At 57.8% G+C, this 57,671-nt stretch carries 48 protein-coding genes and 1 riboswitch (2 of these 49 only partly in view); of the genes, 20 read left to right on the forward strand and 28 right to left on the reverse strand.

What is annotated here, in order from left to right; translation table 11 throughout:
- The 3 genes from FE788_RS13285 to FE788_RS13295 all read left to right on the forward strand — a co-directional run.
- Positions 1-527, forward strand: the 3' end of a protein-coding gene (locus tag FE788_RS13285) for a helicase-related protein (RefSeq protein WP_210414003.1). 2,653 nt of this gene lie to the left of the window's left edge; only the last 527 of its 3,180 coding nucleotides appear in the window; its start codon lies off the left edge, out of view; it ends in the stop codon at positions 525-527.
- 43 nt (positions 528-570) lie between these two features.
- Positions 571-957 carry an RNA-binding S4 domain-containing protein gene (locus tag FE788_RS13290; RefSeq protein ID WP_138381095.1) on the forward strand — a complete coding sequence of 129 codons (387 nt, stop codon included), beginning with the start codon at positions 571-573 and terminating at the stop codon, positions 955-957.
- Positions 958-1,091: 134 nt separating this feature from the next.
- Positions 1,092-1,637: a retropepsin-like aspartic protease family protein gene (locus FE788_RS13295; protein WP_138381096.1), complete on the forward strand. Its 546-nt coding sequence runs from the start codon at positions 1,092-1,094 to the stop codon at positions 1,635-1,637.
- A 35-nt stretch (positions 1,638-1,672) separates the two neighbouring features.
- On the opposite strand, the gene fdhF is transcribed toward FE788_RS13295, so the two are convergent.
- From fdhF to FE788_RS13355, 12 genes are all read right to left on the reverse strand, one after another.
- Positions 1,673-4,534 carry a formate dehydrogenase subunit alpha gene (gene fdhF, locus FE788_RS13300; RefSeq protein WP_138381097.1) on the reverse strand — a complete coding sequence of 954 codons (2,862 nt, stop codon included), beginning with the start codon at positions 4,532-4,534 and terminating at the stop codon, positions 1,673-1,675.
- Positions 4,535-4,538: 4 nt separating this feature from the next.
- Positions 4,539-6,116, reverse strand: a complete 1,578-nt coding sequence (locus FE788_RS13305) for a formate dehydrogenase beta subunit (RefSeq protein WP_138381098.1) — start codon at positions 6,114-6,116, stop codon at positions 4,539-4,541.
- On the reverse strand, positions 6,113-6,598 hold the full coding sequence (locus FE788_RS13310; protein WP_138381099.1) for a formate dehydrogenase subunit gamma: 486 nt from the start codon (positions 6,596-6,598) through the stop codon (positions 6,113-6,115). The genes FE788_RS13305 and FE788_RS13310 overlap by 4 nt, the downstream gene beginning before the upstream one ends.
- 139 nt (positions 6,599-6,737) lie before the next feature.
- Complete coding sequence (fghA, locus tag FE788_RS13315) at positions 6,738-7,583, reverse strand: S-formylglutathione hydrolase (protein ID WP_138381100.1); 846 nt, start codon at positions 7,581-7,583, stop codon at positions 6,738-6,740.
- Between the two features lie 14 nt (positions 7,584-7,597).
- A complete protein-coding gene (locus tag FE788_RS13320; protein ID WP_138381101.1) occupies positions 7,598-8,704 on the reverse strand; it encodes an S-(hydroxymethyl)glutathione dehydrogenase/class III alcohol dehydrogenase in 1,107 nt (368 codons plus the stop codon).
- Positions 8,705-8,836: 132 nt separating this feature from the next.
- A complete protein-coding gene (locus FE788_RS13325) occupies positions 8,837-11,509 on the reverse strand; it encodes a cation-translocating P-type ATPase (protein WP_138381102.1) in 2,673 nt (890 codons plus the stop codon).
- Between the two features lie 10 nt (positions 11,510-11,519).
- A complete protein-coding gene (locus FE788_RS13330; protein WP_138381103.1) occupies positions 11,520-13,061 on the reverse strand; it encodes a bifunctional aminoglycoside phosphotransferase/ATP-binding protein in 1,542 nt (513 codons plus the stop codon).
- 80 nt (positions 13,062-13,141) lie between these two features.
- A complete protein-coding gene (locus FE788_RS13335) occupies positions 13,142-14,659 on the reverse strand; it encodes an AMP-binding protein (protein WP_138381104.1) in 1,518 nt (505 codons plus the stop codon).
- A gap of 80 nt (positions 14,660-14,739) precedes the next feature.
- The gene (locus FE788_RS13340) at positions 14,740-16,008 is read right to left on the reverse strand and encodes an NAD(P)/FAD-dependent oxidoreductase (protein ID WP_138381105.1); all 1,269 of its coding nucleotides are present in this window, start codon (positions 16,006-16,008) and stop codon (positions 14,740-14,742) included.
- A gap of 94 nt (positions 16,009-16,102) precedes the next feature.
- Positions 16,103-16,660, reverse strand: coding sequence for a YceI family protein (locus FE788_RS13345; protein ID WP_138381106.1), 558 nt, complete (start codon positions 16,658-16,660; stop codon positions 16,103-16,105).
- Entirely contained in the window at positions 16,660-17,229 is a 570-nt protein-coding gene (locus FE788_RS13350) for a cytochrome b (RefSeq protein WP_138381107.1), read from the reverse strand. Before FE788_RS13350 ends, FE788_RS13345 begins: the two co-directional genes overlap by 1 nt.
- 88 nt (positions 17,230-17,317) lie before the next feature.
- Entirely contained in the window at positions 17,318-17,917 is a 600-nt protein-coding gene (locus FE788_RS13355; RefSeq protein WP_138381108.1) for a YceI family protein, read from the reverse strand.
- A 241-nt stretch (positions 17,918-18,158) separates the two neighbouring features.
- Here FE788_RS13355 and FE788_RS13360 point away from each other — a divergent pair, with 241 nt between their 5' ends.
- From FE788_RS13360 to FE788_RS13385, 6 genes are all read left to right on the forward strand, one after another.
- The gene (locus tag FE788_RS13360; RefSeq protein WP_138381109.1) at positions 18,159-19,649 is read left to right on the forward strand and encodes a cobyric acid synthase; all 1,491 of its coding nucleotides are present in this window, start codon (positions 18,159-18,161) and stop codon (positions 19,647-19,649) included.
- Between the two features lie 352 nt (positions 19,650-20,001).
- Positions 20,002-20,613, forward strand: coding sequence for a GbsR/MarR family transcriptional regulator (locus FE788_RS13365; protein WP_138381110.1), 612 nt, complete (start codon positions 20,002-20,004; stop codon positions 20,611-20,613).
- The gene (locus FE788_RS13370; protein WP_138381111.1) at positions 20,606-22,003 is read left to right on the forward strand and encodes a cytochrome ubiquinol oxidase subunit I; all 1,398 of its coding nucleotides are present in this window, start codon (positions 20,606-20,608) and stop codon (positions 22,001-22,003) included. The genes FE788_RS13365 and FE788_RS13370 overlap by 8 nt, the downstream gene beginning before the upstream one ends.
- 11 nt (positions 22,004-22,014) lie before the next feature.
- The gene (gene cydB / locus FE788_RS13375; protein ID WP_138381112.1) at positions 22,015-23,037 is read left to right on the forward strand and encodes a cytochrome d ubiquinol oxidase subunit II; all 1,023 of its coding nucleotides are present in this window, start codon (positions 22,015-22,017) and stop codon (positions 23,035-23,037) included.
- 133 nt (positions 23,038-23,170) lie between these two features.
- A riboswitch (cobalamin riboswitch) is annotated at positions 23,171-23,385 on the forward strand.
- A gap of 139 nt (positions 23,386-23,524) precedes the next feature.
- Positions 23,525-24,532, forward strand: coding sequence for a FecCD family ABC transporter permease (locus FE788_RS13380; protein ID WP_138381113.1), 1,008 nt, complete (start codon positions 23,525-23,527; stop codon positions 24,530-24,532).
- Positions 24,529-25,353, forward strand: coding sequence for an ABC transporter ATP-binding protein (locus FE788_RS13385; RefSeq protein WP_138381114.1), 825 nt, complete (start codon positions 24,529-24,531; stop codon positions 25,351-25,353). The genes FE788_RS13380 and FE788_RS13385 overlap by 4 nt, the downstream gene beginning before the upstream one ends.
- Here the strand turns inward: FE788_RS13385 and hutG are convergent.
- The 5 genes from hutG to FE788_RS13410 form a co-directional block, all read right to left on the reverse strand.
- Positions 25,326-26,126: an N-formylglutamate deformylase gene (gene hutG / locus FE788_RS13390; RefSeq protein WP_138381115.1), complete on the reverse strand. Its 801-nt coding sequence runs from the start codon at positions 26,124-26,126 to the stop codon at positions 25,326-25,328. The two genes, FE788_RS13385 and hutG, sit on opposite strands and share 28 nt — an antisense overlap.
- Positions 26,119-27,660, reverse strand: coding sequence for a histidine ammonia-lyase (hutH, locus tag FE788_RS13395; RefSeq protein ID WP_138381116.1), 1,542 nt, complete (start codon positions 27,658-27,660; stop codon positions 26,119-26,121). The genes hutG and hutH overlap by 8 nt, the downstream gene beginning before the upstream one ends.
- A gap of 4 nt (positions 27,661-27,664) precedes the next feature.
- On the reverse strand, positions 27,665-29,338 hold the full coding sequence (gene hutU / locus FE788_RS13400) for a urocanate hydratase (RefSeq protein WP_210414005.1): 1,674 nt from the start codon (positions 29,336-29,338) through the stop codon (positions 27,665-27,667).
- Between the two features lie 104 nt (positions 29,339-29,442).
- On the reverse strand, positions 29,443-30,165 hold the full coding sequence (gene hutC, locus FE788_RS13405; protein WP_138381117.1) for a histidine utilization transcriptional repressor HutC: 723 nt from the start codon (positions 30,163-30,165) through the stop codon (positions 29,443-29,445).
- 40 nt (positions 30,166-30,205) lie between these two features.
- Positions 30,206-31,576 carry a formimidoylglutamate deiminase gene (locus tag FE788_RS13410; RefSeq protein WP_138381118.1) on the reverse strand — a complete coding sequence of 457 codons (1,371 nt, stop codon included), beginning with the start codon at positions 31,574-31,576 and terminating at the stop codon, positions 30,206-30,208.
- Between the two features lie 91 nt (positions 31,577-31,667).
- On the opposite strand from FE788_RS13410, the gene hutI reads away from it, so the two are divergent.
- On the forward strand, positions 31,668-32,903 hold the full coding sequence (gene hutI, locus FE788_RS13415; protein ID WP_138381119.1) for an imidazolonepropionase: 1,236 nt from the start codon (positions 31,668-31,670) through the stop codon (positions 32,901-32,903).
- A 14-nt stretch (positions 32,904-32,917) separates the two neighbouring features.
- On the opposite strand, the gene FE788_RS13420 is transcribed toward hutI, so the two are convergent.
- On the reverse strand, positions 32,918-34,309 hold the full coding sequence (locus FE788_RS13420; RefSeq protein ID WP_138381120.1) for a glutamine synthetase family protein: 1,392 nt from the start codon (positions 34,307-34,309) through the stop codon (positions 32,918-32,920).
- A 291-nt stretch (positions 34,310-34,600) separates the two neighbouring features.
- Here FE788_RS13420 and mgtE point away from each other — a divergent pair, with 291 nt between their 5' ends.
- The 4 genes from mgtE to FE788_RS13440 all read left to right on the forward strand — a co-directional run bounded on the left by mgtE (position 34,601) and on the right by FE788_RS13440 (position 38,146).
- A complete protein-coding gene (gene mgtE / locus FE788_RS13425; RefSeq protein WP_138381121.1) occupies positions 34,601-35,974 on the forward strand; it encodes a magnesium transporter in 1,374 nt (457 codons plus the stop codon).
- A gap of 25 nt (positions 35,975-35,999) precedes the next feature.
- Positions 36,000-36,989, forward strand: coding sequence for an asparaginase (locus FE788_RS13430; protein WP_168190430.1), 990 nt, complete (start codon positions 36,000-36,002; stop codon positions 36,987-36,989).
- Between the two features lie 114 nt (positions 36,990-37,103).
- Positions 37,104-37,385 carry a hypothetical protein gene (locus FE788_RS13435; protein WP_138381123.1) on the forward strand — a complete coding sequence of 94 codons (282 nt, stop codon included), beginning with the start codon at positions 37,104-37,106 and terminating at the stop codon, positions 37,383-37,385.
- Positions 37,386-37,678: 293 nt separating this feature from the next.
- The gene (locus FE788_RS13440; protein ID WP_138381124.1) at positions 37,679-38,146 is read left to right on the forward strand and encodes a MarR family winged helix-turn-helix transcriptional regulator; all 468 of its coding nucleotides are present in this window, start codon (positions 37,679-37,681) and stop codon (positions 38,144-38,146) included.
- Between the two features lie 32 nt (positions 38,147-38,178).
- On the opposite strand, the gene FE788_RS13445 is transcribed toward FE788_RS13440, so the two are convergent.
- From FE788_RS13445 to FE788_RS13455, 3 genes are all read right to left on the reverse strand, one after another.
- The gene (locus FE788_RS13445; protein WP_210414009.1) at positions 38,179-39,456 is read right to left on the reverse strand and encodes a dipeptidase; all 1,278 of its coding nucleotides are present in this window, start codon (positions 39,454-39,456) and stop codon (positions 38,179-38,181) included.
- 302 nt (positions 39,457-39,758) lie between these two features.
- Positions 39,759-40,235: a flavin reductase family protein gene (locus FE788_RS13450; protein WP_138381125.1), complete on the reverse strand. Its 477-nt coding sequence runs from the start codon at positions 40,233-40,235 to the stop codon at positions 39,759-39,761.
- 45 nt (positions 40,236-40,280) lie between these two features.
- Positions 40,281-41,855 (reverse strand): phytoene desaturase family protein, encoded by a 1,575-nt coding sequence (locus tag FE788_RS13455; RefSeq protein ID WP_138381126.1) that lies wholly within the window; start codon positions 41,853-41,855, stop codon positions 40,281-40,283.
- 361 nt (positions 41,856-42,216) lie between these two features.
- On the opposite strand from FE788_RS13455, the gene FE788_RS13460 reads away from it, so the two are divergent.
- The 4 genes from FE788_RS13460 (at position 42,217) to FE788_RS13475 (ending at position 48,036) form a co-directional block, all read left to right on the forward strand.
- Positions 42,217-44,616, forward strand: coding sequence for a TonB-dependent receptor (locus tag FE788_RS13460; protein ID WP_210414011.1), 2,400 nt, complete (start codon positions 42,217-42,219; stop codon positions 44,614-44,616).
- Between the two features lie 170 nt (positions 44,617-44,786).
- Positions 44,787-45,764: an AraC family transcriptional regulator gene (locus FE788_RS13465; protein ID WP_168190431.1), complete on the forward strand. Its 978-nt coding sequence runs from the start codon at positions 44,787-44,789 to the stop codon at positions 45,762-45,764.
- Positions 45,765-46,005: 241 nt separating this feature from the next.
- Positions 46,006-46,791, forward strand: a complete 786-nt coding sequence (locus FE788_RS13470; protein ID WP_138381128.1) for an SDR family oxidoreductase — start codon at positions 46,006-46,008, stop codon at positions 46,789-46,791.
- A 24-nt stretch (positions 46,792-46,815) separates the two neighbouring features.
- Positions 46,816-48,036, forward strand: coding sequence for a styrene monooxygenase/indole monooxygenase family protein (locus FE788_RS13475; protein ID WP_138381129.1), 1,221 nt, complete (start codon positions 46,816-46,818; stop codon positions 48,034-48,036).
- 158 nt (positions 48,037-48,194) lie between these two features.
- Here the strand turns inward: FE788_RS13475 and FE788_RS13480 are convergent, their stop codons facing one another.
- Genes FE788_RS13480 through FE788_RS13510 form a run of 7 tightly spaced genes read right to left on the reverse strand, consistent with a single transcriptional unit; the run spans position 48,195 to position 54,453 of the window.
- On the reverse strand, positions 48,195-48,629 hold the full coding sequence (locus FE788_RS13480) for a c-type cytochrome (RefSeq protein ID WP_138381130.1): 435 nt from the start codon (positions 48,627-48,629) through the stop codon (positions 48,195-48,197).
- 1 nt (position 48,630) lies between these two features.
- Positions 48,631-49,104: a c-type cytochrome gene (locus tag FE788_RS13485; RefSeq protein ID WP_138381131.1), complete on the reverse strand. Its 474-nt coding sequence runs from the start codon at positions 49,102-49,104 to the stop codon at positions 48,631-48,633.
- A gap of 1 nt (position 49,105) precedes the next feature.
- Positions 49,106-49,663: a methylamine dehydrogenase light chain gene (locus FE788_RS13490; RefSeq protein WP_138381132.1), complete on the reverse strand. Its 558-nt coding sequence runs from the start codon at positions 49,661-49,663 to the stop codon at positions 49,106-49,108.
- A gap of 19 nt (positions 49,664-49,682) precedes the next feature.
- Positions 49,683-50,297 carry a redoxin family protein gene (locus tag FE788_RS13495; protein ID WP_138381133.1) on the reverse strand — a complete coding sequence of 205 codons (615 nt, stop codon included), beginning with the start codon at positions 50,295-50,297 and terminating at the stop codon, positions 49,683-49,685.
- Positions 50,290-50,841: a MauE/DoxX family redox-associated membrane protein gene (locus FE788_RS13500; RefSeq protein WP_168190432.1), complete on the reverse strand. Its 552-nt coding sequence runs from the start codon at positions 50,839-50,841 to the stop codon at positions 50,290-50,292. The genes FE788_RS13495 and FE788_RS13500 overlap by 8 nt, the downstream gene beginning before the upstream one ends.
- A gap of 10 nt (positions 50,842-50,851) precedes the next feature.
- Positions 50,852-52,006 carry an amine dehydrogenase large subunit gene (locus FE788_RS13505; RefSeq protein ID WP_138381135.1) on the reverse strand — a complete coding sequence of 385 codons (1,155 nt, stop codon included), beginning with the start codon at positions 52,004-52,006 and terminating at the stop codon, positions 50,852-50,854.
- Positions 52,007-52,065: 59 nt separating this feature from the next.
- On the reverse strand, positions 52,066-54,453 hold the full coding sequence (locus FE788_RS13510; RefSeq protein WP_138381136.1) for a TonB-dependent receptor: 2,388 nt from the start codon (positions 54,451-54,453) through the stop codon (positions 52,066-52,068).
- A gap of 538 nt (positions 54,454-54,991) precedes the next feature.
- Between FE788_RS13510 and FE788_RS13515 the strand changes: the two genes are divergently transcribed.
- Positions 54,992-56,512, forward strand: a complete 1,521-nt coding sequence (locus FE788_RS13515; protein WP_138381137.1) for an aldehyde dehydrogenase family protein — start codon at positions 54,992-54,994, stop codon at positions 56,510-56,512.
- A 134-nt stretch (positions 56,513-56,646) separates the two neighbouring features.
- Positions 56,647-57,671, forward strand: partial view of an FIST N-terminal domain-containing protein gene (locus tag FE788_RS13520; protein WP_138381138.1) — the 5' portion only. Its footprint extends 136 nt past the window's final position; 1,025 of the gene's 1,161 nt are visible here — the first part of the coding sequence; its start codon is at positions 56,647-56,649; its stop codon lies off the right edge, out of view.

A 57,671-nucleotide genomic window follows, 5' to 3' on the forward strand; every position in this document is an offset into this window, starting at 1 on the left:
AAACACCCCCGGAAGCCCCCTCTGAAATGGCCGCGGAAACGAACAGCCCCCTTCCCGAGCTGGAAGAAAATGCGGCCGCCGCAACAGGCGGCGGGGAAGCGCCGGCGGCTGCTGAAGAAACGGCTGAAGAAACAACTCCGCAGGAGACGGCCGCACAAGGGACAAATCCGGAAGAAACAGACCGGAAAGAAAGTCCGGCCGAAAAGACCGCCGAACCGGAAGTTCCTGAAAAAATCATGCTGTTTGTGCATCAGCCGGATGTCGCCCGGGCCCCGTCCCGTCATAAAAGAGCGAAAAAATCTTTTGCCCGGAACGCCAAAGGCCCGTCATCCGGACCGAAGGATGCCGATCCCCGGCGTACTAAGGGAGGCAAGGGCCGCAAAGGCGGTAAACCCCGCCAGGGCGGCGCCTCCAAGCCACGGGTGATCACCGCAACCGCCCCGCGCAAGAAAAACCAGGCCATCGATCCGGATTCACCTTTTGCGGCATTGGCCGAGCTGAAAAAAAGCCTGAGCGGCAAAAAATAGGCTGGATCAAGCAAGCCGGAAGGCCAGTAATGGAAACAGCGGCATGACAGAACAGACCAAAAGCCAGCGCCTGGATGTCTGGCTCTGGCATGCCCGTTTTTTCAAAACCCGCACTCTGGCCACAAAAATCTGTCGCGGGGGTAAAGTCCGCCTCAATGGCCAGACCATCAAAAAAGCCAGCGTTATGATTGGCACAGAAGACGTGATCACCTTTCCCCAAGGCGGCGAAACGCGCATTGCCCGGGTGCGGGCGCTGGGGCTGCGGCGCGGCCCGGCAGCGGAAGCCCGCGAATTATATGAGGACCTGACCCCGCCACGCGCCCCCAAATCGGCATCCCCGAAAATCGGCCAGCGGGACAAGGGGGCCGGACGGCCGACCAAGGCGGAGCGGCGCGCGCTCGATAAATTCCGCGACAAATTCGGCAAATAACTCCCGTTAGATAGAATCCCGTCTAATCTTAAACGGCCCTTAACCCTTTTGTCCCAAAATAAGGATGGGCTCAGGGGCGCAAACCCTGTTGGGGATGTCGCCATCGCGCCAGGAGTCCGGATGATTTTGGGACAATGACGATGATACATCCCTACAAGATCTTTTTTGGCGCCCTGGCCATAACCATCGGGGTTGCCTATTGGGCCGACGGTTTCATGGCGGCTGTGGACAGACAGGGCGGTTCTTCCGGGAGCGAAAGACGTGATGAGCCCCGCGAAGACCCGCCAGCAGCACCAAGCGCTGAAGTTTTTGACGAAATTCACATTCCCCGCGGTCCTGACGGACATTACTGGGTGAAGGGCGACATCAAGGGGGTGAAAGTTTCCTTTGTGGTGGATACCGGCGCGAGCCATCTTGCCCTCACATATGAAGACGCCGAACAGATCGGTCTGTATCCTGCACATCTGGAATATAGCATATCTGTCAGTACTGCCAATGGCCCGACCCGGATGGCCCATGTCACGCTGCCCTCCGTCAGCCTGGGTGATGTGGAAGTCACTGACGTAAGCGCCACAGTAGCGCAGCAAGGACAATTACCCGTCTCACTGCTGGGCATGAGTTTTCTCAATCAGCTCAATAGTTTCGAATTCCAGGGTGAGGAGCTGGTGCTGCGCCGCTGAGGCAACATTCCTCATGCCCCCAATGGTACTGCGGGTTATTCCGCGATCCGGCGGGTTTTCCGGGCCAGGGCTTCATGATGCTTCTGCCATGAGGCGGGCTTGTCGCATCGGCGTACCTCTACCGCTGTCACCTTATATTCCGGGCAGTTGGTGGCCCAGTCGCTGAGTTCCGTGGTCACCACATTGGCCCCGGTTTCCGGCATGTGAAAAGTGGTATAGACGACCCCGGGCTGCATTCTTTCGGAAAGGACAGCACGCAACGTCGTTTCGCCCATGCGGCTTTTGAGCACCACCCGGTCCCCGTTGCGGATATTACGGTCTGCGGCATCACGCGGATGAATTTCCAGGAGGTCTTCCTCATGCCAGATATTGTTGTCCGTGCGCCGGGTCTGGGCCCCCACATTATACTGGCTTAAGATCCGGCCGGTGGTGAGAATCAGCGGAAACCTCCGGCTGGTCTTTTCGCGGGTGGGCACAAATTCGGTAATGACAAAATTGCCCTTACCGCGCACAAATCCCCCCACATGCATGATCTCCGTCCCCTCGGGCGCCGCATCATTGCACGGCCATTGCAGGCTGCCCACCTCATCAAGTTTCCGGAAACTCACCCCGGCAAATGTCGGGGTCAGCCGGGCAATCTCATCCATAATCTGGGCCGCATTGCCGTAACGCATATCATATCCCATGGCGCGGGCGAGGCGGCAGGTAATCTCCCACTCCTCCAGTCCCGTCTCCCCCGGCGGGGCATTTTTGGGGCGTATGGCCCGGCGGACGCGGTTGATGCGCCGTTCCGCATTGATGAAAGTGCCATTCTTTTCCAGAAAACTGGTCCCCGGCAGAAAAACATGGGCAAACTGCGCAGTTTCATTGAGAAACAGATCCTGCACAATCAGACAGTCGAGTTTGGTCAGTGCTTCTTCCACATGCTGAATGTTGGGATCACTCTGCGCGACATCCTCGCCCTGGATATAAAGGGCCTTGAACGCCCCGTCCACCGCCGCGTTGAACATGCCCGGAATGCGCAGGCCCGGCTCCCCGTCCAGCATCACTCCCCAGTCCGCTTCGAAAAGCGTACGGGTCGCCGCGTCATTCACTGGCCGGTAGCCTGGCAGTTCATGGGGGAAAGAGCCCATATCGCAGGAGCCTTGAACGTTATTCTGCCCCCGTAACGGATTAACGCCACAGCCCGGAAAACCGAGATTGCCAGTGGCCATGGCCAGATTCGCCATTGCCATGACCGCCGTGGATCCCTGACTGTGTTCGGTCACGCCAAGTCCGTAATAGATGGCCGCACGGCCTTCGCCATTTTTCCTGGCCGCGGCATAAAGACGTGCTGCGGCGCGTATATCTGCCGCTGAAACCCCGGTGAGTTCGGAAACGGCTTCGGGACTGTTTTCTGGCTTCAGGACAAACTCTCGCCAAGCTTTAAACGCCTCATGATCACAGCGCTGGCGCACATATTTCTCATCTACCAGATTTTCCTCAACCACCACATGGGCCAAGGCATTGAGCAAAGCCACATTGGTGCCGGGGCGCAACGGCAGGTGATAGGTTGCCTCCACATGTGGCGAGCGCACCAGATCAATGGCCCGCGGATCAATGACGATCAGTTTCGCCCCCTCGCGCAGGCGGCGTTTCATCTGGGACGCGAAAACCGGATGCGCATCGGTGGGGTTGGCGCCGATGACCATAATCACCTCGGCCTGCATCACGCTGTCGAAATGCTGGGTGCCGGCGGACGTGCCCAGAGTCTGCTTCAGCCCGTAGCCCGTCGGGCTGTGACAAACCCGCGCACAGGTATCCACATTGTTGTTGCCAAAGACGGCCCGCACCAGTTTCTGCATCACATACACTTCTTCATTGGTACAGCGCGACGAGGTGATGGCGCCGATAGACTTGCGGCCATATTTGTCCTGCACGTCCCTGAGGCGGCGGGCGGCGGTGGAAATGGCCTCGTCCCAGCCGACCTGGCGCCAGGGATCGGTGATCTTGTCACGGATCAGAGGGGTGGTGATGCGATCCTTGTGGGTGGCATATCCCCAGGCGAAACGCCCTTTGACACAGCTGTGTCCGTGATTGGCCTTACCGTCCTTCCACGGCACCATGCGGATCACCTCCTCGCCCCTCATTTCAGCCTTGAAGCCGCACCCCACGCCGCAATAGGCGCAGGTGGTCAGCACGGTATGCTCGCCCAACCCCCGCTCAATCACCGTATCTTCCATCAGCGCGGCCGTAGGGCAGACCTGAAGGCAGGCGCCGCAGGACACACATTCGCTGTCCAGAAAAGCCTGCTTCGCGCCGGCCACCACCTGGCTGTCAAATCCGCGCCCTTCAATGGTCAGCGCAAAGGTGCCCTGAATTTCGTCACAGGCCCGCACACAACGGCTGCACACAATACATTTCGACGGGTCAAAGGTGAAATAGGGGTTGCTGCTATCCCGGGGCTGATCCAGGTGGGTTCTGCCCCCCGCTTCATACCGCACATTCCGCAATCCCACGACCCCCGCCATATCCTGTAATTCACAGTCCCCGTTGGCGGAACAGGTCAGACAGTCCAGCGGATGATCCGAAATATACAGCTCCATTACCCCCCGACGCAGCCGGGCGAGACGTTCTGATTCCGTACATACCTCCATACCATCGCGCACCGGGGTGGTGCAGCTTGCCGGCGTTCCTTTTTGACCGGCAATTTCCACCAGACATAACCGGCAGGAGCCGAATTCCTTCAAACTGTCCGTAGCGCAGAGCCGGGGAATGTCAATGCCCGCCGCCGCCGCCGCCCGCATCACCGTCGTTCCCTCGGACACGGTGATTCCGACCCCGTCAATTGTCACCGTTACCTGACGAGACCCGGATCCTGCCGGCGTGCCATAATCACGTTCCTTGAGAATACTCATTCCCTCACTCCGCCACATTCTTCAGGGCCGGAAAGTCTTCCGGAAAATATTTCAGCGCCGATTTCACGGGATAGGGAATAAGCCCCCCCATGGCGCAAAGCGAGCCCTGCTCCATGACTTCACATAGATCCTTCAGCAACGCATGATTGTCTACCGGATTTTCGCCGCTGATAATCCTGTCCAGGGTTTCCGCCCCACGCACCGATCCCAGACGACAGGGGGTGCATTTCCCACAGGATTCCACTTCACAGAATTCAAAGGCAAATTTCGCCTGTTCCGCCATATCCACCGTGTCATCAAACACCACGACCCCGCCATGGCCAAGCATGGCGCCGACATGGGCCAACGTCTCATAGGCCATCGGCAGGTCCATTTGACGGGCCGGAAGATAAGCTCCCAACGGCCCGCCCAGCTGAATGGCACGTATCGGCCTTCCTGAAAACGTTCCGCCCCCGAAATCTTCCACCAGCTCGCGCAGGGTAATACCAAACGCCTTTTCCACCAGCCCGCCGCACCGGATATTGCCTGCAAGCTGGAACGGCTGGGTGCCACGGGAACGGCCCCGGCCAAAATCGGCATAAGCCTCTGCACCTTCGGCAAGAATGAACGGCACGGTGGCCAGCGTCACCACATTGTTGACCACGGTCGGCTTGCCGAACAGGCCTTCGTGCGCTGGCAGCGGCGGTTTGGCACGCACCTGTCCGCGTTTGCCTTCCAGGCTTTCGAGCATGCTGGTCTCTTCCCCGCAAATATAAGCGCCGGCCCCTTTGCGCAGCTCAATGTCAAACGCGCGACCGGAGCCTTGGATATCCGGTCCCAACCATCCCTGCGTTCGCAGGACCTCCAGCGCCTCTTCCAGGATTTCGTAACAGAGCGGATATTCACTTCTGAGATAGATAAAGCCCTTGTCCGCTCCCACCGCCAGAGCGGCAATAATCATACCTTCGATCACAGAGAAGGGATCCCCTTCCATCAAAAGCCGATCGGCAAAAGTGCCGCTGTCGCCCTCATCGGCGTTGCAGGCGATATATTTCTGATCCGCCCCAGCCTTCAGCACCGTCTCCCATTTGATGCCGGTGGGAAAGGCTGCCCCCCCACGTCCGCGCAGCCCGGACCCGATCACCTCCCGCACGATGGCCTCAGGCGACATGACAAGGGCTTTTTCCAGTCCCTCGAACCCGCCAGTGTCCCGATAGTCTTCCACATTCAGGGGTTCGATCCGGCCAATGCGAGCAAAGGTCAGCCGTTCCTGCCGCGCCAGATAGGGAATGTCCACCGTCGGCCCCAGTGACAGCTCATGTGTTCCCCCGTCCAGGAAACCGGCCTTAAAAAGTCCGGGCACATCATCCGGGTTCACCGGACCATAGGCCAGCCGCCCCCAGGGCGTTTCCACCTCAACCATGGGTTCCAGCCAGCTTAAGCCCCAGCTGCCGTTGCGCACAATATCCAGCTCGATACCGCGCCGGCGCGCCTCATCAAAGATTGCCACGGCCACCTCATCCGCCCCCAAGGACAGCGCCGTGGTTTCCAGCGGGATATAAATCCGGGCCAGGCGATCGTTATGGGTATAAAGGTCGCTCATGAGGGCCTCCCCCGAACAAGACGACTGAACCTTTCCGCCGTCATCCGGCCATAGACCCGATCGTCAATCATGACACTGGGCGGAGTGGCGCAGTTGCCCAGACAATAGACCGCTTCCAGGGTCACCGCCCCGTCGCAGGTGGTTTCGCCAAAATCAACCCCCAAGAAATCCTTGACCGCAGCCGTGAGTTTTCGTGACCCCATCGCCTGGCAAGCTTCGGCCTGGCAGAGTTTCACGACCTTGTGTCCGGCCGGGCGGTCGCGGAAATCGTGGTAAAAACTCACCACCCCATAAACTTCCGCCCGGGACAGGTTAAAAGCCTTGGCCAGCGTCTCATAAGCGGCCTCATCAATATACCCGAATTCCGCCTGCAAGGCGTGTAGCGCTTCGATCAGGCCACCTTTCACCCCACAATGTCCGGAGATGATCTGATCCGCCCGACCCGGGTCCCAGTCGGGTCCCGGGTTCCGTTCTGTTGCCACCCCATATTCTCCTTTTCTCCGGCCTCCGTTGTGGGGGACATTGTATCACAGTTTATCTTCGTCGCCTACACCACCGCCGGCTTTACCCCCCTAGAGTGAATTGTGAAGAGAGAGTGAATTGTGAAGAGGTTGACTCAATTCACTCTAACAGGGCCGCATGATGCCGAAGATGATCATCCATAAAGGTCTGGATGAAAAAATAGCCATGATCATAACCCTCATGCCGGCGCAGGGTCAGTTTCTGGCCCACCGCCCGGCAGGCCTCCTCGAACAGATGCGGTTTGAGCTGGTTCTCAAGGAAACTGTCCGCCAAGCCCTGATCAATCAGGATTTCCGGACGATCCGTCGCCGCGCCCAGCGCCCGCATCAGCTCACAACTGTCATAGCGCCGCCAGCTTTCCCGGTCCTCGCCCAGATAGGCGCTGAGCGCCTTTTGCCCCCAGGGACAGTTCATCGGCGCGACAATCGGCGCGAAGGCCGACAGCGATGTATAAATGTCCTGATTTTTAAGATACAGCGTGATCGCACCATGTCCGCCCATGCTGTGTCCGAAAAGGCCCAGCCGCGCCCCATCCACGGGAAAGGCATCGAGCACCAACCGCCGCAATTCCTCGGTTATGTAGGTTTCCATCCGGAAATGCTCTTGCCAGGGATCGCGCGTCGCATCCACATAAAAGCCCGCCCCCTGGCCCAGGTCATAGGCCGGATCATCCGGGACATTCTCGCCGCGCGGCGAGGTATCCGGCGCCAGGAGCGCCAGCCCCAGTTCAGCGGCCTTCCGGTACGCCCCGGCCTTGGTGGTGAAATTCTCTTCGGTACAGGTCAGTCCCGCCAGATAAGTGAGAAGCGGTACTCGTCCCTCTTCTGCCGCCGGCGGCAGAAACAGGGAAAAACGCATACGGCACCGGGTGACGGCGGAGGAATGTTCACAATACAGCACCCGGCCGCCAAAACAGCGATGTTCGCCGACAATCAGATCCGTCATGTCTATGTTGTCCATCAATACAGCACCACACTGCGAATGCTTTCGCCCTTATGCATCAAATCGAAGGCTTTGTTAATGTCCTCCAGCGGCATGGTATGGGTGATCAGATCGTCGATATTGATCTTGCCGTCCATGTACCAGTCGACGATCTTCGGTACGTCGGTGCGCCCGCGCGCACCGCCAAAGGCCGACCCCCGCCAGACCCGTCCCGTGACCAGTTGGAACGGGCGAGTGGAAATTTCCTGCCCGGCCCCGGCAACGCCGATAATGACGCTTTCGCCCCAGCCCTTGTGGCAGCATTCCAGCGCCTGGCGCATGGTGTTCACATTGCCGATGCATTCAAAGCTGTAATCAGCACCGCCATTGGTGAGATCCATGATCGCCTCGACGATATTGTCCACCTTTTGCGGGTTGATGAAATCGGTCATGCCAAACTTGCGGGCCATATCCACCTTGGTCTCGTTAATGTCGATGCCGACGATCTTGTTAGCGCCAACCATGCGCGCGCCCTGAATCACATTAAGGCCGATGCCGCCGAGCCCGAAAACCACCACATTGCTGCCCGGCTCCACCTTGGCGTCGAAGACCACGGCGCCGACGCCGGTGGTCACCCCGCAGCCGATATAGCAAACCTTGTCAAAGGGCGCGTCCTGGCGGATTTTAGCCAAGGCGATCTCTGGCAGCACGGTGTAATTGGAAAAGGTGGAACAGCCCATATAATGTAGGATCGGTTCGCCGTTGAGCGAAAAACGGCTGGTGCCGTCGGGCATGACGCCCCGACCCTGGGTTTCCCGGATCGCCTGACACAGATTGGTCTTGGGATGCAGGCAATACTCACATTCCCGGCATTCGGGGGTATAGAGCGGGATCACATGATCCCCGGGTTTGAGCGACGTGACGCCTTTGCCCACCTCGACCACCACGCCGGCACCTTCATGGCCGAGAATGGCGGGAAAGGCACCTTCCGGATCGTCGCCCGAAAGGGTGAAGGCGTCGGTGTGACAGATCCCGGTGGCCTTGAGCTCCACCAGCACCTCGCCAGCCCGCGGGCCGTCGAGTTCAACGGTTTCAATAGACAACGGGGCACCGGCCTTGAAGGCCACAGCGGCGCGGGTTTCCATGATGATGTCTCCTTTGTAAGGTGTTGGTGCGGATCTTTTACGGCCTTGCAGAGCGAGGCCCTTGCCCCAGGAATAACACTGGTTTGCCCCCGGTCTCAATTCATTTATTGCAATTCATTTATCTGTGAAGCTTCATTTATCCGTGAAACTGAATCTGCGCCCCGAGGCCGGGCGCGCACTCCGCCGGCGCAGGACTTTTTCCCCCTCAATCACCAGCATGATGACAAAGGCCACCGCCAGCAACAATCCCCATTGATGCGGACTGACCGGATGAATATGCAAAGCCTCGCGCAGGCCCGGCGTATACATGGCCGCAATATGCAACATTTGGGCCGCCAGCGTGCCGTAAATCAGCAACGAATTGGTCATCAGCGGGCGCTGGAAAAAGGATAGGGTTTCCGAACGGCAGTTCAGCACCATCACATTTTCAAAAAACACAAACTGCAACAGCACCAGATTGCGGGCATCCGCCTCACTGAAGCCGCCGTAATTGAGCATCCAGTAAAATTCGGCAAAACTGATCAGCCCCATAATACCTGAAACCAGGGCAATCCGCCCAATCATCAGCCGGTCAAAGATGGGCTCCTTGGGATTGCGGGGCGGGCGCTTCAGTTCATTGCCTTCTGGCGGATCGAAGGCCAGGGCCACATCCTGAATGATGCTGGTGACGAAATTGAGCCACAACAGCTGGGTGGCATAAAGCGGGACCGGCATGCTGAGCAAGATCGCCGCCAGAATCATGATGATTTCCGTCATGCTGGTGGAAATCAGGAAAAAGACGATCTTGCGGATATTGGCATAAACGGTCCGGCCTTCCTCAATGCCTGAAACGATGGAGGCAAAATTATCATCGGTCAGTACGATTTCGGCACTCTCGCGCGCCACATCCGTGCCCTTGCAGCCCATGGCCACCCCCACATGGGCATGTTTGAGGGCTGGCGCATCATTGACCCCGTCGCCAGTCACCGCCACAAAATGACCATTGCGGATCAGGGAATCCACAATATCCAGCTTTTGTCCCGGTTCCACCCGCGCGAACACCCGATGATCCCGGGTCAGTCGGTCCACCGCCGCCGGCCCTTCCGCCTTGGCCGCCTCCAGCTCCCGGCCGCTTACTACCTCATCCTGATCCGACACTAAAGACAGATCACGGGCGATGGCCCGTGCCGTTTCAGGATGGTCCCCGGTGATCATGACCACCTCCACACCCGCTTCATGGCAGGCCCGGATGGCCGGACGGGCCTCTTCACGCAAGGGGTCGCGCATGCCCATAAGGCCCAAAAAGGTCAATTCTTTCAGATCCGAAATATGGTAATGATCCTTTTTTTCAATGGGGCCCATGGCAAAGGCCAGTACCCGGTATTGCTGGCGGCTGAGAGATTGCTCCTGCCGGCGGATTGCTGCTGGATCAAGGGGCACCCTTTCCGTTTCCCCGCCCAGTTGATAGCAGCACATTTCCAGAAGAGTCTCCACCGCGCCCTTGACAAAAACCAGGGGCTCGCCATGGGGGGCTTCATGCATGCTGGCCGCAATTTTGAGCGCCGATTCATAGGGAATTTTTTGAAACGGCGGATAGGTCTTTTCAAGGTCTTCCCGGCTGAATCCTTCCTCCCGCGCCTTCATCAACAGTGCCACATCCACCGCATCACCATGTCCGTGAAGGGCCCCGTTTTCCTCCCGCAGATAGGCTTCATTGGCCAATACCGCGGCCGCAAACAGGCTCTTCCGGCCCGCCGGGGACGGCGTCGCATCCCCTGGAAAGACGACTTGCTCCACCGTCAGTTCATTACGGGTCAGCGTACCGGTCTTATCGCTGGCGATCAGGGTGCAGGACCCAAGAGCCTCCACCGCCACCAGCCGACGCACAATCACATGACGTCGGGCCATGCGCTGCATGCCGATGGCCAGCGCGATGGTGAGCGTGACCGGCAGACCTTCAGGGATGGTGGCCACCGCAAGCCCCACAGCAATCAGAAAAATCTGCTCCGGCGTGGCGCCCTGAAAATAAAGCGCTGTCGAAATCAGCAGGATCAGCACGGCAATCAGCACGGAAATTCTGAACGTAAACCGCTCCATACGGATCAGCAGCGGGGAGCGGGCGCGGGACTTTTCCGTGATCTGGCGGGCAATTTCGCCCAATCGGGTATTAAGCCCCGTGGCGACCACAACCCCCTCCGCCCGCCCGCGGGTGAGCAAGGTGCCGGCAAAGGCCATATTGACCCTGTCCCCCGTGGCGACCTCCTCGTCCAGCACTCTGTCGGCGTCTTTGGTCACCGCAAGGGATTCCCCGGTCAGCAGGGATTCGTCAATCAGACAATCGACCGTCCGGATCAGCCGCAGGTCCGCGGGGATCTTGTTCCCGCTTTCCAGCAGCACAATGTCCCCCGGCACCAGTTTGCTGGCATCCACTTCGCAGATTTCACCACCCCGGCGCACCCGGGCCAGCGATGTGGTCATTTTTCTGAGCGCTGCCGCAGCCCGGTTGGCAGAGTGTTCTTGGAACGTGCCAATGACGGCATTGATTAGAAGAACCGCAAAGATAAAGACAGTGCCCGGATATTCCCGCAGCATCAGGGTCACAAAACCGGCAAAAAGCAGAACATAGATCAGCGGACTTTTGAACTGTTTGAGGAACACCACGCCAACCGACGGCACGCGTTCCTGTGGCAGGCGGTTTTCGCCAAACCGGTCAAGCCGGGCGGCGCTTTCTTGTTCGGATAACCCCTGTGGAGAGCTGTCTACAGCCTGCAAACAGGCTTCAATACTCAGGCCATGTGCATTCTTGATAAGACTGTCCCCCGTCATGGTTTTCTCCTTAATGCAGCGCCGCCAAAACATGTTTAAGAATTTCACCAGGGGTTCCCTGGGCCGGAATTCTGGGCCAGGTCACAGACCCGGTACTGCGTGCAAGTTGCTCCTCCAGCACCCTGACATCCGCATCAGAGGCATCCCCGGTTCGTCCTTTCAAACGTTCGCGCATAACCTCCGCCGGCACGTCCAGCCAGATTCCGCTGAACCCCACCCCGCGCTGGCGCGCCCGGCGGGCAATATCCTGGCGAGAGGTTTCCGCCTGAAAGGTAGCGTCCACAATGACCGACCAGCCGGCATCCAGTGCCTGGTCCATGACCTGCATCATCCTGTCATAAATCCTGCGCGCGTTTTCCCGGGTATAATTTTCCGGCGGCAGTTTTTGTTCCGGCGGCACATTGAAGAGCTGTTTGCGGATCACATCACTGCGCAGAATCACCGCCCCCGGCAGACGCCCGATATGAGGCGCAAGATGCCGGGCCAGTGTGGATTTGCCACTGCCGGACAGGCCGCCCACGGCCACAAGCCGCGGCGTCCCCCCACCCAACAACCGCACGGCAAGATCAAAATACGCGCGGGCCCGGGCGCGCGCCTTGTGCGCCGATATCAGGCCCGTGACCATAGCCCTCACCCCGGCTCTGAGCGAAAGGAATGCCGGCAAGACGGCGAGACCGTCATAATCGGCCGTCTGTTCCAGATAACGATTCAGCAGATATGCGGCCTGGGTCTTTTGGCCAAAATACATCAGATCCATCACCGGAAACGCCAGCTCATAAAAAACGTCTATGTGAGACAGCGCGGGATTGAATTCAATGGCATCAAAAGGCGCCACCCGCCCCTCCAGGCAACAAAGATTGCCCAGATGCAGATCCCCATGACAGGCCCGGACTCGGCCCGCTGCCCGGCGCTGATCAAGATGCGCGCCAATATCGTCATAACACTGGGTGAGTTTTTTACCCCACTGCTGCAATTCCGAATCATTAAACAGCCGGTCGGTTTGCCGGGCAAGTCCCGAAAGAATATCGCCTCTGACCTTGTGCATGGCCCGGGCCCCGCCATATCGGGGATCGGCCGGCAGGCTGTTGTGGAACCGCGCCATCACCGCCGCCAGCTGGTCAATCAGGTCCAAGCTAAGCGGCCCCTGGGCGGCCATATGGCTCATGACCTCTTCATCCTTGAAGCGGATCATTTCCACCAGCCATTCCACCGCCCTGTCTGTTTCTGTAAGCTGTTGGTCCGGCTTGAGAATGAAGCCGCCCCTCTCGCGCAATACGGCCACACAGCCCCGATAAAGTTCCGGGGTCAGGCGGCGGTTGATGTCCACTTCTCGGCGGCAGTATTTTTCCCGCAACGACAGGGTGGAATAATCAAGAAACTCATTTTTCAGGTGTTTTTTGAGTTTGTAAGCTTTCTCGCCCACCAGAAAAACATGGGAAATATGGGTCTCCACATGCTCCACGGGATGATCGCCGTGACTCGCCGGATCCCGCAGAAAGTCAATCACCTGCTGCTGGTCAATATGATCTTTTTCATGATCTTCTTCCGGCATAAAATATCCTTTTGGTTCTCTCTTGGCGTGTATACCTTCAAAAGGATAAAACGTCGTTGCGATAAATCAACCTTTGACGCTCAGGCCGCCGGGGAGGTCCCGTATCGTTGCCGCAACAGGTTTTTTTGCACCTTGCCCATGCTGTTGCGCGGCAGTTCGTCCACAAAATAATAGACCTTCGGATGTTTGAACCGAGCCAGTTTTTCCGCAACTGCCGCCCGCACCCCCTCTTCCGACAGCTCCTCGCCCCCCTCCGGCACGATCACGGCAGCCACCGCCTCGCCAAAATCCGCATCGGGAAGACCGATGACCGCCGATTCCCGCACCCCGGGCAGGGCATCCAGACAGGCTTCGATTTCCTTGGGATAAATGTTGAGGCCCCCGGAAATAATCAGATCCTTGGCCCGTCCTTCCAGGGTCAGGCGGCCGTCTTCATCCAGATGCCCCACATCACCGGTGATGAAATAACCGTCGGCGCGAAATTCCTCGGCGGTTTTTTCCGCCATCCGCCAATAGCCCTTGAACACATTGGGCCCTTTGACCTCCACCACGCCGGTCTCGCCCGCTCCAAGGAGAGTACCGGCCTCATCGGCAATGCGCACGGCAATACCGGGCAGGGCATACCCCACGGTCCCCGCAAGACGCGCCCCGTCATAAGGGTTAGAGGTGATCATGCCGGTCTCGGTCATGCCATACCGTTCCAAAATACAGTGCCCGGTACGTTCTTCAAATGCCCGATGCAGTTGTGCCGTCATCGGCGCCGAACCGGAAATAAACAACCGCATGCCCTCACAGTCTGCGCGCCCGAAACCGGGATCGTCCAGAAGACGGGAATAAAAAGTGGGGACTCCCATCAATATCGTGGCTTTCTTCAGATGACGCCGCACCAGACTCACATCAAATTTTTCCAGGAAAATCACCGTCGAACCGTTCAGAAACGCCGTATGCAGCGCCACAAACAGTCCATGCACATGAAAGATTGGCAGGGCATGCAACAACACATCGCCCTCCTCAAACGCCCAATAATCCAGCAGGGTCAGCGCATTGGAAGCCAGATTGTCATGGCTCAGCATGGCCCCCTTGGGCTTGCCGGTGGTGCCCGAGGTATACAGAATCGCCGCCAGATCGTCTTTGGAGCGGGGTTCGATCCGCTCCTGCGGCGGCGTCGCCAGGGCATCGGCCCACCAGTGCGCCCCGGGTTCGGGACCCAGAATTTTCAGATGCGCCACCCCGAGCCTTGCCACGAGCGGCTGAAAATCGGCGTATTTTTCCGGCCGGCAGATAAAAATCCGCGGCGCGGCATCTTCGAGGAAATAAGCCACCTCCGCATCGGTATAGGCGGTATTGAGCGGAATAATGATGGCCCCGACCCTCAGACATGCCAGATAACAGGCCACCGCCCCCACTGACTTGTCCACCTGCATGACCACCCGGTCCCCTGGCCGCACCCCATGCGTCCCTAGCAGCGCGGCAAAACGGGCCGCAAGATCGTCCAGTGCACCGTAAGACCAACTCGTCCCCTCCGTCAATATAAACGCCGGTTTGTCCCGATATTGCCGGAAACGGGCCTGAAAAAGATCATACAGATTATCGCTCATGCGTTCTGTCCTCCTGTACTGCCTTGGCCCCGAGAGTACTCACCCCGGGGCCTGTCCAGCAAGAGGAAATGCCAAAAAATCTATTCCAGTTTTTCGACCCCCAGCGCCTTCAGGATATATTTTTCATAGATCGGTTCGCTGGTGCCTTTTTTCATTTTGCGCAGGAAATATTTCTCGAAGGCCAGTTTGGCAAGATGGACCCATTTGCCTTTTTTGAACCAGGTCACGTTGCGTGGCGGGATTTGCGGCATAGCGACAAATGCCGCCCCGTTATCCCCCATATCCGCAAGACAGATCGCATTCCAGGAAGCCTTGGCCTGAGGACTTTTGCCTTCCAGTTCCGCCTTGATGTTATGGGCAATGGCGGTCACCATGGATTCGATCATATACCCGGTTTTGGGCGTTCCTGTGGGCACCGGTGTTTCCTCCACCGGCGGAATGGCGACACAGACGCCTGCCGAATAAATATTGGGATAGGTCGGATTGCGCTGATAATCGTCAATCAGCACGAATCCCTTGGGGTTGCACAACCCTTCCACGCTGGCGACCGCCTCTACCCCGGTGAAAGGCGGGATCATCATGGCATGCACATAAGGCAGGCTGTGACGTTCCACCACCTCGCGCTTTTCGTTGTATTCTTCAACCTCAAAGGCGTCCGGGGTTACTTCCTTGACGCTGGCGTTGGTAATCCATTTGATGTGCCGGTTCCTGAGCTCGCTTTCCAGAAGCGTCTTGGAATCGCCCACGCCCCCCAGTCCCATATGACCAATATAGGGTTCAGCGGTTACAAAGGTTATCGGCACCTTGTGGCGGATTTTCTTGTCCCGTAGCGCCTTGTCGAGGATAAAGGCATATTCATAAGCCGGCCCGAAACAGCTGGCCCCCTGAAACGCGCCCACCACCACGGGCCCCGGATTTGCCACCAGTTTTTCAAAGTCCCGAAAACTGTCCTCGGCATGTTCCAGGGTACAGATGGAGCGGGTATGATACGCGGGCCCCGCCCCCTTGATCTGGTCGAAGGCCAACCGTGGACCGGTGGTGATGACCAGAAAATCATAGCTCTCCTCCGTCCCGTCGGCGAGAATCAGCCGGTTTTCCCCGGCATGAATTTTATCCACGCGCTGGGCCAGAAACCGCACCCCTTTTTTCGCCAGATAGGGTTCCAGATCAAAACTGATGTCCTCCGCCTTGCGCCAGCCCACCGCCACCCAGGGATTGGAAGGAACAAATTTGAATTTCGGACTTTCATTGATCAGCAGCACCTCGTGCTCGCGGCCCAGCATCTCCCTGATTTCATAGGCCGCCGGGACACCTCCCGTGCCGGCCCCGACAATGACTATGCGCGCCATATCATGTCTCCTTACAGCCTTTAATACATTTCAAGACTGTAAAAAGACCACGTTTTGCCGAAAAAGTCTGTGACCTGGATCACATAAGGGGAAATTATTCCTCCGCCTTGCGGGCCGTGATGTCCACCATAACCGTCACGTCAAGGCCCACCCACTGACCGGTGGCCCACATGCCCTGTCCCACCCCGTAATCGGTGCGCACCAGCCGTAGTTCCCCCCGGGCCCGGGCCAGACCATCAATCAGACGCAAACTGAACGGCAACACCACCGGCCGGCTGACATCGCGAATGGTGAGCGTGCCGTGAGCCTCATAACGCCCATTCCCCAGCGCCCGCACATCGGAAGAGACAAAACGGGCCTCGGGGAAGGCGCTGACATGGAACCAGTCCTGTCCCGGCAGGGCGCCGTTGCGCTGCTTGTCCCCGGCTTCTACCGACGCCATGTTGATATTTACCCGGATGACCGCCTGTTCGGGGGCGGCCGGGTCAAACCGGATCGCCGCGCGCCAGTCCCGGAACAGGCCTTCAAAGGGTGTGCCGGTCTGTGTAGCCTTAAAGCCGAGCCGGCTTGCCTCATAATCCACCTGCCAATCGGCGGCCAACGCCAAAACCGGCACGGCCATTACCATCAGAACAACAAACAAATGGCGCATTATGACTTTCCCCGCTTCACAAAGGGGAGCATTCTGGCAAGCACGTCATCCCGATCCATAAAATGATGTTTCAGTGCCCCTGCCATATGCACCCCGATCAGTCCGATGGTCCCGAAGGCCAGTATTTCATGGATTTCCTTGAGCAGGGCCTCCATCGTTTTTTTATCCGCCACGGTGGAAAAATACGGCAGATGCGGCCAGTCCAGAACCCCATAAAGCACTGTTGGCAGATTCCAAGGAGAAGCCGACACCATGGCCCAGCCGCTCAGCGGCAGGACGATCATCAGCACATAAAACAGCCCATGGGTCAACCGCGCCAGGACTTTTTCCCAGGCCGCCAGATGCTCCGGCAGCGGCGGCGGACGGTGCATCAGCCGCCAGCCCAGCCGACACAGGGACAACACCAGAACCGTAATACCAATGGATTTATGCAGCTGATACAATTTCAGCTTTTCGGCCGCCGCGCTATCCGGCAGGCCGGTCATGTAAAACCCCAGGCCCAGCAGAATGAAAATTGCCACCGCAATCAGCCAGTGCAGAACAATGGCTACTATGGAATAACGGGTCATGACTGTATCCCTGTGTTGTCTCGCGGCACGGCCCCTGATTCCGAAAAAAGTTATGCCAAAGCCCGGCCGAACGAAGTAATGATAAGGGTTACTGGATGAATTCCGCTTCAATCCTGAGCGTCACCTCGTCACTGACCACGGGTACATATTTATCCAGCCCCCAGTCGGACCGTTTCAGACGCCCGGTGGCGGAAAATCCCAATGCCGGCTTGTTTTTCATGGGATGCTGAAACGCCTTGTTCAGGGTAACGTCAAGAGTGACGGGTTTGCTCACCTCCTTAATGGTCAGGTCGCCCATAACACGGCCGGTATTCTCCCCGGTCACCTCTATGGACGTGGCCTTGAAGGTCATGCGGGGATAGGCGGCTGCGTCGAAAAAGTCCGCGCTTTTCAGATGATCGTCCAGTTTTTCTACGCCGCTGTCCACACTGGCGGCCTCAATGGTCACCATCAGGGAACTTTGGGACGGATCTTGCGCATCAAAATTCAGATCCACGTCAAAATCATTAAACCGGACCACAGGAAAGGACAGCCCCAAATGGCTGTAGGAGAACAGGATATAGGCATGGGTTTTGTCCATTTCATATGTCCCGGATGGTACGTCAAGCGCCACCTCCCGGGCCTCTGGGCGATAGGCCACTGTTGCCGTCACAAGAACCATTACCGCCATGAGAATTGTTTTTTTCATGCGATTCTCTCCTTCTCCTGTTTTGCGTTGCATGTGCCAAGCATATATGCTGCGGGCGTCACTCAATCTTCACAATTTCGTGAACCGGTCCTCTCAACAGGTCTGACAAATCAGGATACGGATTTACAGACAGACGAAAAACCGCCTATATATGGGTCACTTCCATATAAGGATACAAGCCTTTCATGACCACCATATATGGGGACAAACACAAACCAGATCACATTCGGGAGCAGTCTTTATGACGGCCTCTCCTGCATTATCGCTCATGTTTCAGGGTACGGGATCAGATGTGGGCAAGTCGCTGATCGTGGCCGGGCTGTGCCGGGCCTACGCCAATCGTGGTCTTGCCGTTCTGCCGTTCAAACCCCAAAATATGTCCAATAATGCCGCCGTGACAGCGGATGGCGGCGAGATTGGCCGTGCCCAGTGGCTACAGGCGCGGGCAGCCCGGGCCACGCCCAGCGTGCACATGAATCCGGTGCTTCTCAAACCTCAGACGGATATCGGCGCCCAGGTCATTGTGCAGGGCAAGGTGCGCGGCACCGCCGCCGCAATGGATTATCAAACCCTGAAGGCGGAGCTGATGGACGCCGTGATGGACAGTTATGACCATCTGCGCGGGCGGGCCGACCTGGTGCTGGTGGAAGGTGCGGGCAGCCCGGCGGAGGTGAACCTGCGCGCCCATGACATCGCCAATATGGGGTTTGCCCGCCGCGCCCGCTGCCCCGTGGTGCTGATCGGCGATATCGACCGGGGCGGTGTGATTGCGAGCCTCGCGGGCACCCATGCGATTCTGGAGGCGGAAGACCGCGCCATGATCACGGGCTTCCTGATCAATAAATTCCGCGGCGATGTGCGGCTGTTTGACGATGGCTACCGCTTCATTGCCGATAAAACCGGTTGGCCCGGTTTCGGCGTGGTGCCCTTCTGGCGGGACGCCGGGAAACTGCCCGCCGAGGACGCCGTGGTGCTGGAGAGACCGTCACCAGCCGCCGCCGAAAAAATCCATATCGCCATCCCGATGCTGAGCCGGATTTCCAATTTCGACGATTTCGATCCGCTGAAATTGGAACCGGACGTGTTGGTGGAGTTCGTACCGCCCGGCTGGCCTCTGCCGCGCGAAGCTGACGTGATCATCCTGCCCGGCAGCAAGGCGACCATCGCCGACCTGAATTTTCTCCGCGCCCAGGGCTGGCATATCGACCTTCTCAGCCATCTGCGTCATGGCGGGCGGGTGCTGGGCATTTGCGGCGGCTATCAGATGCTGGGGCGCACACTCTATGACCCGGACGGCATCGAAGGGCCGCCCGGCCAGAGCGCCGAGGGCCTGGGACTTTTGGATCTGAACACCCGCTTTGCAGCCACAAAGCGGCTTGAAGAAGTGAGCGGCCGGCATCTGCTCACCGGCCAGCCGGTCACAGGCTATGAAATGCATATGGGCCGCAGCACGGGCCCCGCCACCACCCGGCCGATGGTGCTCCTCAACGACCGTCCGGACGGGGCGCGTTCAGAAGACGGGCTGGTGGAAGGCTGTTACCTGCACGGCCTGTTCGCAGAGGATGCCTTCCGCGCCGCCTGGCTTAGGGAGCTGCGCCCCGGCCGCCGGGCCAGCACGGCCTATGCCGGCCGGGTGGACCACCTGCTCGACGGCCTCGCTGATCACCTGGAACGCCATCTCGACCTCGACGCCCTGCTACAGGCGGCACGGGCGTTCAGGAACCTTCCGTAATGGCGGCACTTTCGCTCTCCTTCCCGTCGCTCCCGCCTACGCGGAAATGGCGAAAATGACGAAAGAGAAGCGGCAAGGACAAGCAAGGGAAACGTCATCTATCATGTTTTGGTTTCATTCAGGATAGCATGCGTCATCGCGAACCCGCGTCAGCGGGTGTGGCGATTCATAAGCCTGCTGTCCCTATGAGATATGACCATTGGTTTCATGGCTTCACAATAATGAACAGGCTTTTGACGGGGCTGCCCTGACCCGGAATCTCCGAAAAAGAACAAGGCCACCGTTCTCTTGACTTCAATTTAAAATGATTCTAAATTTTCAGAAATTTCTGAAATTTAAGGAAATACAGAAAATGAAGCTTTCCGATCCGTTGCAGGCCTTCGTCTCCCATTTCGGGGAAATGGGCAGCCGCTGGGGCATCAACCGCACGGTGGGGCAGATTTACGCCCTGCTGTATATCAGCGAAGAGGCATTGTGCGCCGATGAGATTGCCGCAGCGTTGCATATCTCACGCTCCAATGTGAGCATGGGACTGAAGGAGCTGCAAAGCTGGCGCCTGGTGCGGCTCAAACATTTTCCGGGCGACCGCAAGGATTATTTCACCGTACCCGAAGACATCTGGGAGATTGTGCGCACCCTGGTGGAGGAACGCCGCAAACGGGAAATCGAGCCCACGCTGTCGGTGTTGCGCGATATCCTGATGAAACAGCCGCCGGACAAGGATGAGGCCTATGCCCACAGGAAACTCGAAGAACTGCATGATCTGATCGATATGCTGACCCGCTGGTACATGGACATGCAGAAAATCGACAATGAGCGTCTGGTGCACCTTCTGAGCCTCGGCGCCAAGGTCTACAAACTTTATGAAATGAAAAACAAACTGCGGCTGATTCCGGGGCGAAAATCCCAGGAACACCGCGCATCCGCAAAGCCCCAGAAATCCGAGGAGACAGACGATGTTTGACCTCGATCCCCTGCTTCTGGCCCGTATCCAGTTTGCCTTCACCATTTCTTTCCATATCGTTTTTCCCGCCTTCACCATCGGTCTGGCAAGCTGGCTGGCCGTCCTTGAAGGGCTGTGGCTCAAGACCGGCAATCCGGTCTATCGCGACATCTACAGATTCTGGGTCAAGATTTTCGCCGTCGCTTTCGGCATGGGCGTGGTCTCAGGCGTGGTGATGTCCTATCAGTTCGGCACCAACTGGTCGGCCTTTTCCGACAAGACTGGCAATATCATGGGGCCGCTTCTGGGGTATGAGGTGCTCACCGCCTTTTTCCTCGAGGCCAGTTTCCTGGGCGTCATGCTGTTCGGCTGGAACCGGGTGAGTGCGAAAATGCACTTTGCCGCCACCGTCGTGGTGGCCATCGGCACCCTGATCTCCAGCTTCTGGATCCTGTCCGCCAACAGCTGGATGCAAACCCCGCAGGGCTTCCGCATCGACGAGATGGGCATCTTTCATCCCACCGACTGGTGGGAGGTGATTTTCAACCCCTCCTTCCCGTATCGCTTTGCCCATATGGTGACAGCCGCCTATCTGACCACCGCCTTTGTGGTCGGCGGGGTGGCGGCCTTTTACCTGTGGCGCGGCCGGCATCGGCAGCCGGCGCGGGTCATGTTCGCCATGGCCATGCTGATGGCGGTCTTTGTGGCGCCCTTGCAGATTTTCATCGGTGATCTGCACGGGCTCAACACCCTCAAGCATCAACCCGCCAAGGTGGCCGCCATGGAAGGCATCTGGGACACGGAAAAAAGCGCCGGTCTCAGGCTGTTCGCCTGGCCCGACGAAGCGGCGGAAACCAACCATTATGAAGTTCAGGTGCCGGGGCTCGCCAGCCTGATTCTTACCCATGACTGGCAGGGCGAGGTGAAGGGGCTCAAGGAATGGGCGAAGGAAGATCGCCCGCCCGTGGCCATCGTGTTCTGGTCGTTCCGGGTGATGGTGGGCCTGGGCACGCTGATGGCGCTGACCGGAGTCTTCGCGCTGATCCTCCATTTTCGCAAGCGACTCTATGACAGCCGCTGGTTCCAGATCTGGTGTATGGCGCTCACCCCGTCCGGTTTCATTGCCCTGCTCGCGGGCTGGTTTGTGACGGAAGTAGGCCGTCAGCCCTATACGGTTTACGGCCTGCTGCGTACGGATCAGTCCGCCTCCCCGATCCTCGGTGAACAGGTGGCCGTGTCGCTGTTGGCCTTTGTGGTGGTATATACCTTCCTGTTCGGCGCCGCCAGCTATTATATCCTGCGCACGCTTGCCAAAGGCCCGACTGAAAGCAGTGAGGAGGCCGATGAAACCCCGTATGGCGCGCATGGCCTGAAACAGCCGCCCACCGCTGCGGACATGCTGGGTGAATAAGGAGACGAACGATGTTCAATTTTGACAGCTTTCTCAATCTGCCGCTGATCTGGGGCGGCCTGATCGCTACCGCTATCCTGCTTTATGTGCTGCTGGACGGTTTTGATCTGGGGCTTGGCATCCTGTTTCCCTTCGCCCCCGATGAACAAAGTCGGGACCGCATGATGAACAGCATCGCGCCGTTCTGGGACGGGAATGAAACCTGGCTGGTGCTGGGCGGCGGTGGCCTGTTCGCGGCTTTTCCCCTGGCCTATGCGGTACTGTTGCCGGCGCTCTATATTCCGATCATCCTGATGCTGCTGGGGCTGATTTTCCGGGGCGTGGCGTTTGAATTCCGGTTCAAGGCCACAGGCCGGGACCGCCAGCTGTGGGATCTGGCGTTTCATAGCGGTTCGCTGCTGGCCACCTTTATGCAGGGCATGGTGCTAGGTGGGTTCGTGCAGGGAGTTATGGTAGCAGGCCGCAGCTTCGCGGGCGGGCCATTTGACTGGCTCACCGCCTTCAGCGTCATGACCGGTCTCGCCCTGGTGTTCGGCTATACCCTGCTGGGGGCCACCTGGCTGGTAATGAAAACCGACGGCCCCTTGCAACACTGGGCCCGGCGGGTGGCCCGGTATGTATTGGGTTTTGTGGGGCTTGGCCTGGCGTTGGTCAGCCTGACCATGCCATTCCTCAATGAAGGAGTGAAGGAGTTCTGGTTCTCTCTGCCCAACTTCTGGGCATTGTTGCCACTTCCACTGATCACCGCCGGGCTGTTCGCGCTGCTTTGGCGCAGCCTTGGCCGCGGCCGGGAGGTTCAGCCCTTTCTGCTCGCACTCACAATTTTCCTGATGGGGTTCCTGGGGCTCGGCCTCAGCCTCTGGCCCTGGGTTGTGCCCTACCACTTTACACTGGAAGAGGCCGCCGCCGCCCCGGAAAGCCTGTCGCTGCTGTTGGTGGGGGCGGTAATCTTCCTGCCGATGGTGCTCGCTTATACCGCCTGGAGTTATTATGTGTTCCGGGGAAAGACAGCGGAAAATGAAACCACTTACTAAAGGTCAGAAACAATGGCTATGGTTCCTGATCCTGGGGATCGGGAGCCTCGTCGCCACCGGCCTGCTCTCCCTCCTCGTCAAGCTGGTGATGAATATCTTCTGACGCCTGTGCTTGCGGCAATGCCGCTTTTCCGTTATAGCTTTTCCCGATGGTGCCTAGCCCCCGCATCGGGGACCGGGATAATAGGGAACACGGACGGAAATGATTCCGAAACCGTGGCTGTGCCCGCAACTGTATGTGGCGAGCCGCTTGCCCAGAGACCACTGGATCATCATACAGGATCCGGGAAGGTATGCAGACGGCCCTGACCCATGAGCCAGGAAACCTGCCATCACGTCGCCCGCCGGCCCTCGGGACAAGGGACCGGGACGGAACGGATTTTCCCCTCCGGTTATCCCCTTTGGCGACATGACTGTAACATGTGTGACAAGGTGCCCTTTTCGCCCGGGCGCCCTGCATTACGGGAGAGGATCCGGATCAGACATCATGAATGAGCAACACCCGCTTCATCAGCATCTTTTTCACATCTTCCTGTTGGCCCTTGCCCTGCTGATCGGATTTTTCAACCTGTTTATTGGCGAAGTTCCCCTTTCCGCCGGGGATATTCTGGCGGGCCTTGCCGGTACGGGAGACGAAACCACCACCATCATCATACAGGAACTGCGCCTGCCCCGGGTGGCCCTCGGGCTTCTGGCGGGAGCAACCCTGGGACTCAGCGGCGCAGCATTGCAGGGACTGTTACGCAATCCGCTGGCGGACCCCGGGGTGATCGGCGTGTCCTCCAGCGCGGGGCTCGGCGCCGTCATCGCCATTTATTTCGGGCTCAGCGCGAGCCTCCCCCTCACCGTGCCGCTTCTGGCCATGACCGGGGCGCTACTGGCAACCCTGGTGCTGTTGTTTCTCGCCGCCCGCGACGCCAGCATCCTGACCCTGATCCTTGCCGGCATCGGCATCAGTTCACTGGCCACCGCCCTGATGTCCCTGGTTCTTAATTTCGCGCCCACCGCCATGAGCGTACAGGATATGATCATGTGGCTGCTGGGCAGCTTGGAAAACCGTACCATCCAGGACCTGGGACTGGCGCTGCCCTTTATTCTGTTGGGCTGGGGCCTGATGTTGGGGGTCGGACAAGGACTGGACGCCACCAGCCTGGGCGAAGAAACCGCACATACGCTGGGCATCAACCTGAAACGGCTGAGGCTTCAGGTGGTTCTTGGCAGTGCGCTGAGCGTAGGCGCCGTGGTTTCCATCTGTGGAGCGGTGGGTTTTGTGGGGCTGGTGGTGCCCCATATCATGCGCCATTTCGTGGGGCATGCGCCCGGCCGGCTGCTGCTGTCCAGCGCCCTGGGCGGTGCCATTCTGCTGAGCCTCGCCGATCTTGCCACCCGGCTGCCAATAGGGCAGGGGCAGCTGCGCCTGGGCGTGGTCACCGCCTTTGTGGGCGCTCCGCTGTTCCTGTATATCATTTACAAAACCCGGGAGATGATGCGATGAACCATCAGAATGACGGACCGCTCGGACTGTGGGCCGAGGATCTCCGGGTCAAGGTTGGCGGCAGACAGATCCTTAAAGACGTCACCTTCTGTCTGCCCCGAGGCGGGGTTGTGGGCCTGATCGGCCCCAATGGCGCGGGCAAAAGCACTTTGCTGCGCGCCACGTTGAACCTGATCACACCGCAGAGCGGCCGGGTCCGGATTGACGGCCGCGACAGCGCCAGTTTCCCCCCGAAAGAGCGCGCCCGCAAGATCGCCTATATGGCCCAGGGCGCACCGGTACACTGGCCGCTGACGGTGGGGTATCTGGTGGCTCTGGGCCGCATTCCCCATCTCGATCCGTGGCGGAAGCTCGGCGCGCAAGACCAGGCAGCTATCGACCGGGCGCTCAGACTCACCGATACGCTACACTTGAAAGACCGAATCACCACCACACTCTCCGGCGGCGAACGGGCCTGCGCCATGCTGGCACGCGCCATCGTCTCCGACGCGCCCTATCTTCTGGTTGACGAGCCGGTGGCAAGCCTGGATCCGTTTCATCAGTTACAGGTGATGACGATCCTGAAGGATCTGGCGCGCGAAGGACACGGGGTCATGATCGTGCTGCATGACCTCACCCTGGCGCAGCGATTCTGCGATTACCTGATCCTGCTTCATGAGGGCGAAGTGCTGGCGCAGGGCGGCCCAGATACGGTGTTAAACGACGAATACCTTGCCCGCGCCTTCCACATCCGCGCCGCCCGCTGGCGGGAAAACGGGGATCATTTCCTAGTGCCGCGTACGGGGCTTGCGCCTTATGAGCGGGAAACGAAAAACGCCTGATAGGCCCGGAGCATGTCTTTGAGTACCGGCCGCAACGCCTGCGCCCGGTCTTCAAGGAAGGTATAGGGCGCCTCTTCCCGCATATAGCTGGCCTGCGCGATTTCCATCTGAATCGCGTGGATATTCCGCGCCGGATCGCCGTAATGACGGGTGATATAACCGCCCTTGAAACGGCCGTTCAGCACCGTCTCGTAGGGGGACTTTTGACCCAGTTCCAGAAGTCGCGCAGCCACCTCAGGGGCACAGCTCACCCCCCCTCCCGTGCCCAGGTTAAGATCCGGAAGTGTCCCCTCAAAAAACCGTGGCACCCGGCTCTTGATCGAATGGGCATCCCATAACAGGGCAACCCCATATTTTTGCCGCAAACGATCCAGTTCCGCCCGCAGCCGCTTGTGATAAGGCCGCCAGTACCGTTCAACCCGTTCGGCCACTTCGTCCGACGTCGGGGTCTCACCGTCAAGATAAAGCGGTTGGTCGTCAAAACTGGTGGTCGGGCAGATTTCCGTCTCGCTCTGTCCTGGATAAAGCGCGCTGCCGCCGGGATCCCGGTTCAGATCCACCACATACCGGCTGTAGCGGGCCCGGATCACCGAAGCCCCAAGCTCCCGGCAAAAATCATACAACCGGTCCACATGCCAGTCGGTATCCGCCAGTTCCCACCCCACTCCTGTCATGCGGCCGGCAAGGGCCCCGGGAATCTCCTGACCCACATGCGGCATGCTGATCAGCAACGGGCCGTCACCCGCCTCAAACTCATAGACCGGATCACTCATGATCCCCTCCGGAAGGCAGGATCGCTTTGGCAGGGCCAGAAAACGCCCCATCCCGCACCAGACGCGCGGCCTTGTCCAGATCGGGGGCAAAATAGCGGTCCTGATCATAAAACGCCACCTCTTCCCGGATGATCTGGTGAAACTTCTGGAGCGCGGGCGAGGTTTTCAGCGGATGCAGCAGATCAATGCCCTGCACCGCCGCCAGAAGCTCGATGCCCACTACCGTTGCCGCATTGCGGGCCATGTCATGAAGCCGGCGCGCACCAAAGGTGGCCATGCTTACATGATCTTCCTGATTGGCGGAGGTGGGCAGGCTGTCCACGCTGGAGGGATGGCTCAGGGTCTTGTTTTCCGACACCAGCGCCGCTGCGGTCACCTGGGCGATCATGAACCCGGAATTGAGCCCGCTGTCCTGCACCAAAAAGGCAGGCAGGCCGCTCATTTTGGGATCCACCAGAATGGCAAGCCGGCGTTCCGACAGCGCGGCAATCTCGGATATGGCCATGGCGAGAATATCGGCGGCGAAGGCCACCGGTTCGGCATGAAAATTGCCCCCGGAGATCACGTCCCCCTGTTCGGGGAAGATCAGCGGGTTGTCGGTCACCGCATCCGCTTCGCACAGCAGGGTCGCCGCGGCCTGACGGATCAGGTCCAGCGCCGCCCCCATCACCTGCGGCTGGCAACGCAGGGAATAGGGATCCTGCACTTTCTTGCAATTTTGGTGCGAGGCGAGAATCCCACTGCCCTCCAGCAATACCGGATAAAGCGGCGCCACGTCGATCTGCCCCGGCTGACGGCGCGCGGCATGGATGCGCCCGTCAAAGGGCGCGATGCTGCCCTTCAGCGCATCAATGCTCATGGCCCCCGCCACCACCGCTGCGGCAAACACATCCTCAATCATAAACAAAGCCTTAAGCGCCAGGGCCGTTGAGACTTGTGTGCCGTTGAGCAGCGCCAGGCCCTCCTTGGCCGCGAGGTTCAGGGGTTTCAAACCGGTCTTGTCCAGCGCTACCGGCGCCGGGAGTTTTTCGCCCTCAAGATAAATATGACCATATCCCATCAGCGCCGCCGTGAGATGCGCCAGCGGCGCCAGGTCCCCCGACGCGCCGACGGACCCTTTTTCCGGAATGGCGGCGACCAGGCCGGCATTGTTAAAGTCTATCAGAGCGCGCACCACCTCCGGTCGCACGCCGGACAGACCCTGCGACAGGCTGGAAATCTTCAAGGCGATAATCAGCCGCACCACCTCTTCCGGCAGGTCCTTCCCCACACCGCAACTGTGGGACAGCACCAGATTTCTCTGCAACTCTTCCAACTGGTCTTTGGGGATTCCTGTATGGGCCAGAAGGCCGAAACCGGTATTGATGCCATAGGCGGTTTTGTCTTCTGCGATGATTTTTTCCACCACCGCGCGGGATTTTTCGATCCGTTGCCAAGCCCCGTCCTCAAGTTTAAGATGATGGGTTTCCTGAGAAAGACGGCGTAGATCCGCCAGGGTGAGATCTCCGGGGCGCAGGATAAATTCTGAGGTCATGATGTCATTCCCCCTCATTTAACATCGGCAGATTCAGATGATGTTCACGGGCACACTCACGGGCAATGTCATAGCCCGCATCCGCATGACGCATCACACCGGTGGCCGGATCATTCCACAACACCCGCGCAATGCGTCGGGCCGCCGCCTCGGTGCCGTCGCACAGCACCACCATGCCCGCATGCTGTGAAAAGCCCATGCCGACACCGCCACCGTGATGCAGGCTGACCCAGGTAGCTCCGCTCGCCGTATTCAACAGCGCATTGAGCAGCGGCCAGTCGGACACTGCATCCGAACCGTCCTTCATGGCTTCGGTTTCCCGGTTGGGGCTCGCCACCGAGCCACTGTCCAGATGGTCGCGGCCAATCACCACCGGCGCCTTCAGTTCTCCGGACCTCACCATGTCGTTAAAGGCCAGACCCAGCCGGTGCCGCTCGCCAAGCCCGACCCAGCAGATCCGCGCCGGCAGCCCCTGGAACTGGATGCGTTCCCGGGCCATGTCCAGCCAGTTATGCAGGTGTTTGTGGTCCGGCAGCAGTTCCTTGACCATCTGGTCAGTTTTGTAAATATCCTCCGGATCGCCGCTCAGGGCCGCCCAGCGGAACGGCCCGATGCCCCGGCAGAACAGCGGCCGCACGTAGGCCGGCACAAATCCCGGAAAGGCAAAAGCGTCCGTCACCCCTTCCTCAAACGCCATCTGGCGGATGTTGTTGCCATAATCAAAAGTGGGCACGCCCATTTTATGGTAGGCCAGCATGGCTTCCACATGCCGGGCCATGGACCGGCGCGCCGCCGCCGCCGTACCCTTGGGATCTCGCGCGCGGCGCTGGTCCCATTCCTCTACACTCCAGCCAATGGGAAGGTATCCATTAACCGGGTCATGGGCCGAGGTCTGATCGGTCACCGCATCCGGGCGGATGCCGCGTTCCACCATTTCGGGCATGATCTCGGCCGCATTGCCCAAAAGTCCGACAGAAACGGCGTCGCCCCGCTCGGTGGCCTCCCTGATGAGTTGCATGGCCTCGTCGAGGCTGTCGGCCCGGCGGTCCAGATAGCCGGTGCGCAGCCGGAAGTCGATGCGGTCAGAGCGGCATTCGATAGCCAATATGCTGGCGCCCGCCATGGTGGCGGCCAAAGGCTGCGCCCCGCCCATGCCGCCAAGCCCGGCGGTCAGGATCCATTTCCCCTTGAGATCTCCGCCATAGGACTGCCGGCCCATTTCCACAAAGGTCTCATAGGTGCCCTGCACGATCCCTTGGGAGCCGATATAGATCCAGCTTCCCGCCGTCATCTGGCCATACATCATCAAGCCCTTGCGATCCAGGTCGTTAAAATGATCCCAGGTGGCCCAGTGCGGCACCAGATTGCTGTTGGCGATCAGCACCCGCGGGGCATTTTCATGGGTGCGGAAGATGCCCACCGGCTTGCCGGATTGCACCAGCAGGGTTTCATCCTCTTCCAGATTTTTCAGGCTGTCCACAATACGGTCAAAACACTCCCAGTTCCGGGCCGCCTTGCCAATACCGCCATAAACCACCAGGTCCTCCGGATGTTCGGCCACATCCGGGTCCAGATTATTCATCAGCATGCGCAGTGGCGCCTCCGCCGCCCAGTGTTTTGCGTTGAGTTCTGGGCCGGTTGGAGCCTTGATCACTCTCGTATTCTGTTGCGTCATCATTCTATACCTGTCTATACAAGATTAATTAAAAATATTGATTTATCGTCCCCCGTTTCGTGATCCAGTTCATAAAAACCTCACCACAAAACCTGGGAGCAGAGCACTTAAGGGGTAAATTTTCCCGATAACTCGTAACGGTTGCCGGGATGATACAGACTCGCAATGGTCGCCACCTGATCATGGGACCACGTCCGCCGTTCAATCAGCAGGCACGGCTCATCCGCGTCCATGCAAAGCTGGGCGCGTATCTCCGCCGAGGGCTGTACAGCCCGCACCACATGTTCCGCCTGCAACAGCGGAGCTTCGGTGATCAGATATTCATAAGGCGTGATACGGGTAAAATCTTGCTCAAGATAGCCAGGAACCACCGTTGCATTGACAAACCGGTCTTCCAGCTGGATGGGTTGCCCCTGTTCTTCGTGAAGAATCAGGGAATGAAACACCTCTGTGCCGACCTCCAGCCCCATGGCCTGCGCCGTATGGGGGTCGGCCTGGGTTTTTTCAAGCGCCAGGACCTGGGCAGAATAGTGATGTCCCCGGTTGCGGACCTCATCGGCGATATTGTGAATTTCCAGAGGGTGGCTGCGGGCCTTGAGATCGGCCACAAAGGTGCCAACCCCGGCCAGACGTTCAAGGTATCCTTCGTCGGTGAGCTCCCGCAAGGCCCGGTTGGTGGTCATGCGCGAAACGCCGAACTGCTTCACCAGGTCATTTTCGGACGGCACCCGCATGCCTGGCGCCCAGTCCCCCGCCCGGATGCGCTCCAGAATATGATTCTTGATTTTCCTATATAACGGAGCGGCAGCCACCGCGCTTCTGTTGCTCATGCTGTTTTCTCGTCCTTTGGTTGACTTTTATCCGGACTCTTTATCCGGACTTTGGCGCCGCCAGAAGTTTTTCCATGGTCGCCCGGAAATTCCGGACAATATCGTCTTCCACTTTGTGGCGGCCATCGCGGATGATCCACTGTCCGCGCACCATAACATCCTTAATGACCGGCGTCGTCCCGTTAAAGACAAAACTGTCGATCAAGGCCTCATCGGGACATCCCGCAAAAGCGGGGGCTTCCGGATCAAGAATCATCAGATCGGCCCGCTGACCCACGGCAAGCGCGCCTGTCTTCAAACCGCTGGCCCGGGCACCGCCCATCAGCGCTGCCCGCAACAGCCGTTCCCCCGTATGAGGCGTCTGCACACTGGCGGCAAGATTGCGGTGACGATACCAGAGCCGCTGGCCATATTCCAGCCAGCGCAACTCTTCCCGAAGATCGCGGCTGACATGGCTGTCCGAACCAATGGCGATGCACCCGCCGTCCTCCAGATAATCGGCCAACGGGAACAACCCATCTCCCAGATTGGCTTCCGTCGTGGGGCACAGGCCCGCCACCGCGCCACTTTGCGCCAGCTTTTGCCGCTCACCACTGTCCAGGTGGGTCGCATGCACCAGGCACCAGCGTTCGTCCACTTCCACATGGCTCATCAGATAATCCACCGGACGCTGGCCGCACCATAGCCGGCAGTCCTCCACCTCCTTGACCTGTTCGGCGATATGAATGTGGCGAACCGCCTCGGGGGCGAAATTTTCCATCTCCCGCAGAGCGTCCAGGGGCACAGCGCGCAGGCTGTGAAATGCGAGGCCCAAGGACTGGTTATCGCCCAGTCGTGCTTTCAGACTGGCCCAGAGTGTTGCGTAAGCCTCAGGATCAAGCGCGAACCGCCTTTGTTCCGGCAGCAGGCCGCTGGCGCCAAACCCGCTGGTCATATACATCACCGGCAGCAGCGTGAGCGCCAGCCCCACCTCCGCCGCCGCCCGCATTAACGACAGGGACAGCTCCGCCGGATCGTCATAAACCACACCCCCCGGCTGGTGATGCAGGTAATGAAATTCGCAAACCCCGCCATATCCGCCTTTGGCCAGTTCAAGATAAAGCCCGCGGGCCAGATGATACAGGTCTTCCGGATTGATTCGGCCGGCAAAATGATACATTAACTGCCGCCAAGTCCAGAAGCTGTCCTGTGTGGACGCCCGGTATTCCGCAAGCCCCGCCATGGCCCGCTGGAACGCATGGGAATGACAATTGATCACCGTCGGCAAGGCATATCCCCTGATTCGCCGACCGCGGGAATTTTCCACGCTGGCCTGTATCTTGGTAATATGGCCACGCGCATCCAGTTCCAGCAGGACATTGTCCCGCCAGCCTTCTTCCAAATAGGCTTTTTGCAGTATAATCTGCGTCATCGCTCACCAGTTATCATAACTTGTATAGACAAGTTAAGTCTAGATCACTTATAGTCAAAGTCAATACAGAAAAATGAAAAAGGATTCTATCATGCCGGACGATACCACATCCAATATGATCTGGGAAAATGCCACGCTTCTGACGCTCTGTGATAATGGCGCCCCTTACGGACGGATTGATGATGGGGCACTGGTCATCCAGGATGGCCTCATCGCCTGGGCAGGACCCCGCGCCGAGCTGCCGTCGCCGTTTTCAGGCCTTGCGCGGCGGGATTGTGGCGGGCGATACATAACCCCAGGCCTGATCGACTGTCACACCCATCTGGTCTATGGCGGCGCACGCATTGATGAATTTGAACAACGCCTGGCCGGGGTTCGTTATGAAGACATCGCCCACGCGGGAGGCGGCATCCTGTCCACCGTTCGGGCCACTCGCGAAACACCGGAAGACCAGCTATATAAGACCGCCGCAACGCGCCTTAAGCAGATGATCCGGCATGGCGTAACCACAATCGAGATCAAGTCTGGATACGGGCTTGATACGGAAAGCGAGATGAAAATTCTGAGGGTGGCCCGGCGACTGGGACAGGACTTGCCGGTAGATGCAAGCGTCACCTTTCTGGGGGCCCATGCTCTGCCGCCGGAATATAAAGATAACCGTCAGGGATATATTGACCTGATTTGCGACGAAATGCTGTCCCGCATCGCCGAGGACAAACTGGCCGATGCCGTGGACGGATATTGTGAGAAAGTGGGCTTCAGCGCCGCTGAAATGGACCAGGTCTTTCAGGCGGCCACCCGCCTTGGCCTGAAGGTCAAACTTCACGCGGAGCAGTTGTCCAATTGTCATGGGGCAATTCTCGCCGCCCGCCACAAGGCGCTGTCCGCCGATCATCTGGAATATCTGGACGAGGCCGGTGTCGACGCGTTGGCCAGCGCCGGCATGGTGGCCGTACTTTTGCCGGGGGCCTATTATTTCCTGAAAGAAACCCAGAAGCCGCCCGTGGGCCTGTTGCGGCGCTACAATGTGCCCATGGCCATCGCCACGGATCACAATCCGGGCACATCCCCGGCTCTGTCGCTGCCTTTGATGATGAATATGGCCTGCATCCTGTGGGGACTGACCCCGGAAGAAGCCCTCACCGGCGTTACCCATCATGCCGCGCGCGCCCTGGGAATGGCGGATCGGGGCCGCCTCGATCCCGGCCAGAAGGCGGATTTTGTCCTGTGGGACATCGGCCATCCCGCGGAACTCGCCTATCAGATCGGCGGCAATGCCTGCGCCGGCGTCATCAAGGCAGGTCGGGAACTGGACCTTGGGGATTAGGTCTCTTTCGCGGTTCAGAAAATCGCAAGATAACTGTCATATTCCAGGCTGGTTACCGTACGGCCAAGACGGGCCAGTTCCTGTTCCTTGGTCAGCAGATACCAGGTGACAAAATCCTCCCCGAAATAATCCCGCACCAGGGAAGACCCCCCAAACCGCTCAAAAGCCCGCACCCAGGTGTCGGGCAGGATCATGGCGCTGCCGTCATGATCCTTTGTGGCATAGGCGTTGCCGTCCACCGGCGGGGCGGCCTTGAGTTTCCGGCTCAGCCCGTGATGCACCCCGGCCAGAATCGCCGCCAGCACCAGATAGGGATTGGCATCCGCCCCGGCCAGGCGGTGCTCGATGCGCCGCGAGGCGGGAGCGCCGGAAGGAATACGCAGCGCCGTGGTGCGGTTGTCATAGCCCCAGTCCGGCGTGATGGGCGCATGGGCGCCCGGCTGGAACCGGCGGTAACTGTTGATATTGGGTGCAAAAACGGCCATGAAGTCGGCCATGCTGGCCGCAAGTCCCGCCACCGCATGACGCAGCGCCGGACTGCCGTCTTCCCCACCATTATCAAAAATATTGCACCCGTCCTGATCCAGCAAGCTGATATGGACATGGAATCCGTTACCGGAAAGTTCCATAAAGGGTTTGGCCATAAAAGACGCCAGCAGATCGTGACGGCGCGCCATAGTCTTGATCGCCCGTTTCATCATAATCGCCTGATCCGCCGCCCGCCGCACATCCGGCTGATGATGAAGATTGATCTCAAACTGGCCGGGTGAGGCTTCCTTGACAATCGTATCCACCGGCAGGCCCTGCCCTTCACAGGCGATTCTCATGTCATTCAGGACATCGGTATAGTGGGACAATACGTCAATCCCATAGGTTTGGGCCCCGATCAGACCCGAGGGGGTCTGCGGCCCGGCATGGGCAGATGACGGGACCGCGGAACTCCCCGGCGTTCTGTCCAGAAGATAAAATTCCAGTTCCGCCGCCACCACAGGCGTAAGCCCTAGTGCCGCCAGACGTTCCAGTTGCCGCTGGAGCACCCCTTGCGGGTCATAAGGCAGAACAGCGCCTCTAGTATCATGCATTGTGGTGAGCACCTGCGCCGCCGGGGTCTGCGACCAGGGCACGCGAACCAAACTGCCGGCCACGGGATGGCAGTATCCGTCCGGATCCCCCTTGGCAAACACCAGTTTATCAATGTCATTGCCCCAAACATCCAGCGCCAGCGTAGTCTGCGGCAGTTTCACCTGCCCGGCGCAGAGTTTCGCCAGTCCTGCTGGCGTGATCCATTTGCCGCGTAGAATGCCGTTCATGTCTGGCTGCAACACTTCGATCACTTCGAGGTCTTTGTGGGTCTCAAGAAAGGTTTCCGCGTCCTGGCTGGTCAGATATCGTGGAGTAGTGTTCATGGGCGTTCCTGTGTTTTGTCATCCGGTGCTCTCTCTTGATTAAGCATATTTTTCAGCTTTTTGCAATTTGTGATCACATTTTTATGTTTTTTCTGATGCCGTCGAGCGGGCAGAGCTTAGGGATTTTCTTGTAAAGGCATGCCCTGACAGGGCTCCCGCCGGTGCATCAAAAAAACCCGACACAGAAAATTCATCAAAAAAGAGCCGCTTCTGTCTTTTTTTTCTGGAGTCAACTATGGTAAAGGCAAACTCATTTTAAAAAAATCCCGTCAAACCAAGGAGCAGGAGCTGATGGAGTCCCACCCCGCCGATACCATAATCCAGGACCGCCCGTGGGAAAGGCTGAATGAGCTGGTAGAGGCCGGAGACATTGACGCCATTGCCGGCTTCCTGTCAAACCAGCCGCCCAGCGAGGCCGTGCGCGCCTTTCTTCACCTGGATGCTGACACACGCCAGCAACTGATGACTGTCCTGCCGGCGGAGGTGGCGGCGGATCTGTTGGAAGAACTGCCCGACGAAACGCTGGTCAATGTCATGGACAGCCTGTCAGCAGACGTGGCCGCGCCGATTGTGGAAGAGCTTTATTCCGATGAACAGGCCGACCTGCTGGGGGAAATGGACAAGGAAAAGGCTGAAGCCATCCTTGCGGAAATGGATCCCGAGGCTGCCGAAGACGCCCGCCGTCTGGTGACTTATGATCCAGAAACCGCCGGCGGGTTGATGATGTCGGAGGTGTTCTGTTTTCCCCACACCGCCACGGTGGCCGATGTGTTGAAACGACTCACCTCCGAAGATGAGGATTTTGAAAGATACCGGGGGCAGCACCCTTATGTGGTGGATGAAGACGGCCGGCTGGTCGGTGTGGTCTCCCTGCGCAACCTTTTGCTGTCGCGCAAATCTGTCCGGCTGGAAAATATCATGACCCCACCTTTGGCGCTGAAGGCGGAGGCGCCTATCGACGAGGTGGAGGATTATTTTGACGCCCATTCTTTTCTTGGGGCGCCGGTGGTGGATGAGCAAGGCCGTCTGCTGGGGGTGATTTCCCGCGATGCCTTCAGTTACGCCATTCGCGAGCGCGCCGACGCCACCAGCCGGAAGATGCAGGGGGTTCTGGATGACGAACTGCGGACCATGCCGACCCTGACCCGCGCCCGGCGGCGCCTGTCCTGGCTCAGCATCAATATTGTGCTGAACGTGATCGCCGCCAGCGTCATCGCGCTGAATCAGGAGACGCTGGCCTCGGTCATCGCGCTGGCCGTATTCCTGCCGATTGTATCGGATATGAGCGGATGTTCCGGCAACCAAGCGGTGGCCGTCAGTCTGCGGGAACTGGCGCTTGGCGTGGTCAAGCCGCTGGACCTGATGAAGGTATTGTATAAGGAAGCCGTCGTGGGGTTGATCAACGGAGCGGTGCTGGGCTTCCTGATTGCGGCTGTGGCCTGGGGCTGGAAAGGCAATCCCTGGCTCGGTCTTGTCGTGGGGCTGGCGCTGGGATTGAACACGATCATTGCCGTCTCTATTGGCGGCACAGTGCCGCTAATTTTGAAAAAATACGGGGCCGACCCGGCCGTGGCCTCCGGCCCGATTCTGACCACGGTAACAGATATGGTCGGGTTTTTCCTGGTGCTGAGTCTGGCCAGCCTGGCCATGCCCCTGCTGGTCTGACGGTTGTATGAGAAAGGTCACCAATATGACAAAAATTGCCTATATTTCGCTTGGCGGCACCATCGGGATGATGGGGGAGGATGGCAAGAATGTAAAACCCTGTCTCGGTGCGCGGGAACTGCTTGAGGCGCTTAATCTGGACAATGAAAGATTTTCCGTTGAAAGCCATGACCTGATGAATGTGGCCAGCGCCCATCTGGGCTTTGCAGACCTTCTGCGGGTGACCGAACTGCTGTACCGTCTGAGAGCCGGGGGCATCCGGGCTGCCGTGATCAGTCAGGGATCGGATTCGCTGGAGGAAACAGCCCTGTTTCTGGATCTGTTCTGTCCGCCGGACATGACCGTGGTAATGACCTGCGCCATGCTCAACCCGGCGCTTGGTTTCAGCGATGGCCCGGAAAACCTGCGTAACGCCCTGCGTCTCGCCCATTATCTTAAAGGCCGGGACAGGGGCTGTTTTGTGGTATTTACAGACCAGATCTTCACCCCCCTTGGCCTGCGCAAGGTGGCGGCCACGGGCCTTAACGCCTTTCTGTCCACGCCGGACCCGGCCTTGGGGCGTTTTGTAGAAGGGCGAATTCATTACCGCCCGGCGTCGCGGCGGCCGGCGCCGCTCTCGCTTCCTCCGGCCACAGCCGAAGCCCCGAAAGTGGGGCTGTTGCGGTATGGCCTGGATATGGACCCGGCGCTGCTGAGGGCGATAACCGCCACCGGGCTTCATGGCCTGGTGGTGGAAGGCATGGGTGGTGGTCACGTCGCGCCGGCCATGGCTGACGTGTTGGAGGAGACGGTGCGCACCATGCCGGTTGTGCTGGCCTCACGCACCTGTTTCGGGCCTGCGCTGCGCCAGACTTACGGCTATGCGGGCGGGGAAATTGATCTCCAGAACCGAGGCCTGATCAATGGTGGTTTTCTGGATGGTCTGAAAGCACGCATCCTGCTTACCGCACTGTTATGGAGCCGGCACAGCCCCCAACAGATCCGCAAGTATTTTGAAAAGCTGGAGCTGGCCTGAACTTCGCGGCTGGTGCCGGCATGCCGGTCCTGAAGTCATAAGTTTGCCATAATGGCATGGCACACTCCCTCATAATCCGCGCCATACCGGTCGCAAACGGATCAGGAGGCCCGCATGCATCTTGAACGACACTACCATGTAGATCTCGCGCCTTCCCCCACCGGCTTCCCGATGGGGCTGACCTGTCCCATGCCTTCATCGCGCCGTTACCCTCCGGAAGTCCGGCTGTTCTGGAATTGCACGGCCCCGCAAGACGACCCAGAAGACAAGACGGAAGGCAAGACGGAAAAGGACACCATCAAGGAAGACAAGAAAATCCGCGAAAAGGAACAGGAACACTGGGACGAAGACGTGGAAGAAACCTTTCCGGCCAGTGACCCAATCAGCAAATATTAGAGTGAATTGAATCGATCTCATCACGATTCACTCTGGCCTTCACTCTGCCCTGCGTCTTTTTCCTTACCGGCGGGGCATGCTTGATCGTCTGACACCGCAAAGGGGCGATGGAGGCGAATTGGGGGCGCGGGCTAAAAACCGCTTCACTGCACCGAACCATATTTCACATTTCGCGTATTTCACATTTCACGTATTTCACAGGGCAGGATTGCTGACAATGTCTCACGCACCGGGTATAAAGAATCCACGCCGGATTATTTTTCAGATCTTTTTATGGGGATGGCCTGACCAATATGACCGACAAAGACATTATCATTCCGCTGCCCGAAAACAACGAATCCGTTCTGGAGGGGTTCATCCCCTATGTCATGTATCGCATCACCAACCGCCTGAATATGGATCTGCAGAACGACCTGCGCCCATTGAAAATCAATGTGTCGCGCTGGCGGGTTCTGGCGGCGCTGAATGCCCGGGACGGCCGGAGCATGGGCGAATTATGCCACTATACCATGATGGAACAATCCTCCATCAGCCGGGTTGTGGACAAAATGGTGGAAGAAGGTCTTGTGGTGCGACGCGTTCAGGAACAGGACAACCGCTATATTCTGGTCTACCTGACCCCAAAGGGGCGGGAAACATTCCATCTCGTTTATCCCAAAGCCTATACCCGCCAGGATGAGGCGCTGAAGGGGTTCTCAGAAGAGGAAAGACAGCAGCTTCTGGCCTATCTCAGGCGTATTGAGGAAAATATCAATATTTAGAGTGAATTGTGAAGAGGTTGACCCATTCTGCCTTACTGGCCTTGTTCAATACGTGCGGCATAATCCTCGGCCGCTTTCAGAACCCTGAGCAGGTTGCCGCCCCAGATTTTGGCGATGTCTTCGGCGCTGTAGCCACGCCGAACCAGCTCGGCCGTCACAGTGGCGGTCTCGGCCGCCGTTCGCCAGCCCTCAATGCCGCCACCGCCGTCAAAGTCCGAGGCAATACCCACATGATCAATACCGATCAGCTTGACCACATGATCAATATGGTCCACCAGATCCCCGACCGTCGCCGGCGGCCAGGTCGGCGCCACCTCTTGCGCAAGCCGGCGCTGATAAGTCTCATATAAAGCCTGCGGCGCCCACCGCTCCATCAGAAATTCCGTAAATCCCAGTTCCCGGCGAATCCGGTCCACCGCCTGATGATAAGCTTGCGGTCTGTGTTTCAGGAACGCGTCCACGGCGGTGATCTGAATGACACCGCCATTTTCCTTCAGGGCCAGAAGCTGCTCATCATCCATGTTGCGGGGATGATCCACCAGTGCGCGCACCCCCGAATGCGACGCAATCACCGGCACCCGGGAATGTCTTGTCGCCTGCAACATGGTTTTTTTGGAGACATGGGACACATCCACCAGCATACCTAGCCGGTTCATTTCCTCAACCACCTTGCGGCCAAAGGCGCTGAGCCCGCCATATTCTTCCGGCGCATCGCCAAATTTTTCCGCCGGCTGGGCGCTGTCACCAATATCGTTATGGCCGTTATGGGTCAGGGTCATATACCGCGCGCCAAGGTCATAATAACGTTGCACAAAGCCCAGATCCCGGCCGATCACGAAACCGTTCTCAATGCCGATCAGGGCCACTTTCCTGCCCGATGCCGCAATGCGGCGCACCTCGGCCGCCGTCCGTGCCAGACCGATCCGGTCCGGATATTGCGCCACCATGCGATGAATGGCGTCAAACTTGTTCAGCGCTGCTTTTCTGGCATGGTCATAGCCCCAGTCATTGCGTGGTCCCTGCCCCACATAGACAATAAAAAATGCCGCATCGAGCCCGCCCTGATCCATTTTATCAAGATCCACCTGCTGACGTGGGCTGTGGGCGGCGTCCACCATGGGGGTGGCGAAATTGTCGGGAATGTCCACATGGCTGTCCAGGGTTAACACCTCCCGATGGAGTTCCATCACCTTTTGTCCGGTTTCAAGAGCCCATCCCGGCTCCCTTGCCCCGCTGCCAAGATACAGCCCCGCACTGATCCCCACACCCAAACCTGCCATAATCAGTCGTTTTACATATACGCTCATCATCTTTTCCACTGCTGATTTACCCGTTTGCGTTTGCGTGGACACAGCCATAGCCTCCCCACCATACGTCAAGAGACCTAAGAATGCCCGACTGGCGAGTCATAGTCGATAGCTATTTTTCAAGGACCTACCCAAGGCGCCCCGATGCCGGTGCCGCTTTAAGGGGACGGGCAAAACAGAAAGTGAAAAAAGGTGGTGACCCGGGTTTGGGGGATTGGCAGCAGGCTCGGGACAGACCCAGGTCACCGGAGGGGGGAGGACAAAAACCGTAAAGTGAGATCAGAAACGATCGGACCGCAAAAGGATCAGGCGTTTTTCAGGTGGTTATACCGGCCACCATAATACAGTAGCGGCTCGCCTTCTCCCTGACGCAGCAGATCCACTTTCGCCAGATAGATATAATGGTCGCCGGCTTCGATAATATTCTGCACCGTGCCGCCGATATGGCACAAACAGCCTTCAATAAAGGGAAACCCGTCCTCCCGGTCAAAGGTAATTTCCGGTTCAGGGCCCGGTGCGCCAGCAAAACTGTTGGAAATATCCGTCTGATGGTCGGAAAGGATATTGATCCCGATCCTCGCCCCGGTAAACAACAGTCCATGCAGACGGGTGCGTTTGTCCAAACAGACCAGCACCAGTGGCGGCGCCAGAGATACGGACGTAAAGGAATTGGCCGTCATTCCGTGGATTTCCCCCTCCACCTCGGTGGTGATCACCGTGACGCCGGTGGCGAACTTTCCGAAAGCGGCGCGTAATTCCTTGGGATCAAACTGTGTAGTCATATGCTTTCGCCCTTTTCCTGAAAATACGATCTGACAAATACTGGCTTACAAATATTGGGATACAATATATCCCGATGTGCCGGCCAGCCCCGGCCCCGGATGGGTAGACGCCCCAATCTGATACAGATTGGCCACCGGTGTCCTGTGATTCGGGGTCGATTTCAAAGGTCGCCACATCATGAACTGATCAATGCTGCAAGCACCGGAATAGGGGTCTCCCTGCACCAGATTAATGTTCTGCTGTTCCAAATCCCGTGGGGAGAGCACCGTGCGGTGCAGGATCTTTTCTTTCAGATTCGGGACATGCACGGCAATCCGGTCGATAATACGATCGGCATAGGCTTCTTTCAGTTCGGCCGTCCACTGGCCGCCCTCAGGCACCGCGATCCGGCCGGCCGCGTCGCCCTTTACCTTGTAGGGCAGTTCCTGCAATTGCAGCCAGAGGATCGCCTTACCCGCCGGAGCGCGCGAAGGATCCAGCGCCGTCGGCTGCCCCACGACCACCGTGGCCGTTTCCGGCAGCAGGCCGCGCCGGGCTTCATTTACCGCTTTTGATACCCCGTCCAGACCTGGCGTGAGGTGAATCATCGCCACATCGTTCAAGGCGCTGTCCTGCCATTCAGGCGGCGCATCCAGCGCCAGATGGATCTGCATGCAGCCAGCGCCATACTGATAATCGCGGCTTTGCTGCTGGATAGCGTCGGGCACGGCGGCTTCTTTAAGCAGGCTCCCGTAGAGCTGGGTCGGGGTTACATTGCCGATGACCGCTTTGCGGGCCGAGTAAATGTCCCCGTCTGCGGTTTTGACCCCGACGGCCCGGCCGTCCCGGATCAGGACCTGGTCCACATGCCGGCGGGTCTGCAATATCCCGCCATGTTTTTCAATCAGCCGGACAAAAGCCGACACCAGGTTTTTGCTGCCGCCTTTGACAATGGGCATGCTGGCCTGTTCCAGACTGAACGCAATCAGCTTGCCCATCAGACCCGACAGCGTATCTTCCGGCCCGAGCCCCGTGTGCAAAATCCAGGGGGCAAAACAGGCCTTCACTTCGTCGCTGTCAAAATTTTTGTCCAGCCATTTCCGGCAGCTTTCCATGGACAGGCCGGCAAAATCCCAGAGGCTCTGAAAGCCCCGTTTCCATAAACTCCGCACCATAAGCTTCAGGGTTGGGAAGGTTCTGACATCGGCTCCCAGAAGACCGAAAATCAATTCGGCATTCTGTTCGATATCCGCCATGGCCCGCTCATAGGCCCGCACCTCCCCCTCCCCGAATCGTTGCAACGCATCAAGATTTTCTGCGCGGGAATTTCTCAGAATGAAATTGCGGCCGTCCGGCAATACCACACCGGTGGGTTTAGAGGTACTGACATATTCCAGACCCAGCGCATGCAGTTCCTCTCCCAGTTCAGCATAGGCCGGCGAGGTGACAAACAGCGGATGCCACCCGGAAAAAACATCATGATGAAAGCCCGGCAGCGTGATTTCATCCGTTTTGATACACCCGCCAACATAATCGTTCCGCTCCAGAATACAGACCTTATGTCCTTTGCGGGACAGAAGTGCTCCCGCCACAAGCGAGTTGATTCCGCTACCAATGATCACGACATCAAATTCTGACATGCGCCTGGGTCCCTGTATTTTATAGTGTCATTTATCGTTGTGTATGTTTTATCTGTTTTCTGTTGTGCAAACCTGACACCCGCAGGCCGTGTCTGCACCACGCCCAAACGTTAGGAAAAACCGCCTCTTCCTGCTATGCACTTTCTGCACGGCCTGTGACATTTCTGCAAAAACCCGCCCCTTGGCCTCTCTCATCCGGGCCGCGTCTTTGACAGAGATCAATGAAGTTGTGATTTTTTTAAAACGTCGCAGTTTTTTGATAGCGGCTGCAGGATATGCATAGCCTATTTATTTCAGATGTAAAATAGTTGTTGCCAGGATAAAAAAATCAAAACGCGAAAAATATAAGTTGGAGGCAACAATGCGAAGTGTGATTCCGCGTATTCAGAAAAGTATTCTCAAATCTTCCCTTCTGTATGGGACCATGCTGTCCCTGAGTGGCGGCTTTCTTATAAGCGTCCCGGCCGCCAGCGCAGATGAAGCCGCAGACAACAATGACCGTACAGCATGGTTGCTGGAAGAGATCACCGTCACCGCCCGTAAACGCGAAGAGGGCCTGCAGTCCACGCCGATTGCCATTTCCGCCTTCACCGGCGAAGGGCTGGAATATCGCGGCGTCACCGACGTGGGCGAGATTGCGGCCTTCACCCCCAACCTGTCTTTCCAGAACAACCCGAGCTTCGGCGGGGCCAGCAATTCGGCCGCCATCTATATCCGCGGTGTGGGCCAGAAAGAATTCCTGCCAACCACGGAACCCGGCGTGGGGCTGTATGTGGACGGAGTGTATATTGCCCGATCCGTGGGTGGCATTCTGGATCTGGTGGATGTGGAGCGCATTGAGGTGCTCAAAGGCCCGCAGGGCACGCTGTTCGGTCGCAACACCATCGGGGGCGCCATTAGCATCACCACCAAAAAACCCCATGAAGAGTTTGCCGGCAAATTATCCGCCACCTATGGCACGGACAACCGTTTTGATCTCAAAGCCTCCGTCAATCTGCCGCTGGCCGATAATTTCTACAGCAACTTTGCCGTCGCGTCGCTGACCCAGGACGGATATGTGACACGGGACGACGGCATCGACCTGGGTGATGACGATACGCTTACCGGCCGCGCCAGTTTCCTGCTGACCCCGAGCGAGGATCTGGAAATCCAGCTTTCTGTGGAAGGCACTCGAGACCGGGAAAACGGTCCGGCGCTGACCCTGATCGGCATCAATTATGCGGGCCCCATTGACCCTGAAACACCGCCCATGGCCACCATCCATAATGTGGGCGCCAATATCGCAGCGGGTGGTGCGCCCATGCCCTGCGCGCTGCCCGGGGCGACACTCAATCTGGCGGTGCCGGGCTGTTATGATGATCGTTATGTGTTTGACGGCGAGCAAAGAACCGCTGGCACAGCGCCGGCCTTTTCCCGCAGTGACTTCTGGGCGGCCAATCTGAATATCACCTGGGACATCAATGAGACACTAACCTTTAAATCCATCACCGCCTACCGCAATCTGGACAGCACCTTTGCCCGCGACGGTGACCATTCCCCCCACCGTATTTCCCAGTTCCTGGATTTTCTGGATCAGGAACAGTTCACCCAGGAATTCCAGCTTCTGGGCACCTCTCTGGAAGGCCGCCTGAACTGGATTCTGGGCGCCTATTATTTCACGGAGGATGGCAACAACGTCAACGAACTGGATTTCACCGTGTCCCGGTTCCGCAGCGGCGGACTCTATGACAATGAAAATATCGCCGCCTTTGCCCAAGCCACGTATGACGTCACAGACCAGTTCCACGTCACCGCCGGCTTGCGGTATACGGATGAAACCAAGAAATTCACCCCGGACCAGATCATTCATCAGAACTATTTTGCCGGCACCGGTGATCCGCTCCTCGACGCACCTTTCCTGCAAGCGGGACAGCGGATTCTGCCCAATTTGGAAAAAGAGCTCAGCTTTGATGAACTGGATCCGTATCTGAACCTGTCCTATGACGTCAATGATGACCTGATGGTCTATGTGAGCTATTCCGAAGGCTTTAAATCCGGCGGCTTCTCCCAGCGGGTATTCCCGCCGATCGTGCCGCCCTTCACCGCCCCCCCGGGCACCCCGGATATCGAGCTGATTCCCACCTTCGATCCAGAATTCGCCACCGTGTATGAGCTGGGCTTCAAATATGCCGGCCTCGACAACCGCCTGCGGCTCAATGGCGCGGTCTTCTATACCGATTATACGGACATGCAGGTGCAGGTCTTCACCAGCGTCGCCCCGATCACTAAAAATGCCGGGGCCGCCACCATCAAAGGCTTTGAACTGGAAACCCAGTTTATTCCGGCTGAGGGCTGGTTTGTCGAGGCGGGTCTGGGATATCTAGACGCGGGTTATGACGAGATTGATTTCGCCACCACCTTTGTGGACAAGAACAATCGGCTTGACCGGGTATCCGACTGGACTTTGAGCGCTGCCGTCTCCAAGGAAATTTATCTGGATGGTAACGGGTCGTTGACCCCGCGCGTTGACTGGTCCTATCGGTCCGAATTCGATAATGACGCCTTCAACACCCCTGAAATCCGTCAGGAAGGATATCATCTTGTGAACGCCAATATCACCTGGCGCAATGAAATGGAAACCATTGCCTTGGTGGGGGGAGTGAAGAACCTGAGCAACGAAAAATACCTGATCACCGGCATTATCGGCGACGCCTTCCAGTCCTTTGAAGGTCTGTTCGACCGGGGTCGTGAATGGTATGTGACAGCCCGGTTCTCCTTCTAAATGCATAAATTATGCGGCAGGGTCCTGTAAGAGGCCCTGCCGTTGTCACTACCGCGCCTCTTTGGCCACAAACACTTTGACGGGATCAAACACAGAGTCGCCGCGAGGAAAAAAATATGTTAGGCTGCCATTCAATAATGGATCATGGGGGGAAAACAGGGACGCAAACCATGACCAAACCGCTAGACAGGTTCAGCCTTTTCCATACCCACGATGCTGACGAGGCCCGCGAGCTTGTCAGCCGGGTTTATTGTGACCATCGCCTTACGCCCAAGGGCCGGACTGACGTCAATGCGCTTCACAATCATGCCCGCCTGTCCGGTGTATCCGTCAATTATATGGAATATGGCTCCGACATTTATGTGGAGCCCGGCTATCTCAAGGATTTTTATCTGTTTCAGCTTCCCCTTGAAGGAGCCGCTGAAATCGAAACCGGCGGCAAGATGTTTCAGTCCACCCGACACACCCCGTCCGTCATCAACCCCACCGAATATACCCGCATGTGCTGGAGCGCCGACTGTCGCAAGCTGCTGCTTCAAGTCAAACCGGCCGCCATTACCGAACGCCTGTCCCGAATTCTCATGCGGCCGGTGGAAAAACCACTCCTGTTCGACAGCCAAGTTCAGGATAATAACCGCCACGCACAAAGCTGGTGGCGACATATTGCGCATCTGATTCAGGATCTGGACAACGGGCTGGATCCCTGGCGGTCCCGGTTCCTGCTGGAAGACCTGGAACGGAATATTCTTACCGGAATCCTGTATTCCTTCAGCCACAATTACAGCGAAACCCTGATGGCCCAGGAAAGCTGCGCCGTGCCCCGGCATGTGAAACTGGCTGAAGACTATATCATGGAACATTTGCAAGAAAATATTTCCATTGACGATCTGGTCAATGTGGCCGGTGTCAGCGAACGTTCCCTGTTTGACGGTTTCAAGAATTTCCGGGGCACTACGCCTATGAAATATATTCTCAAACTGCGGCTGGCGCGGGTGAGAGAAGACCTGCTTCGCGGTAGCGAAGACAGCAATGTCACCCGTATCGCCACCAAATGGGGGTTTTCCCAGCTGGGCCGTTTTGCCGTCAATTACCGTAAGGTTTACGGGGAAACCCCGTCCGAAACCCTGCGTCGTCGCACCCAGGTTTAACCTCCCCCCCTCCTTTTTTGGGAGTAACAGAACGGCGCCTAATTTCTCCGGACAGGATTCAGTTTCGGGACATCTTTTTTAGGGCACCTTTCGCCATTTTCTCCTCACCACGCCTGTCTTCGCGGCAGTTTCCGGACAGCAGCCGCAGTCCCTGCATAGCGTTTTGCCACCGTTTTTTGTTCAATGGTCACCTAAGAAAATTTTAGGAAGAATCGAGGCATAGAAGTTTAAGGGGACCACGATGAAAGGTTTAGAAGGAAAAGCTGCCATCCTGACCGGCAGCGCCACCAGCATTGGAGCCGTTGTGGCGGAATCATTCGTCAAAGCCGGCGTTTCAGTCATCATTGCCGATATCGCCGAAGAGCCGGGCCAGGCGCTGGCCGACCGGCTGGGAGATAAGGCCATATTTGTCAAGACTGACGTCACTTCGGATACGGATCTAGACAACTGCATCAATAACGCCCTGGACAATTTCGGGCGGCTGGATTTTGTCATCAATATCGCCTGCACCTATCTGGATAACGGCATGGATTCCACCCGTGAAGAGTTCCTTCAGGCCGTCAATGTCAATGTCGCCGGCGGTTTCATGCTGGTTCAGAAGGCCCGCCCGCATCTGAAAAAAACCAAAGGCTGTGTGGTGAATTTCGGCAGTATCAGCGCCAAACGCGCCCAACCGGGCCGCCTGCTCTATTCCATGACCAAAGGCGCCATTCATCAGATCACCCGGAACGAAGCCCTGCTGCTGGCTGAAGACGGGATACGGGTGAATACCGTTTCGCCGGGCTGGATCTGGTGCGGAATCATGGATCAAGTCACCGGCGGGGACCGGGCCAAAACCGACAAGGTTGCCGCGCCTTTCCACATCAACCGCCGGGTGGGCGATCCCGAGGAAGTCGCGGATACGGTTCTGTTTTTGTGTTCCGATCACGCCAGTTTCATTAATGGCGCCGATATTCCCGTTGATGGGGGGTATACCGCCATTGGTCCGGAACAACAGGAAGATGCGCTTGCCAAACTTGCCAACTAAAACCAAAAAATTCGGAGACTTCACATGAGAAAAATCACCATCATCGGCGCCGGCCAGTCCGGACTGCTGCTGGGCTGCGCCCTGCTGAAAAAAGGTTATGACGTTACCATCGTATCCAACCGCACCGGCGAAGAGCTGAAAAACGGCCGGGTACTGTCCAGCCAGTGCATGTTCAACCGCGCCCTTGAAATTGAGCGGGAATTTGGCCTCGATTTCTGGGAAGATACCTGTCCGCCGGTGGAGGGCATCGGCGTGACCATCCCCGATGGCGAAGGGGGCAAGGCCGTGGAATGGGCCGCGCGCCTCGACGCCCCGGCCATGTCCGTGGACCAACGGGTAAAAATGCCGGTCTGGATGGATGAATTCGAGCGCCTCGGCGGCAAACTGATCATTCAGGAAGCCGGCATTGAAGAGTTGGAAAACTACACTGCGGAAAGCGACCTCACCCTCGTTGCCTCCGGCAAAGGAGAAATCGGCAAACTGTTTGAACGGGATGCCGAAAAAAGCGCCTTTGACAAGCCGCAGCGGGCTTTGGCGCTCACCTATGTGAAAAACTTAACGCCGCGCGAGCCGTTCTCCGCCGTCTGTTTTAACCTGATCCCCGGCGTGGGCGAATATTTTGTGTTCCCCGCGCTGACCACTACCGGCCCCTGCGAGATCATGGTGTTTGAAGGCATTCCCGGCGGCCCCATGGATTGCTGGGGTGACGTCAAAACCCCCGAAGAGCATCTGGCCATGAGCAAGGCTATTCTCGACAAGTTCCTGCCCTGGGAAGCTGAACGCTGCACCGATATCGAATTGACGGACGACAACGGTGTTCTGGCCGGGCGTTTCCCGCCCACCATCCGCAAGCCTGTGGGCACCTTGCCGTCCGGCAATCAGGTGTTCGGCCTTGGTGATGCGGTCTGCCTGAATGATCCCATCACCGGACAGGGGTCCAACAATGCCACCAAATGCGCCAAAATCTATTATGAGCAAATCATCAATCGCGAAGACCAGCCCTTTGACGCAGAATGGATGAACCGAACCTTTGACAGATTCTGGGGATATGCCAAATTCGTTGTGGACTGGACCAACGCCCTGCTGCTGCCGCCGCCAGCGCATATCCAGCAACTGCTCGGTGCCGCCCAGCAGCACCCGGAAATCGCTAGCCGCATTGCCAACGGCTTTGATAATCCGGTGGATTTCTTTCCCTGGTTCATGCAACCCCAGGCGGCTGAAGATTATCTCAAGAAAGTGGCCTGATTGGTCTTTTCTGTTTCTTCTTTTCTATTTCTTCTCTGCCCAGACTGTTTGCCCCTCCCTAAACCGGGAGGGGTTTTTTACATAACAAGAACCGACCTGTTCAAAACGGAAAGATTTTAGCGGATCGCTAGAGTGAATTGAGCTAACCTATTCACAATTCACTCTAGTTCATGCATCAGACGCGCCCGCATTTCGGCAGCATCATTCACCAGCGGAATGCGCCGCAAACGCCTCACTTCTTCTGCCGTATAGGGGGCGAAATCCTCGGGCAGATGATCCGGATCATAAACCTCTAACATCCAATTGACCAACGCCGCAATTTCGTCATCCTTCAGCGCCGCAAAGGCCACGCCCGGCACTCGGATCAGATAGTCCCGGCCGCCTTCCACCAACAGGAACTTGGCCACCTCCCCCTTCATGGACGGTACTTCCCCAGGCACCCCCGATGCATCGGCCCTGTGACAGCCTTGACAGTTCAGAATCCAGTTAATTTCCGGCGTGGCATTTTCCGCCCGCGCCGCGTCGGACGCCAAAATCCCGATACTCAGGAAACCCATTCCCACAGCAATATATGTCAGACAGCGTGTTTTCATGTCAGTCCTTTTCCCGCAGGGCCTCAGGCCGGCGTTTCATGACCTCGTGGGCCCGAAGACGGGGTTTTTTGTCCAGAATGGTCTTTACCTCCTGTGGCGTGAACGGTGTCCAGTCGGGACTGTTTTTCAGGCCGTTCAGCTCTTCCATAACATAGTTCAGCACACTGGCAATGCCATCCGCCTTCAGTGCCGGCCCCTGCGCCGGCATCATACCGCGATAGGCGATTCCGCCTACCGTCATGGAACCCGCAAGCCCGGCCTGCACCACCCACACCAGATAATCCCGACCCGCGTCACTTTGCGCCAGGGGCCCGAGACGCTCGTGAATCGGCGGATACGCCCCCGGCACCCCTGCCCCGGAAGACAGATGACAGGCGGCACAGCGTTTATAGAGTTTTTCGCCATCCTCATCCTTTGCTGATGCCACACTCAAAGACAACAGGACGGTCAGCACACCCAAATATATCCGCCGCATGTCATTGCTCCAATGCCAGACCGATGATCACGGCTGTGGAACAGGTATAAACCGTGCTGGAGGTGCCCAGGCACCAGTTGGTGTCGTTGTTGTCCTGCGCACGCACCATGGGCCGGTCGCCTTCATTGCGGTTGCACAGGCAGCGAGAGCAGCTTGTCTTGCCGCAACAATCGTTATAGGAAATGATGTAATTCTTGCCGTCCGCCGGATTCTGGCAGGTGCCGATCCAGGTGATCGGGCTCATTTCCGTGCCCGGTGGACAGGCATTCTGACTACCCCCACAGCAACTGCATAAAAATCCATCAATGGCGCAATATCGCCAGTAATCGCAACTCGCAGGATCGCCGGGATCTTCGGGATGTCCCGTGCTTTGCGGGGCCACCCCGGGATAACCGTTTCCGCCCGGCCCGCCCGAAGCCGACGCCCGGGCCACCGGTAGCACCGGAAAGGCGCCTGCCCCCACCAGCGCTGTGCCAAGACCGGCAAGAAACCCGCGTCGGGAACTGGTCTGCGCCACCCGGCGGCTCAGTTTTTCCGTTAGTTTATCCAGCAGTCGCATAATATTATCCTCTCTGATCTTATGCCGGTTTCCGTCGGTTCAGATAATCCTGTATGGAATGCACCCCCTGATGTTTGGCTGTCAGCAGGCTGTCCAGATGTTCCCGGCTGTTCACCAGTCCCATGGCCGCAATCCGCCCTGTCTCATCAATCAGCACCCCATAAGGCAGTTTGGACACGCCATACTGCCGCCCCAGATGTTCCGAATTTATATAAACAAAATCCGCAAGCCCCTGATCCCGGATAAATTCCCGATGCGCTCCGGCCGCGCCATCGCTGGCCAGCACCACATCCAGCCAGTCCCGTTCCGCCGTCCGCAGGGAGCGGAGCGCCGGCAGCAGGCTTTTGCAGACCGGACAGTCGGGCGAGAGAAAAAACAGCAGCTGGCTGCGCCCATCGCTCCGGCCTTTGTCCCGCGCACCGCCAATATCTACCCTCTGCCCCGTTAGATCTGGCAAGGTGATAGCGGGAGCCATCTGCCCGGCCTTGAGCGTTTCGTTCATGGACAGGGCGCCGGCCGGGGCAATCCGTTCGTATAGCACTCCAATCTGCCGAGTGAGCGCAAAACAGAGCACCCCCAGCGCAATCACGGCAATCCAGAGAAATATTTGCGAGATGATCAGCACATCAACCATGGGAATGTTCCTTTTTCAGCATATGGGTCAGATAATAGGCGCGATTGGCGAGCAGCCCTTCAACCGCCAGATAAACCAGGCCAAAAAACAGCACCCCGGCCAGAATATTGAGATAGTCCAACGCCATGAGCGAACGGGACGCCGCCGTGAAGACCGGCCCGAGGGCCAGCACACTCAAACACAGATTTCGCGGCAGCATCCACAGGCTGAGCCGAACCGGCCGTGCCCCGAAAGAACAGCCACAATCGATGGCCTTCCGACCGCGCCACAGGGCAATCCCGATCATGCCGCCATACGCCATAAACAGTCCCGATGCACCAAGAGCGGCATAAGGCGCGATCCCCGGCAGGACAAGGCCAAGCCCCAGCACCGCCTCGACGAACGGCACAAGAACCGTCGCCAGCGGCAGCAGCGGGCCGGGCACCAGGTCATAGCCAGCAAGCACCTTTTTAAAATCAGTCAGGCGGTGCAGTTTGTGAAACGCCGCCAGAAGCAAAAGCACAGCGACAAACAGACTGCCGGTCTTGATGAGTGCAGGATCCATTTTTTCCTCCCTATTCCGCCGCATGAAGCACGATCGGCATTTCCGCAAAACGGCCACCGATATTGCGGATAAACTCGCCACTTTCTGCCCTGTACACATCCAGCGACATATCCGCATTGGTCACGGCAAGATATGGCTCATCGCCTCGCGTGGCCTCGATGGAAATCCCCCAATTTTTCAGCACATGGCGCGAAAGGCGGGTTTTTTTCTGCACGTCATAAACCCAGACCTCCCCACCGCCGTCTTTGTGGCTGCCTTCCCGGCCGCCTTCCTGCATCAGTACATAAAGCCGTCCCTGATCATCAGCGGTGACTACCTGCCAGCCCGCAGGCCGCCAGTGCCCGCCCCGCTCTTCTTCGGGCACCAGAGACCAGCGTTTCAGGAGTCGGGCCGCCGTTCCCCGCAAATCCACCGGCACCACATCCCCCTTGAAGGTGGGAAAATAAGCCACGCCGTCCACCTCAGCCATTTTCATGAACAGGGGATTGTTGCTGATATCGTTGAATGTTTCGGTGGTAGCCTGATCGGCAATCTTTCCGTCCCTGTCCAGTACAAAGCTCATCATGGTGCCATTGCCGCACAGGGTGGAAAATCCGCTTTCGCCCGTGGGATACATGAGGCTACAGCCGGGAATAGCAATGTCATTGATGATTTTCCGGTTTTTGATGTCAATCACTGTAACGGAGGCCGCCGGGGTAAAATTGAACACCATCAGGAAACGCCCGTCGCGGGTCTGCTGCAGGGTTGCTTTTTGTGTGACCACATGGCCCCTCTGGTTGCCGGGCAGGAGAATTTCATCAACAGGGGCCAGATTTTCCCTGTCATATATGGTCACCACATCGGTGCGCTCTCCCCTGGTCCCCCGGGAATAGAAGGTTTCGGCCACATACAGCTCGCGGCCGTTTCGCGATTGCAGGAAAGAGGCGAACTGACTGGCACCCAGAGACCCCTTATACTGACGGCTGTCGGCGGCGACATCCAGCAGAACCACCTTGCCGTCCACCAGACTGAAAAAATTAGCGTCATGGGCAAACAGCCAGCTTGACGGGTATTGCGCTGGCAGGGTCATCACATTCGGGGTCGGTTCAATTTCCAGCTCCGTCCACCCCGCCTGGGGCCAGAGCAGAGCCGCCCCCATGAGTCCCAAAAGTGTTTTTTTCGTCATGGATCATTCCCTGTGTCAGAGGAGTGCCGGGCCTTGTTTAAGGAAAAGCCCGGCGTTTATCAGAAGTTGAACGTCAGATTGGCGCCCCAGGTGCGCGGCATGCCGTAATATTGTTCCACCAACCCGAACAGGCCGCCATTTTCCACCGTGCCCGACAAATCAAAGGTCTGCACCAGATATTCTTCGTCAGTGATGTTTCTGACAAACACCCTGAGGGACCAGTTCTCACTGTCCCCGTAATAGGTGACGGACGCATTGCCGACAAAATAACCGTCTTCGGTGAGCGCCTCGGTTTCCAGAAGCCCGAAACTGTGTTCGCTGCGATACTGCCCGTCCACCTGCACCGCCAGACTGCCGGCGGACAGCGGCACTTCATAGCGCACCAGACCATTCAGGTTCCATTTCGGGGTCTGCACCGGCCGCACCGTTTCCCCAGGGCGCAGCGCCGCAAAGGTCCCCGCCGGGGTTTCCACATCACTGCTGATGCCCGGCACCTCGGTCACATCCGCGTCGATATAGGCAATGCCGAATTGCAGATCCAGGCCATCGGCCGGCGCCATTTGCAGTTCCAGCTCGAATCCCTTGTTTTCGGACTGGGCATTCAGGGTAAAGGTATCAAGCCCGATGATGGAAAAGGCCTGATAATCGTTATAGTCGTAATAATAGGCGGCCCCGTTGAGACGCGCCCTACCTTCGGCAAAATCCCATTTGAACCCGACCTCGAACGCATCCAGCGTTTCGGGTTCATATTTCATGAAGGCATCAGTGACAAAAATATCCGTTGGTAGCAGCGGCGCGTTATACCCGCCGGACTTCACCCCCCGGTTCCAGCTCGCATACATCAAAAGGTCTTCATTGGGCATATAGTTGATCTGGGCGCGGGCCGACCAGTTTTTGTCATGCCGCTCATCCTCATAAGGGGTTACCGCATCGACAATTTCCACCGCATTGGGGTCCAGGCCGCTGGTGGAGGTGTCCGGGAACTGCACCAGAATATCCCGGTAAAAATGCGATTTCTTTTCGTCAATATAACGGAACCCGGCAATCAGGCTCAATTCATCAGTGAGGTTATATTCCACCTGCCCGAACAGCGACCAGGTGTCAATTTCCGTGGTATAGGGATTGCGGATGCCGTTAAAACCGAGCTCATCCACCGGCCCGAACACCGCCTCGAACAGGCCCGGCGTGATGCCGCCGTTGCTGTCATTAATATCAAGGCTCATATAATAGAACCCCGTCACCCATTTCAGGGTTTCCGTCTCGCCCGCAAGACGCAATTCCTCGGAAAACTGTTCTGCGTCGGTGGTCAGGAAAAAGTTGAAATAATTGACCGGCGAGGCGTCGGAATCCTCGATATAGTCCCGGGTCACGGATTGGTAATCGGTGATGCTGGTCAGGGTTGCAAATTCCATGTCCCAGTTCAGCGTGCCGGTAAAACCATAGGTTTCCAGATCGTTCTTCCCTGTCCGATCATAATCCCCGGCAAACACGTCGCCGTCATTATCGAGATAGTTATCCAGATTGGTGATCGGCACGGTCGGTGTCAGATTCCCGTCCGGGAACGCGGCCGAAACATTTTCGAAAAAGCCGGTGCGGATATCCTGCTTACCGATGCGGGCGTTGAGCAGAAAATCCACCGTCTCGGACGGTTCAAACAATAATTGCAGGCGCCCGGCATATTCATTGGCATTGTTCAGTTTCTGATCCGGTTTCAGACGGTTGGTCACATAACCGTCCCCCTGGTGGGTGGCCACGGACACCCGCGCGGACAGCTTGTCGGAAATCGGCATGCCCACCGCGCCCTGGAATTTGATCCGCTCGAAACTGCCGTAGGAAATACTGCCATAGCCGTTGAATTCCTGCGACGGTTTGACCGTCACATACTGCACCAAACCGCCGGTGGCATTGCGCCCGAACAGGGTGCCCTGCGGTCCGCGCAGCACCTCCACCCGGTCAATGTCAAACAGCATAAAACCGGCGCCGGACATCTGGCTGATATAGACCTCGTCCACATAGATGGCGACCGGGCTTTCCACATTGGTGGTGAAGTCATTGTTGGCCACCCCGCGAATGCCGATGGAATAATTGGCCTCGCCGTTGGGCTGTAGGGTGCTGACCCCAGCGGCCAGCGCCGTCACTTCCTGCGCATTGGTATAGCCCAGCGCTTGTAACTGACTGCCGGAAAAGGCCGTAATGGATATACCCACATCCTGGGCGGACTGTTCACGCTTCTGGGCGGTAATGACGATTTCGTCCATGAAAATGGACTCCCGGCCTTCTTTCTGCCTAGCCTCTTTCTGGGCCTCTTTCTGGGCGGCCTCCTCGGCCAGTACCGGCCCATGGCCCAATACCACAAGTGCAGTTGTTGCCGCCAAAGTGACGTCACGGGCGGCGTTGCAAATAACGCGACGGTTGGGATGTCTGGTGGCGGAATTGTGATACGACATATTTCTCTCCCTAAATCATGTGGCCCTAAATCATGTGGCCCTAAATCATGTGGTTCGGCGTGAGATGTCCGAGATGGCCTCCCTCAAGGCATTTATAAGGCATTTATCTTTTCTTTATCCCGATCGGCCTGAGACGATCCTGAAACAGACGATCCTGAAACGCTGTGGTCGGGACTTTGCTCACCCTAAAAGCATAACGATAAGCTTCCCCCGTCCACAAGCTAGACAAAGGGATCAGACGAGTCCGCCACCTGATACTATAGTATTATTTCCCGCTTCCCCGCCGTGGGAGTTCAGATAAATTCCAGATAAATCAAAGAGATGAGGGTCCTGTCGTCAGGGTCCGGCCGATATCCCCTGATCCCAATGTCTAATTTCCGGCCCCATCGGATCGTGAAATAATTCACCCAAGGTAAATCCCGGCCCGCCATTACGGTGACCATGATAATCAAAGGCGGCCACAAACATAGGCCACAAACATAGGCCACAAACATAGGCCACAAACATAGGCCACAAACATAGGAAGGACGCAAAGACAATGGATGCGGCAAGCGACAACAAATCGGCCTTGAAATCGGCCTTGGGCGACAAGGCCCGGCAATTTATATCCCGTCCCCGACAGATGCTGATTAATGGCCAGTGGGTGGAGGCCTTGTCCGGGAAGACGTTCCAGACCCTGGACCCGGCTACCGGGTCCGTAATCACCGAGATCAGCGAAGGGGATGCCGCAGATATCGACCGGGCGGTCAAAGCCGCCCGCGCGGCCTATGAAGATAGCCCCTGGGCAACCATGACCCCTTCGGCGCGGGAACGGCTTTTGCATCGGGTGGCGGATCTGATTGAGGAAAATGCCGACGAATTGGCGGAACTGGAAGCCCTCGACAACGGCAAGAACAAGGCCATTGCTCGCGCCGTGGATATTCAGGTGGCCATCGAAACCTTTCGCTATATGGCCGGCTGGCCCAGCAAGATCACCGGCGATGTGCTGCCCTTGAGTGTGCCCTTTGCCCCGGACCAAAAATTTTTTGGGTATACCCTACGTGAACCCGTTGGCGTGGTGGGGCAGATCATCCCGTGGAATTTTCCACTGTTGATGTGCGCCTGGAAAATGGCGCCGGCGCTGGCCAGCGGCTGCACTATTGTGCTTAAACCGGCCGAAGAAACCCCGCTCACCGCGCTTAGGCTCGGCGAATTGATCTGCGAGGCGGGGTTCCCCGATGGGGTGGTAAACATCGTGCCCGGTTTCGGCCATACCGCCGGCGCGGCGCTGACAGCCCATGAGGAGGTGGACAAGATCGCCTTCACCGGCTCCACCGAAGTGGGCAAGATCATCGCCAAGGCGGCGGCGGACACGATGAAGAACGTCTCATTGGAGCTGGGCGGCAAGTCACCGGCCATCATCATGCCCGATGCAGATCTGGACGTCGCCATTCCCGGTGCTGCCAGCGCCATCTTTTTCAATCAGGGGCAGGTCTGTTGTGCCGGTTCGCGACTGTTTGTCCCCGACCAGCATTATGACCGGGTGCTGGAAGGTCTGGCGGACAACGCTTCTACACTCCGTATCGGGCCGGGCCTTGATCCGGAAAACATGATCAATCCGCTGGTTTCCGAGACCCAGCTCAACCGGGTCATGAACTATATCGACATTGGCCGGCGCGAGGGCGCCAGCGTCATTGCCGGCGGCAGACGGCGTGGTGAGACGGGCTATTTTGTCGAACCCACTATTCTGGCAGACACCCATCGCGACATGACCGTGGTGCGCGAGGAAATTTTCGGCCCCGTCCTGTGCGTCCAGCGTTACAACGATGTCAATGAGGTGATCCGGATGGCCAATGACACCATTTATGGCCTCGGCGCCAGTCTGTGGACCCGGGACGTGGGCAACATCATCAATATTGTCCCCAAAATCAAGGCGGGAACAGTCTGGGTGAACTGTCACAATATTCTCGACGTGGCCATGCCGTTCGGCGGTTTCAAACAGTCTGGATATGGCCGCGAACTGGGCAAGGAGGTTCTGGAACTGTACACCCACACCAAATCCGTTTGCATCATGGCCTGATCCACGACCGGCCTCAAAGGATCCCCGCAGGATCCTTTCCTGACAGGCTCGGCCCGTTCGGACCGGGCCTTTTTTCTGGAATTTGGGTCTTTGCCTGCATTACAGTAAAGTGAAAGGCTCATGGGAGCATATGAATGACAGAAGTCACAACCGCCTATTCCCTGGCGCGGGATGAAAAGACCGCCGTCCGGGAACTGTATAACGGGCTGTGTCAGGACGCGGATGCCCCGGCGCTGGTGATTTTTTTCTGTTCCCCGGCATTTGATACAAGCCGGCTGGAACAGGAACTTAACCACTGTTTCGGTGATATTCCCCTGATCGGCTGCACCACCGCCGGAGAGATTACCCCGGATGGTTACCGCAAGGGATCCCTGACCGGGGCCGCCTTCAACAACGCCTATTTCACTTGCATGAGCCGCCGTTATGACAATATCAGCAGTTTCACCCTGCAGGACGGCATCCGGTTTGCCCGGAAACTGGTCCGGGATTTCAAGACGATCAGCCCCGCTGTCAGCGGATCCAATAGCTTTGCTTTTATGCTGATAGACGGCCTAAGCGGCGCGGAGGAACGGGTCACTGCCGCAATCGGCAGCGAACTCGGCGAAATCAACATGATCGGCGGCTCTACCGCCGATGACTGGAAACTGAAACAGACCCGGATTTTTCATGAAGGCCGGTTCCATACCGACAGCGCCGTCATCACCCTGTTTCATACCCGGCTGCCGTTCCGGGTGGCCTATACCCATCATTATGTGGCCGGCGACGCCCGGGCGGTGATCACCGAAGCGGACCCCATCACCCGCGAGGTTTCCGAGATTAACGGCCTGCCCGCCACCCAGGAATATGCCCGATTGTGTGGACTGGACGAAAAAGACCTTAACCTTTTGGTGGTCAGCAATCACCCCGTTCTGGTGCGGGTCGGCGGCAGTTATTTTTCCCGCGGTATCATTGGCATTCTGCCGGAAAAACGCAGCATCAAATTCGCTTGCGCCATCGACAAGGGTGTGGTCTGCAGTATTGCCCGACCGGATGACCCGCAAAACAACCTGATGGAACTGTTCCGGAAAATGGAAGCCGAGATCGGCCCACCGGCGCTGGTTCTGGGGTGTGATTGTGCGGCCCGGCAGATGACGTTTGAAGAACAGGGGATATTAGAGGA

Origin of the sequence: Luteithermobacter gelatinilyticus (genome assembly GCF_005849285.1) — a bacterium.
In the GTDB taxonomy this organism is placed as follows: Bacteria; Pseudomonadota; Alphaproteobacteria; order Sphingomonadales; family Emcibacteraceae; genus Luteithermobacter; species Luteithermobacter gelatinilyticus.

Bases quoted from the DNA above. Each gene is read 5' to 3' on its own strand.
- FE788_RS13350 (WP_138381107.1), bottom strand. From the start codon at position 17,229: ATGACCCGTTATTCCATAGTAGCCATTGTTCTGCACTGGCTGATTGCG.
- FE788_RS13385 (WP_138381114.1), top strand. From the start codon at position 24,529: ATGAACCATCAGAATGACGGACCGCTCGGACTGTGGGCCGAGGATCTC.
- mgtE (WP_138381121.1), top strand. From the start codon at position 34,601: ATGGAGTCCCACCCCGCCGATACCATAATCCAGGACCGCCCGTGGGAA.
- hutG (WP_138381115.1), bottom strand. From the start codon at position 26,126: ATGAGTGATCCGGTCTATGAGTTTGAGGCGGGTGACGGCCCGTTGCTG.
- hutU (WP_210414005.1), bottom strand. From the start codon at position 29,338: ATGATGACGCAACAGAATACGAGAGTGATCAAGGCTCCAACCGGCCCA.
- FE788_RS13305 (WP_138381098.1), bottom strand. From the start codon at position 6,116: ATGAGCGACCTTTATACCCATAACGATCGCCTGGCCCGGATTTATATC.
- FE788_RS13290 (WP_138381095.1), top strand. From the start codon at position 571: ATGACAGAACAGACCAAAAGCCAGCGCCTGGATGTCTGGCTCTGGCAT.
- FE788_RS13500 (WP_168190432.1), bottom strand. From the start codon at position 50,841: ATGGATCCTGCACTCATCAAGACCGGCAGTCTGTTTGTCGCTGTGCTT.
- FE788_RS13450 (WP_138381125.1), bottom strand. From the start codon at position 40,235: ATGACTACACAGTTTGATCCCAAGGAATTACGCGCCGCTTTCGGAAAG.
- FE788_RS13355 (WP_138381108.1), bottom strand. From the start codon at position 17,917: ATGAAAAAAACAATTCTCATGGCGGTAATGGTTCTTGTGACGGCAACA.
- FE788_RS13340 (WP_138381105.1), bottom strand. From the start codon at position 16,008: ATGGCGCGCATAGTCATTGTCGGGGCCGGCACGGGAGGTGTCCCGGCG.
- FE788_RS13420 (WP_138381120.1), bottom strand. From the start codon at position 34,309: ATGAACACTACTCCACGATATCTGACCAGCCAGGACGCGGAAACCTTT.
- FE788_RS13455 (WP_138381126.1), bottom strand. From the start codon at position 41,855: ATGTCAGAATTTGATGTCGTGATCATTGGTAGCGGAATCAACTCGCTT.
- FE788_RS13495 (WP_138381133.1), bottom strand. From the start codon at position 50,297: ATGGTTGATGTGCTGATCATCTCGCAAATATTTCTCTGGATTGCCGTG.
- fdhF (WP_138381097.1), bottom strand. From the start codon at position 4,534: ATGAGTATTCTCAAGGAACGTGATTATGGCACGCCGGCAGGATCCGGG.
- FE788_RS13485 (WP_138381131.1), bottom strand. From the start codon at position 49,104: ATGCGGCGGATATATTTGGGTGTGCTGACCGTCCTGTTGTCTTTGAGT.
- FE788_RS13365 (WP_138381110.1), top strand. From the start codon at position 20,002: ATGAAGCTTTCCGATCCGTTGCAGGCCTTCGTCTCCCATTTCGGGGAA.
- FE788_RS13445 (WP_210414009.1), bottom strand. From the start codon at position 39,456: ATGATGAGCGTATATGTAAAACGACTGATTATGGCAGGTTTGGGTGTG.
- FE788_RS13480 (WP_138381130.1), bottom strand. From the start codon at position 48,629: ATGAAAACACGCTGTCTGACATATATTGCTGTGGGAATGGGTTTCCTG.
- FE788_RS13510 (WP_138381136.1), bottom strand. From the start codon at position 54,453: ATGTCGTATCACAATTCCGCCACCAGACATCCCAACCGTCGCGTTATT.
- FE788_RS13330 (WP_138381103.1), bottom strand. From the start codon at position 13,061: ATGCCGGAAGAAGATCATGAAAAAGATCATATTGACCAGCAGCAGGTG.
- FE788_RS13430 (WP_168190430.1), top strand. From the start codon at position 36,000: ATGACAAAAATTGCCTATATTTCGCTTGGCGGCACCATCGGGATGATG.
- FE788_RS13335 (WP_138381104.1), bottom strand. From the start codon at position 14,659: ATGAGCGATAATCTGTATGATCTTTTTCAGGCCCGTTTCCGGCAATAT.
- FE788_RS13475 (WP_138381129.1), top strand. From the start codon at position 46,816: ATGAGAAAAATCACCATCATCGGCGCCGGCCAGTCCGGACTGCTGCTG.
- FE788_RS13515 (WP_138381137.1), top strand. From the start codon at position 54,992: ATGGATGCGGCAAGCGACAACAAATCGGCCTTGAAATCGGCCTTGGGC.
- FE788_RS13505 (WP_138381135.1), bottom strand. From the start codon at position 52,006: ATGACGAAAAAAACACTTTTGGGACTCATGGGGGCGGCTCTGCTCTGG.
- FE788_RS13370 (WP_138381111.1), top strand. From the start codon at position 20,606: ATGTTTGACCTCGATCCCCTGCTTCTGGCCCGTATCCAGTTTGCCTTC.
- FE788_RS13325 (WP_138381102.1), bottom strand. From the start codon at position 11,509: ATGACGGGGGACAGTCTTATCAAGAATGCACATGGCCTGAGTATTGAA.
- FE788_RS13380 (WP_138381113.1), top strand. From the start codon at position 23,525: ATGAATGAGCAACACCCGCTTCATCAGCATCTTTTTCACATCTTCCTG.
- FE788_RS13410 (WP_138381118.1), bottom strand. From the start codon at position 31,576: ATGACGCAGATTATACTGCAAAAAGCCTATTTGGAAGAAGGCTGGCGG.
- FE788_RS13470 (WP_138381128.1), top strand. From the start codon at position 46,006: ATGAAAGGTTTAGAAGGAAAAGCTGCCATCCTGACCGGCAGCGCCACC.
- hutH (WP_138381116.1), bottom strand. From the start codon at position 27,660: ATGACCTCAGAATTTATCCTGCGCCCCGGAGATCTCACCCTGGCGGAT.
- FE788_RS13465 (WP_168190431.1), top strand. From the start codon at position 44,787: ATGACCAAACCGCTAGACAGGTTCAGCCTTTTCCATACCCACGATGCT.
- FE788_RS13295 (WP_138381096.1), top strand. From the start codon at position 1,092: ATGACGATGATACATCCCTACAAGATCTTTTTTGGCGCCCTGGCCATA.
- FE788_RS13460 (WP_210414011.1), top strand. From the start codon at position 42,217: ATGCGAAGTGTGATTCCGCGTATTCAGAAAAGTATTCTCAAATCTTCC.
- hutC (WP_138381117.1), bottom strand. From the start codon at position 30,165: ATGAGCAACAGAAGCGCGGTGGCTGCCGCTCCGTTATATAGGAAAATC.
- FE788_RS13320 (WP_138381101.1), bottom strand. From the start codon at position 8,704: ATGGAAACCCGCGCCGCTGTGGCCTTCAAGGCCGGTGCCCCGTTGTCT.
- FE788_RS13435 (WP_138381123.1), top strand. From the start codon at position 37,104: ATGCATCTTGAACGACACTACCATGTAGATCTCGCGCCTTCCCCCACC.
- FE788_RS13440 (WP_138381124.1), top strand. From the start codon at position 37,679: ATGACCGACAAAGACATTATCATTCCGCTGCCCGAAAACAACGAATCC.
- FE788_RS13490 (WP_138381132.1), bottom strand. From the start codon at position 49,663: ATGCGACTGCTGGATAAACTAACGGAAAAACTGAGCCGCCGGGTGGCG.
- cydB (WP_138381112.1), top strand. From the start codon at position 22,015: ATGTTCAATTTTGACAGCTTTCTCAATCTGCCGCTGATCTGGGGCGGC.
- fghA (WP_138381100.1), bottom strand. From the start codon at position 7,583: ATGACGGATCTGATTGTCGGCGAACATCGCTGTTTTGGCGGCCGGGTG.
- FE788_RS13345 (WP_138381106.1), bottom strand. From the start codon at position 16,660: ATGCGCCATTTGTTTGTTGTTCTGATGGTAATGGCCGTGCCGGTTTTG.
- FE788_RS13360 (WP_138381109.1), top strand. From the start codon at position 18,159: ATGACGGCCTCTCCTGCATTATCGCTCATGTTTCAGGGTACGGGATCA.
- hutI (WP_138381119.1), top strand. From the start codon at position 31,668: ATGCCGGACGATACCACATCCAATATGATCTGGGAAAATGCCACGCTT.